38 protein-coding genes and 1 pseudogene are annotated in these 44,381 nt (G+C 62.0%); 20 read left to right on the forward strand and 19 right to left on the reverse strand.

Features of this window, described 5'->3' with window-relative positions; all coding sequences use genetic code 11:
* Both GJ700_RS33435 and GJ700_RS35105 read left to right on the forward strand, forming a co-directional pair.
* Positions 1 to 2,065 (forward strand): RHS repeat-associated core domain-containing protein (locus GJ700_RS33435; RefSeq protein WP_154382319.1); only part of this gene is annotated, 2,065 nt, incomplete at its 5' end.
* A complete protein-coding gene (locus GJ700_RS35105) occupies positions 2,043 to 2,420 on the forward strand; it encodes a DUF1493 family protein (protein WP_195764095.1) in 378 nt (125 codons plus the stop codon). The genes GJ700_RS33435 and GJ700_RS35105, both read left to right, overlap by 23 nt.
* A 48-nt stretch (positions 2,421 to 2,468) precedes the next feature.
* Here GJ700_RS35105 and GJ700_RS33445 read toward each other — a convergent pair.
* The 10 genes and pseudogenes from GJ700_RS33445 to GJ700_RS33490 form a co-directional block, all read right to left on the reverse strand.
* Positions 2,469 to 2,792, reverse strand: a pseudogene (locus GJ700_RS33445) (IS3 family transposase); the annotation flags it as partial.
* A 243-nt stretch (positions 2,793 to 3,035) separates the two neighbouring features.
* Positions 3,036 to 3,824 (reverse strand): 3-oxoadipate enol-lactonase, encoded by a 789-nt coding sequence (gene pcaD / locus GJ700_RS33450; protein ID WP_154382323.1) that lies wholly within the window; start codon positions 3,822 to 3,824, stop codon positions 3,036 to 3,038.
* Between the two features lie 11 nt (positions 3,825 to 3,835).
* The gene (locus tag GJ700_RS33455; protein WP_154382389.1) at positions 3,836 to 5,011 is read right to left on the reverse strand and encodes a benzoate/H(+) symporter BenE family transporter; all 1,176 of its coding nucleotides are present in this window, start codon (positions 5,009 to 5,011) and stop codon (positions 3,836 to 3,838) included.
* On the reverse strand, positions 5,011 to 5,787 hold the full coding sequence (benD, locus tag GJ700_RS33460; protein ID WP_154382325.1) for a benzoate diol dehydrogenase BenD: 777 nt from the start codon (positions 5,785 to 5,787) through the stop codon (positions 5,011 to 5,013). The genes GJ700_RS33455 and benD overlap by 1 nt, the downstream gene beginning before the upstream one ends.
* The gene (gene benC / locus GJ700_RS33465; RefSeq protein WP_154382327.1) at positions 5,784 to 6,827 is read right to left on the reverse strand and encodes a benzoate 1,2-dioxygenase electron transfer component BenC; all 1,044 of its coding nucleotides are present in this window, start codon (positions 6,825 to 6,827) and stop codon (positions 5,784 to 5,786) included. The genes benD and benC overlap by 4 nt, the downstream gene beginning before the upstream one ends.
* 10 nt (positions 6,828 to 6,837) lie before the next feature.
* Positions 6,838 to 7,329 (reverse strand): benzoate 1,2-dioxygenase small subunit, encoded by a 492-nt coding sequence (benB, locus tag GJ700_RS33470; RefSeq protein ID WP_154382328.1) that lies wholly within the window; start codon positions 7,327 to 7,329, stop codon positions 6,838 to 6,840.
* On the reverse strand, positions 7,326 to 8,708 hold the full coding sequence (benA, locus tag GJ700_RS33475; RefSeq protein ID WP_154382331.1) for a benzoate 1,2-dioxygenase large subunit: 1,383 nt from the start codon (positions 8,706 to 8,708) through the stop codon (positions 7,326 to 7,328). Before benA ends, benB begins: the two co-directional genes overlap by 4 nt.
* A gap of 11 nt (positions 8,709 to 8,719) precedes the next feature.
* Positions 8,720 to 9,640, reverse strand: a complete 921-nt coding sequence (gene catA / locus GJ700_RS33480; protein WP_154382332.1) for a catechol 1,2-dioxygenase — start codon at positions 9,638 to 9,640, stop codon at positions 8,720 to 8,722.
* Between the two features lie 34 nt (positions 9,641 to 9,674).
* The gene (gene catC, locus GJ700_RS33485) at positions 9,675 to 9,965 is read right to left on the reverse strand and encodes a muconolactone Delta-isomerase (RefSeq protein WP_154382334.1); all 291 of its coding nucleotides are present in this window, start codon (positions 9,963 to 9,965) and stop codon (positions 9,675 to 9,677) included.
* A 14-nt stretch (positions 9,966 to 9,979) separates the two neighbouring features.
* Positions 9,980 to 11,089, reverse strand: a complete 1,110-nt coding sequence (locus GJ700_RS33490) for a muconate/chloromuconate family cycloisomerase (RefSeq protein ID WP_154382336.1) — start codon at positions 11,087 to 11,089, stop codon at positions 9,980 to 9,982.
* 167 nt (positions 11,090 to 11,256) lie between these two features.
* Here GJ700_RS33490 and GJ700_RS33495 point away from each other — a divergent pair, with 167 nt between their 5' ends.
* Positions 11,257 to 12,171, forward strand: coding sequence for a LysR family transcriptional regulator (locus GJ700_RS33495; protein ID WP_154382338.1), 915 nt, complete (start codon positions 11,257 to 11,259; stop codon positions 12,169 to 12,171).
* 106 nt (positions 12,172 to 12,277) lie between these two features.
* Here the strand turns inward: GJ700_RS33495 and GJ700_RS33500 are convergent, their stop codons facing one another.
* From GJ700_RS33500 to GJ700_RS33515, 4 genes are all read right to left on the reverse strand, one after another.
* A complete protein-coding gene (locus GJ700_RS33500; RefSeq protein ID WP_154382340.1) occupies positions 12,278 to 14,407 on the reverse strand; it encodes a C1 family peptidase in 2,130 nt (709 codons plus the stop codon).
* Between the two features lie 122 nt (positions 14,408 to 14,529).
* Positions 14,530 to 16,860: a tetratricopeptide repeat protein gene (locus tag GJ700_RS33505; RefSeq protein ID WP_154382342.1), complete on the reverse strand. Its 2,331-nt coding sequence runs from the start codon at positions 16,858 to 16,860 to the stop codon at positions 14,530 to 14,532.
* Positions 16,861 to 16,880: 20 nt separating this feature from the next.
* On the reverse strand, positions 16,881 to 18,605 hold the full coding sequence (locus GJ700_RS33510; protein WP_154382344.1) for a molecular chaperone HscC: 1,725 nt from the start codon (positions 18,603 to 18,605) through the stop codon (positions 16,881 to 16,883).
* A 61-nt stretch (positions 18,606 to 18,666) separates the two neighbouring features.
* A complete protein-coding gene (locus GJ700_RS33515; RefSeq protein ID WP_154382346.1) occupies positions 18,667 to 19,818 on the reverse strand; it encodes a GNAT family N-acetyltransferase in 1,152 nt (383 codons plus the stop codon).
* 71 nt (positions 19,819 to 19,889) lie between these two features.
* Between GJ700_RS33515 and GJ700_RS33520 the strand changes: the two genes are divergently transcribed.
* Positions 19,890 to 21,947: an NAD(+) synthase gene (locus tag GJ700_RS33520; RefSeq protein ID WP_154382348.1), complete on the forward strand. Its 2,058-nt coding sequence runs from the start codon at positions 19,890 to 19,892 to the stop codon at positions 21,945 to 21,947.
* A 17-nt stretch (positions 21,948 to 21,964) separates the two neighbouring features.
* A complete protein-coding gene (locus tag GJ700_RS33525) occupies positions 21,965 to 22,303 on the forward strand; it encodes a P-II family nitrogen regulator (RefSeq protein ID WP_154382350.1) in 339 nt (112 codons plus the stop codon).
* Positions 22,304 to 22,309: 6 nt separating this feature from the next.
* Here the strand turns inward: GJ700_RS33525 and GJ700_RS33530 are convergent, their stop codons facing one another.
* Positions 22,310 to 22,939: a trimeric intracellular cation channel family protein gene (locus GJ700_RS33530; RefSeq protein WP_154382352.1), complete on the reverse strand. Its 630-nt coding sequence runs from the start codon at positions 22,937 to 22,939 to the stop codon at positions 22,310 to 22,312.
* Between the two features lie 135 nt (positions 22,940 to 23,074).
* Between GJ700_RS33530 and GJ700_RS33535 the strand changes: the two genes are divergently transcribed.
* Positions 23,075 to 24,688 (forward strand): DUF4139 domain-containing protein, encoded by a 1,614-nt coding sequence (locus GJ700_RS33535; RefSeq protein WP_154382354.1) that lies wholly within the window; start codon positions 23,075 to 23,077, stop codon positions 24,686 to 24,688.
* A gap of 33 nt (positions 24,689 to 24,721) precedes the next feature.
* Here the strand turns inward: GJ700_RS33535 and GJ700_RS33540 are convergent, their stop codons facing one another.
* Positions 24,722 to 26,059: a C4-dicarboxylate transporter DctA gene (locus GJ700_RS33540; protein ID WP_371868245.1), complete on the reverse strand. Its 1,338-nt coding sequence runs from the start codon at positions 26,057 to 26,059 to the stop codon at positions 24,722 to 24,724.
* Between the two features lie 217 nt (positions 26,060 to 26,276).
* Between GJ700_RS33540 and GJ700_RS33545 the strand changes: the two genes are divergently transcribed.
* From GJ700_RS33545 to GJ700_RS33575, 7 genes are all read left to right on the forward strand, one after another.
* On the forward strand, positions 26,277 to 27,524 hold the full coding sequence (locus tag GJ700_RS33545) for an allantoate amidohydrolase (RefSeq protein WP_154382356.1): 1,248 nt from the start codon (positions 26,277 to 26,279) through the stop codon (positions 27,522 to 27,524).
* A gap of 15 nt (positions 27,525 to 27,539) precedes the next feature.
* Positions 27,540 to 29,162 (forward strand): HAL/PAL/TAL family ammonia-lyase, encoded by a 1,623-nt coding sequence (locus GJ700_RS33550; protein ID WP_195764096.1) that lies wholly within the window; start codon positions 27,540 to 27,542, stop codon positions 29,160 to 29,162.
* A gap of 175 nt (positions 29,163 to 29,337) precedes the next feature.
* A complete protein-coding gene (locus GJ700_RS33555; RefSeq protein ID WP_154382360.1) occupies positions 29,338 to 30,138 on the forward strand; it encodes a transporter substrate-binding domain-containing protein in 801 nt (266 codons plus the stop codon).
* A gap of 9 nt (positions 30,139 to 30,147) precedes the next feature.
* Complete coding sequence (locus GJ700_RS33560) at positions 30,148 to 30,816, forward strand: amino acid ABC transporter permease (protein ID WP_154382361.1); 669 nt, start codon at positions 30,148 to 30,150, stop codon at positions 30,814 to 30,816.
* Positions 30,813 to 31,469 carry an amino acid ABC transporter permease gene (locus GJ700_RS33565; protein WP_154382363.1) on the forward strand — a complete coding sequence of 219 codons (657 nt, stop codon included), beginning with the start codon at positions 30,813 to 30,815 and terminating at the stop codon, positions 31,467 to 31,469. The genes GJ700_RS33560 and GJ700_RS33565 overlap by 4 nt, the downstream gene beginning before the upstream one ends.
* On the forward strand, positions 31,450 to 32,178 hold the full coding sequence (locus GJ700_RS33570; RefSeq protein ID WP_154382365.1) for an amino acid ABC transporter ATP-binding protein: 729 nt from the start codon (positions 31,450 to 31,452) through the stop codon (positions 32,176 to 32,178). Before GJ700_RS33565 ends, GJ700_RS33570 begins: the two co-directional genes overlap by 20 nt.
* A 36-nt stretch (positions 32,179 to 32,214) precedes the next feature.
* Positions 32,215 to 33,240, forward strand: coding sequence for a porin (locus GJ700_RS33575; RefSeq protein ID WP_154382367.1), 1,026 nt, complete (start codon positions 32,215 to 32,217; stop codon positions 33,238 to 33,240).
* On the opposite strand, the gene GJ700_RS33580 is transcribed toward GJ700_RS33575, so the two are convergent.
* On the reverse strand, positions 33,241 to 33,951 hold the full coding sequence (locus GJ700_RS33580; protein ID WP_154382369.1) for a GntR family transcriptional regulator: 711 nt from the start codon (positions 33,949 to 33,951) through the stop codon (positions 33,241 to 33,243).
* Between the two features lie 75 nt (positions 33,952 to 34,026).
* Here GJ700_RS33580 and GJ700_RS33585 point away from each other — a divergent pair, with 75 nt between their 5' ends.
* A complete protein-coding gene (locus GJ700_RS33585) occupies positions 34,027 to 34,587 on the forward strand; it encodes a DUF4337 domain-containing protein (protein ID WP_154382371.1) in 561 nt (186 codons plus the stop codon).
* Here the strand turns inward: GJ700_RS33585 and GJ700_RS33590 are convergent.
* On the reverse strand, positions 34,584 to 35,276 hold the full coding sequence (locus tag GJ700_RS33590; protein WP_154382373.1) for a Smr/MutS family protein: 693 nt from the start codon (positions 35,274 to 35,276) through the stop codon (positions 34,584 to 34,586). The two genes, GJ700_RS33585 and GJ700_RS33590, sit on opposite strands and share 4 nt — an antisense overlap.
* 16 nt (positions 35,277 to 35,292) lie before the next feature.
* On the reverse strand, positions 35,293 to 36,246 hold the full coding sequence (gene trxB / locus GJ700_RS33595; protein ID WP_154382375.1) for a thioredoxin-disulfide reductase: 954 nt from the start codon (positions 36,244 to 36,246) through the stop codon (positions 35,293 to 35,295).
* Positions 36,247 to 36,461: 215 nt separating this feature from the next.
* Between trxB and GJ700_RS33600 the strand changes: the two genes are divergently transcribed.
* The 6 genes from GJ700_RS33600 (at position 36,462) to GJ700_RS33625 (ending at position 44,210) form a co-directional block, all read left to right on the forward strand.
* On the forward strand, positions 36,462 to 38,984 hold the full coding sequence (locus GJ700_RS33600) for a DNA translocase FtsK (RefSeq protein WP_154382377.1): 2,523 nt from the start codon (positions 36,462 to 36,464) through the stop codon (positions 38,982 to 38,984).
* 11 nt (positions 38,985 to 38,995) lie between these two features.
* Positions 38,996 to 39,628 (forward strand): outer membrane lipoprotein chaperone LolA, encoded by a 633-nt coding sequence (lolA, locus tag GJ700_RS33605; RefSeq protein WP_154382379.1) that lies wholly within the window; start codon positions 38,996 to 38,998, stop codon positions 39,626 to 39,628.
* Positions 39,628 to 40,932: a replication-associated recombination protein A gene (locus GJ700_RS33610; protein WP_154382381.1), complete on the forward strand. Its 1,305-nt coding sequence runs from the start codon at positions 39,628 to 39,630 to the stop codon at positions 40,930 to 40,932. Before lolA ends, GJ700_RS33610 begins: the two co-directional genes overlap by 1 nt.
* Positions 40,933 to 41,110: 178 nt before the next feature.
* A complete protein-coding gene (locus GJ700_RS33615; protein WP_195764097.1) occupies positions 41,111 to 41,773 on the forward strand; it encodes a hypothetical protein in 663 nt (220 codons plus the stop codon).
* Between the two features lie 241 nt (positions 41,774 to 42,014).
* Entirely contained in the window at positions 42,015 to 42,932 is a 918-nt protein-coding gene (locus GJ700_RS33620) for a PEP-CTERM sorting domain-containing protein (protein ID WP_154382385.1), read from the forward strand.
* Between the two features lie 360 nt (positions 42,933 to 43,292).
* On the forward strand, positions 43,293 to 44,210 hold the full coding sequence (locus GJ700_RS33625; RefSeq protein WP_195764098.1) for a PEP-CTERM sorting domain-containing protein: 918 nt from the start codon (positions 43,293 to 43,295) through the stop codon (positions 44,208 to 44,210).
* Positions 44,211 to 44,381: the final 171 nt, after the last annotated feature.

Below are 44,381 nucleotides of genomic sequence, written 5' to 3' on the forward strand. Positions count from 1 at the left end.
GCAACTGCAGCAATTGCAACCGCCGCCGGTGACCGGCGCCGCGCGCCCGGCCATCAATTACACCTACGACGCACTGGACCAGCTCAGCACGGTGCGCGACCCGCGCAACCTGACGACGACGTATACCAGCGATGGCCTGGGGAACCGGACGGGGCTGGCCAGCCCGGATACCGGGAGCACGGCGCGCACCTTTGACCTTGCCGGCAACGTGCTGACCAGTACCGATGCGCGCGGCAAGGTGACCACCTATACCTACGATGCGCTGAACCGGGTCACCAGCATCAGCTACGGTGGCGGCACCCCGACTGTCCTGGAATATGGCGGCGGACCATCCGGCGCACCCAATGCGATTGGCCGCCTGACGAAAATGACGGACGAATCCGGCCAGACGGCGTACGCCTACGACCAGGCGGGGCGGCTACTGAGCAAAGTGCAAACCATCACACATGCGGTGGGGACGGTCAATCGCACGGTCGGCTATGCCTATGACGGCAACGGCCGGCTTGCCAGCCTGACGTATCCAAGCGGTAACCGTATCGACTATGGGTACGATGCGAACGGACGCGCCAACAAGCTCACATTGCACCCGTCCGATGCAAATGGCGGCACGGATGCGGCGACGTCCATCGTGTTGTTGGATCAGATCACGTATGCGCCGTTCGGCGGCGTGCAAAGCTGGATCTGGGGTAACAGCACCGAGGCAGTACCCAACCTGTATGCGCGGACGTTTGACCTGGACGGGCGGCTGGTCACTTACCCATTGGGGACCGTGATGCGAACGGTCACCTACGATGCTGCCAGCAGGATCACGGCGATGACCCATACAGGGACCGCCAATGCGGCCAGCTACAACCAGGCTTTTACGTACGATGGCTTGGGCCGGTTGCTGACGTACACCGGCAACACCGGCACGCAAAGTTATGCCTATGACGCCACGGGGAATCGCATTCCGCTCAAAATCGGCGCCAGCACCTACAGCAACATTATCGCTTCCGCCAGCAATCGCCTGAACAGCACCAGCGGGCCGCTGCCAGCAAAAAGCAACACGTTTGATGCGGCTGGCAACCTCACTGGCGATGGCACGGTCAGCTACACCTACGGTGAACGCGGCCGGATTAAGACCAGCGTGAATGCCGGGGTGGCCACCAGCTACCTGTATAACGGCATTGGCCAGCGGACCAGAAAGGCCGGGGTGACGATACCGACCGGTGCCACCGCGTACGTGTACGACGAACAGGGGCATCTGCTGGGGGAATATGATGCTGCTGGAGCGGTGCTGCAGGAAACGGTGTTCCTGGAAGACATGCCGGTTGGCGTGTTGAAGCAGGCCGCCAGTGGAACACCGATGGTGGTGACGACGTCGGTGGGCTACATTTATTCCGATCACATCAACACGCCACGGGTGGTCACGGAAGACGCCAGTAATAGCGTTGTGTGGAATTGGGTGGACGCTGATCCGTTCGGCATGGCGCAGCCAGTTGAAAACGCTGGCGGGGCGGTTTTTAGTTACAACGTGCGGTTCCCGGGGCAGTTGTATGACAAGGAAACAAACCTTCACTACAACTACTATCGGGACTACGATCCGCAGACCGGGCGGTATGTGCAGTCGGACCCCATTGGGCTGAACGGTGGCGTCAACACTTACGGATACGTTGAAGGAAATCCACTCAGCAAGGTCGATCCCACCGGCGAGGTCGCGTTTGCCCCCATCCTGATAGGGATCGGTGCGGGGCTGGCTCTCGATTACGCTTTGAGTGAGTGGAAAAGAAAGAATTGCACTTGCAAAGATTCCGGGACTCCAGCTGGCCCCGCAGGCAATGCCGGAGTGGGGGCGGCAGATGGGATTTTCGGTGCGCATGATGTCAAGCCACGAGGAGGGATTGCTGGCGGTGGGCCAGCTGGTCGTGGCACGTCGATTTTTAGTGGGCTTAATCATGCGGCTGCAAGGAGCGGAAAATACTCTATCGCTACCAGAAACGCTCTTACAAGCATTGCGCGAAAAATACCATACGTTGGTACGGCGATTGTTGGATATGAGGTTTATGATGCTCTCTCATGTGACTAATCAGTCAGTTTTGCCTGATATCTTAAAAGTATGGTTGAGGAAATGCGGCCTTTCAAACCGACTGCTCAACCAGTGTCAATTGCAAACAAGGCTGTATCACGATCTTGGTCTGTACGGCGACATTGCAGAGACGTACATGGATGAGTTGGCGGAATCGCACGGCGTGGATCTTTCGGATTTTGTTTTTGAGCGCTATTTCCCGAGCGAATTTCCCGGTAATACATGGGTTGCGCGATTCTTGGTATCGCATATGCCATTCGGGAGGTGGTTTTACGAGAGAGATCGTATGTATGCCGCCCTTACACTTGAAATGGTTTTGAATTCGATGATTTCCAAGAAATTTCAAGAGAGTTGATGGGGCTTTTGTTAGCGGGGAAATCGTGTCTGAATCGCCACGGATTTTCTAGACACCCTTGAGCCTCTGAAAATACCGCTTCTCGTACTCAACTGGAGAAAGCCGCTCATTACCTCCATGACGGCGCTTCGGATTGTAGAACATCTCAATGTAATCGAAGATATCCTGCCGGGCGTCTTCCCTTGTTGCGTAGGTTTTGCGCTTGATCCGCTCCCGCTTCAATAGCTGGAAAAAGCTCTCTGCAACGGCGTTGTCGTGGCAGTTACCACGCCGGCTCATACTTGCTTCCAGATTGTGCTCCTTCAGGAAGTCGCGCCAGTCGTAGCTACTGAACTGACTTCCCTGATCTGAATGCACCATCACTGTGTTTTCAAGCAATGGCCATCACTCTGCGCTGTAAGTGATTAAAGGGCACCGTGCGTGACAATCTTGGTATTGCCAAGTTTTCGGTCTGGTGTTGTTCCCGCGTAGGATAGGCCCCGCCCGGGAAATGTAAATACAAGCCGGGCGTATACCAACTTGTCGGCGGTGCCGATGGTTCTTAATTAAAAAAACACCCGCAACCCACTGCTCCGCGCGAGAAGGGCGCGGTGCATTGATTTGAATGTTAAAACCTTAAAGCTTCCTTTGAGTGAGGAATTTACGCAGGACGGCAGAAAAGCTTGCCGGATCTTCCACATTCGAGATATGCGACGCTTCCAGCACCGCCAGTTGAGACTGGCCGATCGCGCTGCAGAGCGCTTCGCCATCGGCCACGGTCGTCACAGGATCGTGGCGGCCCGCGATCACCAGCGTCGGTGCGGCAATGCGGGTGGTGTCGCCGCGCAGGTCCGCCACCGCTAGCGCTTCGCAGCAGGCGGCGTAGCCTTCCGCATCCTGCCGGCGCAACTTGTCCGCCATGCGGGCCGCGATTGCCGCATTGGCGGCGGCCCAACCCGCGGTGAACCAGCGCGATGCCGACGATTCGGCAATGGCGTCCAGCCCGCCGCTGCGCACGGACGCCGCCCGGTCCATCCATCCGTCGCGCGTGCCGACTCTGGCCGCCGTATTGGCCAGCACTAGTTTCAGCACCCGGTGCGGCGCGTGCACGGCCAGCCATTGCGCCGTCACGCCGCCCATCGACAAGCCGCAGACATGGGCTCGCTCGATGTCCAGGTGATCGAGCAGCGCCAGCGCGTCGCCGCCCAGTTGCGCCACCGTGTACGGTCCCGGCGGCGACGACGAGCGGCCGTGGCCGCGCGTGTCGTAGCGCACCACGAAATAGGCCGATGCCAGCGCATCGGTTTGCGCATCCCACATCGACAAGTCCGTTCCCAGCGAATTCGACAACAGCAAACAAGGCCGGCGGCGGTCGCCGGCGGTTTCAAAATGGATGGCGACGCCATCCAGGTGTACGACAGGCATAGTTCTCCCCTTTATGCAGGCTTGCGGGCACAGGTCAGCACCAGGTGGGCGCCCATGCCGAACACAATGCCCCAGAACGCCGCACCCAGGCCCAGGAATCCCATGCCCGATGCGGTGGCGATAAATGTGATGACGGACGCTTCGCGGTGCTTGTCATCCGCGACGGCGCCCGCCAGGTTGGTGCCGATGGCGCCCAGCAGCGCCAGGCCCGCCAGTACGGCCACCAGTTCGCGCGGCAGCGCGGCAAACAGGGCGACGATGGTCCCGGCCAGCATGCCGCCGATGACGTAGAACAGGCCGTTGGCCAGCCCCGCCACATAGCGTTTTTCCGGATCTTCATGGGCATCCTTGCCGGTGCACAGCGCCGCCGTGATCGACGCAATGGCGATCGTGATGCCGCCAAACCATGCCACGGCCAATGACGCCAGCCCCGTCGCACCCATGACGATGCGCGCGCCGGGCTGGTAACCCGACAGTTTTAAAATCGCCAGCCCCGGCAGGAATTGCCCGGACAGGCTGACCAGCAGCAATGGCAAGGCAAAGCCGATGGCGGCGCGCCAGCTCCACGCCGGCATCATCCATTGCGGCTGCGCGGCCACCACCCGCACACTGGATACATCGGCCTGGCCGGACAGGAACGCCACCAGCGCGCCGGCCAAGAGCACCAGCATCACCGCATGGCGCGGCGCGAAGCGCTTGCCCAGCAGGTAAGCGGCCAGCATGGCCAGCGCCAGCAGCGGTTGCGACGCGGTGGCGCGGAATGCATTGGCGCCGAACTGGAACAGGATGCCCGCCATCATGCCGGCCGCAACGCCGGGCGGGATATGCCGCATCAGGCGGTCGAATGCGCCGGACCAGCCGATCAGCACCACCGCCACACCGGCCAGCAGGTAGGCGCCGATGGCTTCCGCCACCGGCATGCCGGGAAACAGCGTCACCAGCAGCGCGGTGCCGGGTGCGGACCAGGCGGTAATGATCGGCATTTTCAGGTGCCAGCTGAGCCAGATGCCGGACAGGCCCGCCCCCAGTGAAATGGCCCAGATCCACGACGACATCACGGCGTCGGACACGCCCGCCGCATGGCCCGCCTGAAGGAAAATCACCAGCGGCCCGGAATACGAAATCACGACCGCCAGAAAGCCCGCCAGCATGGCGGGCAGCGACAGGTCGCGCCGTAATGTGGCCATCATCCCTGATCGCCGCCACCCACGGGCAGCACCGTGCCCGTGATATAGCTGGCTTCCGGCGACGCGAGGAACAGGATCGCGCGCACTTGTTCGTCGATGGTGCCGTAGCGGTGCATCAGGCTGCTGTCCCTGGTCTGGTCGACGATGGCCTGGTACCACAGCTGTTCCTGTTCCGACAGCGGCTTCGGGTTGCGCGGCACCTTGCGCGGCGGGGCTTCCGTGCCGCCCGTCGCCACCGCATTGATGCGGATGCCGGATTGCGCGGTTTCCATCGCCAGGCTGGCCGTCAACGCATTGACGCCACCCTTGGCCGCCGAATACGGAATGCGGTAGATGCCGCGCGTGGCAATCGACGAGACATTGACGATGGCGCCCTTGTTTTGCGCCAGCATGTGGGGCAGCGCCGCATGGCAGCACCACAGCGTGGGGAACAGCGAACGGCGGATTTCCGCTTCGACCTGTTCCGGCGCGTATTCCTGGTAAGGCTGGACCCAGATCGTGCCGCCCACATTGTTGACCAGGATGTCGATGCGGCCAAACGCTTCCACCGCCGCCGCCATCAAGTCCGCCGCGCCCTGGTGCGTTTCCAGGTCGGCCTGCACGGCAATCGCCAGCGCGCCCGACGCCTGGACTTCGGCCAGCACTTCGTGCACGAGGGGAGAGCGGTCGCACAGCACCAGTTGCGCGCCTTCGCCGGCCGCCGCCAGCGCGACGCCACGGCCTATGCCTTGCGCGGCACCCGTCACCACCATTACCTGTCCATTGAAGCGGCTCATGGCTGGCCTCCTGCGACGCCGGTTGCGGTATTGCTTGCCGAAAATTTCTCGTAGTAGAAATTGGCCGGCTGCACGCCGATGGTCGTGAACCAGTTGCGTACCGCGTCCACCATGGGCACGGGACCGCACAAGTATACATCGGCATCGCCATTGTTGAGCCAGCCCGGTTCCACGTGTGCGGTGGCATAGCCCTTGCGGTCGTGTGCGCTGTCCGGATCGGCCACGCAGGTGACATAGGAAAACTGCGGGTGGGCGGCGGCGATGCGTTCCAGCTGGTCCAGCGCCACCAGGTCGCCATCGCGCGTGACGGCAAACACCAGGCGCACCGGCTGCGTGAAGCCTTTGTCGGCCAGCACGTCCAGCATCGACAGGAATGGCGCGATGCCCGTGCCGCCCGCCAGCATCAGCACGGGGCGCAGTACCGGCCGCAAATAGAAGCTGCCGAACGGGCCGGCGAACGAAATGGGCTGCCCCGCCTGCGCTTCGCCGGACAGGTAGCGGCTCATCAAGCCGTCCGGCACATTGCGCACGACAAAGGCCGCATGCGCGGCCCCCGGCGCGGAACTGAACGAGTACGACCGGGTCTGTGTGGAGCCCGGCACCTGGACATTGATGTACTGTCCCGGCAGGAAATCCAGTCCGGTCGGATTGTCCAGCGTGATGGCAAAACGGATCGTGGATGCCGACACGTGATCGACGGATGCGATCACGCCAGGATGGCTGGACGCGCCGGTCTTGCAGGCGGCCGACGTGGCGGGGATATTCACCACGCAGTTGGACGTGGGGCGCATCTGGCATGCCAGCACCTTGCGCTGCGCCGCTTCTTCCTGCGTCAAGGCATCGTCGATGTAGCTGGAAGCCGGCATGTCGTAGCTGCCCGATTCGCAATGGCCACGGCACGTGCCGCATGCGCCGTCGCGGCAATCGAGCGGGATATTGACCTTCTGGCGATAGGCCGCGTCGGACAGCTTTTCATTGGGGTTGCAGCTGATGAAGCGGGTGACGCCGTCTTCGAACTGCAGGGCGATGGTATGGCTCATGGTACGCCTCTCAAATGTGATACACGTCGATGACCTGATTGATGTAGTCGTTCTTCAGCACGACGTACTTGTTCAGGATCTTCGGACTGTCGCCGGCAAAGTCGATCACATAGCGCGACATGCCGAAATAGCTGTAGTCCTGCTTGTAGCGGTGGCTCAGCGTATGCCAGTTGAAGCGCACAGTGACGACCGTGCCTTCCTGCCGCGCTACTTCCACGTTGGCGATGTTGTGGCTGGTGCGCGTATCGGGCATCGTGGCCGACGAGCGCTCGGTCTTGATGCGGAACACGCGGTCTTCCAGTCCCTGGCGGGTCGGATAGAAGATCAGCGAAATTTCGCGCTGCGGGTCCGTCACCAGCCGGTCGTCGTCGTCCCACGACGGCATCCAGAATTGCGCATCGTCGTGGTAGCACGCCAGCCAGTCGTCCCACTGCTCGTCGTCCAGCAGGCGCGCTTCCCTGTACAGGAAGGCGGTGATGGTGTTGAAGTCAACCGCGCTCATGCCTGCTCTCCCTCGGCGGCCAGCGCCTTCTTCATGACTTCCAGCCAGTAGCGGTGCTGCACCGTGTACAAGCCTTCATCTTCGGTGCGCACGCCGCTCATCACGGGTTGCAGTCCCAGTTCCCTGGCCGCGTCGTCGGCGCCCTCGATCCAGTGGGTGGAACCACGGCACATGTCGTTCCATTCCATGGCGCTGCCGGCATAGCCCTGCTGGCAGGCGCGGAATTCTTCCAGGTCGTCCGGCGTGGCCATGCCGGACACGTTGAAGAAATCCTCGTATTGGCGGATGCGGCGTGCGCGCGCCTCGTCGGACTCGCCTTTCGGCGCGATGCAGTAAATCGTCACTTCGGTCTTGTTGACGGCGATCGGGCGCAGCAGCCGGATTTGCGATCCGAACTGGTCCATCAGGTAGACGTTCGGATACAGGCACAGGTTGCGCGAACGCTCGACCATCCAGTCCGCCGCCGGCTTGCCGAATTTGTCGGCGTACTCGGCGTGGCGGGCGAAATTGGGACGGTCTTCCGGGTTGGCCCACTTGGTCCACAGCAGGATGTGGCCCTGTTCGAACGCATAGAAACCGCCGCCCTGTTTGCCCCACTTGCCCGCATCCATGGCGCGGATCTTGTCTTCGCGCATATTCTCCGCGTCCGCCGCCTGTTCCTTGCGGCGGTTGGTGGTGGCCGCGTAATTCCAGTGCACGGCCGACACGTGGTAGCCATCGGCGCCATTCTCGGCCTGCAGCTTCCAGTTGCCTTCGAAGGTATAGGTCGACGAACCGCGCAGCACTTCCAGTCCGTCCGGCGACTGGTTGACGATCATGTCGATGATCTTGCCCGCTTCGCCGAGGAATTCCGCCAGCGGCGCCACGTCCGGATTCAAGCTGCCGAACAGGAAACCCTTGTAATTCTCGAAGCGCGCCACGCGTTTTAAATCGTGCGAGCCTTCCTTGTTGAAGCAGTCCGGATAACCCGCGTCTTCCGGGTCTTTCACCTTCAGCAGCTTGCCGTTGTTGTTGAACGTCCAGCCATGGAACGGGCACGTATACGTTGCCTTGTTGCCCCGCTTGTGGCGGCACAGTTGCGCACCACGGTGGCTGCACGCGTTGATGAAGGCATTCAGCTCGCCGTTGCGGTTGCGCGCGATGAACACGGGCTGGCGGCCGATGTGCGTCGTGTAGTAATCGTTGTTGTTCGGGATCTGGCTTTCGTGGGCCAGGTAAATCCAGTTGCCCTCGAAAATGTGCTTCATTTCCAGTTCGAACAGCGCTTCATCCGTGAAGGCGCTGCGGTGCAGGCGGTAGTCGCCTTTTTCCTTGTCCTCGACGAGGTAGGCATCGAGCGGCTTGGCGCCTTCGGGACGCGCGGGCATGATGGGGATCATGGTGTTGCTCCTCAGGCGGCGGCGCGGATACGGTCCACTTCGACGGCCGGTGCGCGCCGGGTTTCGCTGTACAGGCGGAAATCGAAGTCGATGCTGGCGTACGGCTCGGTCAAGCCTTTGGCGGCAATGGCGGCGGCGTCCGTGACCTTGGTGATGGCCGGCACCAGGCCGTCGCGGCTGGCGAAGGCGAAGTCGTCCCACAGGTATTCATCGCCATCGATGTTGATCTGCGTGGTCAGCTTGCGCAAGCCTTCGGCGCTGACGAAGAAGTGGATGTGGGCGGGGCGCTGGCCGTGGCGGCCCAGCTTGTCCAGCAGGCGCTGCGTGCTACCGTTCGGCGGGCAACCGTAGCCTTTCGGCACGATGCTGCGGAACTGGTAGCGGCCTTGCTCGTCCGTGATGATGGTGCGGCGCAGGTTGAAGTGCGACTGGGTCTGGTCGAAGAATGAATAGTTGCCCTTCAGGTTGGCGTGCCACACTTCGACTTTGGTGTTCGGCAGCGGCTTGCCCTGGTCGTCATACACGGTGCCTTGCATGAACAGCACTTCGGCATCGGCGCTCTCGGTGCCGTCATCCAGCCGTGCAAAGCCCTTGCTTTCCGGCGCGCCGGCCACGTATAGCGGGCCTTCGATGGTGCGCGGCGTGCCGCCGGACAGGCCGGCGCGGCTTTCCGCCTCGTCGGCGCGGATGTCGAGGAAGCGTTCCAGGCCCAGGCCCGGGGCCAGCAGGCCCAGTTCATTGGCGGCGCCGGCGGCCGACAGGTATTCCAGGCCTTTCCAGAATTCGCTGGGCTGGATATCCAGGTCTTCGATGGCCTTGCACAGGTCACTCACCAGGCGCAGCACCACTTGCTGCACGCGCGCGTCGGCAGGACGGGTGGCGCTGTCTACGATCCAGGATTTCACCAGGCGGTCGATATCGTTATGAGTCATGTCAGTCTCCTTGTTGGGTGGTGTGTGAGCGGGGTTATTGGTCGTTGCCGCGGATCGACGACGGGTGGCGCAGCAGCGGCGTGACCTGGATTTGCATGTAGGGGAACAGCGGCAGGCCGGTCAGCAGCGTGTGCAGTTCTTCCACGCTGTCGACGTCGAACACGCTGACGTTGGCGTACTGGCCGGCGATGCGCCAGATATGGCGCCATTTGCCGCTGTCCTGCAATTGCTGCGAATAGGCTTTTTCCCTGGCCTTGACTGCCTCCGCGTCGGCGGCGGGCAGGGTGGCGGGGATGTTGACATCCATACGAACGTGGAACAGCATGGCGATCTCCTTGTTTATTGGCGGCGCAGGCGGCCGAGTTTTTCCATGTCGACGGTGACGCCCAGGCCGTGGCCACCTGGCACTTGCAGCATGAAGTCCTGGTAGACCAGCGGTTCCTGCAAGACTTCTTCCGTCAGCAGCAGGGGGCCGAACAGTTCCGTGCCAAAGGCCAGTTCAGGGAAAGTGGCGAACAGGTGGCTGGACGCGGCGGTGCCGATGCCGCCTTCCAGCATGGTGCCGCCATACAGCGCGACGCCGGACAGTTGCGCCACGGTGGCCACTTGCGCGGCCGGGGTCAGGCCGGCCGATTGCGTGATCTTCACGGCGAACACGTCGGCCGCGCCGGCCGTGGCATAGCGGTAGGCGTCGAGCGGGCCTTGCAGCGCTTCGTCGGCCATGATGGGTACCGTAAAGTGGCGGGCCAGGCGCGCCATGCCGGCCTGGTTGTGGGCGGCGATCGGCTGTTCGATCAAGTCCACGCCGCCATCCTGCAAGGCGGCAATCGCTTCCATGGCCTGCAGTTCGGTCCACGCCTGGTTGACGTCGACCCGCACGCTGGCCTTGTTGCCCAGCGCCTGCTTGATGGCCAGCACGTGGGCCACGTCGTCGTGCACGGCGCGGGCGCCGATCTTCAGCTTGAAGATGCGGTGGCGGCGCAGTTCCAGCATCAGTTCCGCTTCGGCGATGTCCTTCGTGGTGTCGCCGCTGGCCAGGGTCCAGGCCACCGGCAATGCATTGCGCACGCGCCCGCCCAGCAGTTCGCTCAACGGGATCCCCAGGCGGCGCGCCTGCGCATCGAGCAGCGCGGTCTCGATCGCGCACTTGGCAAAACGGTTGCCCTGGATCGCCTTGCGCACCACGGCCATGGCGGCCGCCACGCGGGTGGCGTCCTTGCCGATCAACAGCGGGGCGATGTGGGTATCGATGTTGGCCTTGATGCTTTCCGGGCTCTCTTCGCCGTAATTCAGGCCGCCGATGGTGGTGGCTTCGCCCCAGCCCTCGACGCCGTCGCCGCAACGCACCCGCACCAGCACCAGGGTCTGCGTGCGCATGGTGGTCACGGAGAGCTGGTGGGGGCGGATGGTCGGCACATCCGCCAGGATGGTTTCTATGCTGTGGATCATATCTTTTCCGTATGGTCGGTTTCAGTCAATCGGATGTAAGCACGATATACCCCGCGATTACTTGCGTCTAAGACTGATTTGGTAGCGACCCGATACCTAAAAGGTATTATTGGCGGAAGGCGCGAAAGGCTTACTATTGCTTTACTGAATACTATTGAGGGACGACCATGGAAATCCGGCATTTGCGCTACTTCCTCGCCGTGGCGGAAGAGCGCAACTTCACGCGCGCGGCCCAGCGCCTGTTCATTGCGCAGCCGCCGCTGAGCCGGCAGATCCAGCAACTGGAAGAAGAACTGGGCGTGGAATTGTTCGAAAAGGGTTCGCGGCCGCTGCGCCTGACGGAAGCTGGCGAGTTTTTCCAGGCCCACGCCAAAGTGCTGCTGGATAAGGTGAATGACTTGAAGACCATGACGCAGCGCGTCGGCAAGATCGAGCGCACGCTGTCGATCGGCTTTGTCGCATCCACGCTGTACGGGCTGTTGCCGGAAATCGTGCGCCGCTACCGCGCGGAAAACCAGCAGGTGGAAGTCACGTTCCATGAAATGACGACGATGGAACAGATGCGCGCCTTGAAGGAGGGCAGCATCGACGTGGGCTTTGGCCGGGTCAAGGCGGAAGATCCGTCGATACGCCGCATCCTGCTGCGCGAAGAACGGCTGATCGTGGCGCTGCCGTTCGGCCATCCGCTGGCGCTGTTGGAGCGGCCGTTAAAACTCAAGGAGCTGGTCGACGAAACCTTGATCGTCTATCCGAAAGCGCCGCGCCCCAGCTTCGCGGACCAGGTGCTGGCCGCCTTCAGCGACCGCGCGCTGCATCCGGACAAGGTGATGGAAGTGCGCGAACTGCAAATCGCCATCGGCATGGTCGCGGCGGGGCAGGGGGTCTCGGTGGTGCCGGACAGTTTGCAGGGGATGAAGCGGTCGGACGTGCAATACCGCACGCTGGACGACCAGCACGCGGTGTCGCCGATCTTGTTCAGCATACGATTGATGGACCGGTCGGAAGAGTTGCGCAACATGCTGAAGGTGATTTATGACGTCTATGATGCGAGGGGCATCCCGCATGTAAAAGAGGAATTGTAGAGACGAGGTCAACTCCGTAGGGCGGTTTCCGCGTCGCGGAAGCCGCCATGCATGCAGCCCGGCGCAGCAGTAATTCGCGGCGACGCACGCATGGTCCCGGGGCGGATCAGAACGATGACAGGTCGATGGCCGGCTGTGGCAACCGGTCCGCGCCCAGGATGCGCAGCAACGTGGCGCTGACGATCGCCGCCGAGTTGTCGAACGCCCCATGCGTGGACTTGACGGACTTGCCGCCCGCCGTGCTGCTGGTCCGCACGTCCGGCTCTTTCAGGATGTGCAACCCCGAACCGGCCGGCAAGCCGTCGCCGCCCGTGATGGCTTGCGGGATTTGCGGGCTGTCGTGCCAGAAGAATTTCTGCCAGGCCCGCACATCCCTCACCGTCTGCTGGTGCCAGAATTCGCTGTTGGCGCGGCTGCCGTCATACACGCTGGCCAGACCCAGGACCGGCGTCTTGTGCAAATCCTCCAGTGAACGGCTGACGAGGTATAGCAGCGATTTATGGTACGGCCCCACCGCGTCGTCCAGTTCCAGCGGGTCGGACAGGGCATGGATGTCGAACGCGGCGCGTGGCAACACACCGTGGTCGATGGCTTTCACATAGTGTTCCAGCGCGAACCCCACTGTGCAGGCCGGGGCGAACAAGGTGCAACTGGCGGCCGACTGTTTCTGTTTGCCGGTCCTGAACGCCGTCAGCAGGCGGCCCGCGATCAGCGAGCCGGCCGAATGGCCGATCATGTGCACTTGCACGTCGCTGCCCACCTGCGCGCGCAGCGCAGCCAGCTTGTCGGCCAGCACCGTGATGCCGGTGCCCAGGCCATCGGCGCTGGCCTGCACATTCTGTTTCATCTCGCTCCACATGCTGCGCACCAGCACTTCCCGCGCCAGCACTTCGATGCCCCGGTCGCGCGCATCGTCGAACCAGTCGCCCAGTCCCCGCGCCGGCTGGGTGCCGAACAATTCATGCGCCTTGTCCGCCAGCATGTCCGTGATGACGTCCAGCCAGCCGCTCTTCCACGTGACGAAGATGGGATAGACGTCATTGTCGAGGAACCACGGCGCCATGGTCTGGATGCGTGCAATCGACGACGCTTCGCTGCCCAGGCCACCATGGAAATACAGCGCCACCTTGCGGGCATGGGCCGGTTGCTGCAGTAGCCACGCGGCGGGTTTTTCCACGACGACCACGTCCGCATTGCGGTCCGCGTTCGGCAAGTGCGGCATGCGGTTCAACAGCACGCCGTTGTTTCCCGTAACCAGCGTGTGCAGGTAAGCATCTTCCTTGCTGAACGTGGCGCGCGGGCTTTGCATTTCGGCCGTGGACACCACGCCCATGGGACGGGCCTGGTTCGGCGGGCAGGCCAGCGCCCCGACGTGCACGGTCGACGACGCACCCTTCGCCAGGGGCACACCCAGGCCCATCACCCACGCATCGGTGCCGTTGGCCACCCAGTCCTGGTACGTCAGCACCGCAAAGCCGCCCGCGCCCCAGCTTTTGCCCCAGGAATTCTGCACGATGAAGCCGTACTCGTTATAGCCGACCAGCGCGAAGGCGTGGCCGCCGAGGATATCCGGCTGTTCCGGGTTAAACGCAATGCGGGGCAACTGGTCGTGGCTTTCCAGCGGCACGCCGTTGCGGTTCAGGCTCTTGCCGGTCCAGCCGCCATGAACCTTGGCGGACACGTAAATGGCGCCGGTCTGGCAGATGGCGGATTGCAGATCCACCACGGATTGTTTTTCAATGCGGTAGTACACGCCCAGCGGGCGCCGGATGGCGTCCTGCGCCCACTCGTCGCCGTCCGGCCCCAGCGATTTGTCATGCCACAGCGTTTCCGCGCACACGCCATGTTTTTGCCAGCCTTTCAGCGCGCCACGGCAGCTGGATCCCTCGTAATTCTCGTCCGGCCACTCATCGTAATAGCGCGCCAGCGTGTACAGCATGCGCGGGCTGACCCGGTCCTTCTTTTTCATCGTCATGCCGGACTGCCGCCACAGCAGGTAATTGACCGCCGCCGCCAGACCGAATCCGGTGCACGCGCCTTCCTGGCCCTGGTCCAGGATCAGGCCCGCTTCCGTGTAGTCGGGCAGGTAGTCATGCAATTGCGTATCGGTGGGTACGCGGTGCGGCAAGTTGCCCATCGGCGCCCGGTAGGGCAGGTCGCGCAAATCGATACGGTCGGGACGGGCATCCAGGGCGATCAGCTTGCCGCCCTGGAGGGTGGCGGTGGTGGCGGGCATGGCGCGTCTCCTTGTGATTGAGCCTGCGCAAGGTTCGCCCGCCGTAGTGGTGTTGTCTATTTAATATTGTTAATGAAAATAGCTCAGCAGGTCGAAAATAATAATGATGGCTTGCCGGCCGCTTATTTAATTCCGAAACTGGCAAACTCCAATGCCACAGTGGCGTCGATGGCATTGGCGGCGTCGATATCCGCCTTGGCATCCTGCTGCATCCCCAAACGGCGTTTGACGATGCCTCGGCCATACAGTGAGGCGGGGAATTTCTGGCGCTGCGCCAGTGCGGCGTCGTAGGCGGCCAGGGCCTCGTCATAGCGCTGCAGGCGCAACAGCACGAAACCTTTGCTGTCAAGCGTATAGGCTGCGGTTGGTTGCTTTTCCAGTGCTGCTGAACAGGTGTCCAAAGCCGTTTGCAGCAGGAAATTCCGGCTTCCCAGGAACCAGCATATGTTATTCAATTCGGTAGGTGTGCCGGCGGCGTTACGGGCGTTGGCGACTTCCCGCTCCGCCGCAGCCGCGTTGCCCTGCCTGAAGTATCCGTAAGCGCGCTCCGTCAGCAGCGGGACCTGGCGCGGGCTGCCGGCCGGTTCACTGGCCAACAGGGCGGTATAAGCATCGATTGCTGCGCTGAAATTTCCGGCGTCGCGTTCAATGTCGGCGCGCATTTTCTGGGCTTTATAGTCCTTGGGACTGATCGCCAGCGCGGCATCGACTGCCGTGCGGCGGCCTTTCACATCCGTCACGGGCAACAGCTCGGCATAACGCAGGTGGCTGTCGAGGCTGGGGGCCGCCACGGCGCCACGTTTGAGTATGGCCAGCGCTTGCTGTTTCTTTTCCAGCAGCAGATAAATTTGCGCAGCGGCGATGTAGGAGCCTGGCTCTGCGCTGTCGGCCGTGATCAGTGCTTCGGCCTGTTCCGCCGCCTTGCCGGTGTCGCCTGCCGATTTGTACAGGCGGGCAGCGACAAGGTAGGCAAAGTTATTGCCTTTGGGGCGTTTGCTGATGGACTCCGTTACGTCGGCAAGGGCTGCCTTGAATTGTCCGCCCTGTTCATAGGCCAGTGCGCGCTGCGTGTAAAAAAATGCCGCATCGGGGACAAGCTGAATTGCCCGCGTAAAATCAGCCAGCGCATCCTCATGCCGCTTTTCTTTCAGCGCAATCATGCCACGCGCGGCCAGCATGGGCAGGCTGGACCGGTCAAGCGAGGCAGCTTTTTCCACGTCGCGTTTGGCCAGTTCATACTCCTCTTCAAAATAGTAAGCCTGGGCACGGGTTCCATAGGCATTCGCCGCATCCGGGGCGGCCTCTATCACTTTGGTGTAGCTGGCAATAGCGCCGGAATAGTCGCGGCTGTCGAATTGCTGGTTGCCGCGCTCAAATAGTTCCTTGGCGCTGGCACTTAACTGAACGGCGGGCGGCCTGCCGCTGCTATAGGTGCCGTTGTCCTTGTTTGAATTGATCGTGCAACGGGCCAGCCCCATGATGACCAGGAAGATCAGCCACCCCCAGTTGAAGCCGCTGCTCTTCTGCTGTTCGTAGGGGACTTCGGCCTCCTTACGCCAGCCTGTAAAGGTCAGCGTGCGCCGCCATGCCGGTATCTGGCCGGCACGTTCGCGCCAGTCGACGATGCGGGGCACGCTGGCGACAAGTGCCAGCCACTCCGGGAAACGGGAAATCAAGGTTTCCAGCGTGCGTGCATACAACACCAGTTCGCGGGTGCTGGGTTCCTCGGGCAAACGCAAGCGCTGAATCAGTTGCCGCTGCCGTATGCGTTCCTCGGACGACTGCAGGTCGTACATCGCGCGCTGGTTGATCGCCTGATCGAGCATCGCCCCCGCATAGCCAAGGCTGGTGATACGCCGCCGGTCATTCTCCCAATCGAATACGGTTGTCGCAGCCACCAGCAGGACTTCGTGCCCGGGTTGCCAGCCTGCCGCGAGCAGTTCCGCCACATGGCGTTCGAAGCGGTCGCGCGCACCGATGCTGATCAGGCGCTCATCGGCCAAGCTGTGACGCAGTTCGCGCTCCCATGGTGCGTCGTCCGTCATGGGTAGCTCAGTCACCAGGCGGCGACTGCGCTCCAGGAACTCGGCGAACACTTCCCCAGCCGATGCCTCGTCACCGGCAACGAACGATTCCTGGACTGGGTGGGGAATGGCGGCAGGTTCGTATGCGCTGGACGCTGGCGACGGTTGCAGCGTCTCTGCCAGGGCCTCGCCATCGATGGCGTGCGCCGGTTGGGCGACCGGGGCAGCCTCTTCGCCATTGAATTCATCGGCGCGGTAGCGCGACCAGTACAATGCCTCGTCGTAAGCCTCGCGCAAGGACTGGAACCCGGCCGGATCGGCCTCCTGGTCAATCAGCTTCAGTTCGCGTGCGTAGGCGCGGCGGATAGCCCGCTCGTCGGCGTCTGCGGAAATGCCAAGGCGCTGCAAGTAGGCGGGGAACGTCGTCATGATGGGGCTTTGCTCTCGGCTTATTGCGCCGAGTCGTTGTTCAGGGTGGTAAAGCTGTCGTGTTCGGCATCATTCAGCACGGTTTCGAACTGTTTGCGCACGGGTTCGATGCGGCGTTTGTCTTGCGTCTCCAGCACTTGTTCGAAAGCCAGGATCTGGACACTGAGCCATTCACGCTGAGGCCCCTTGAATTGCTGATACAGGCGCTCGGCACGGGCCAGCAGCGTACGGTGCTCCAGGCGGTCGCGCGGATGGATTTTCAGCTCCGATAGTTCGATGAAGCGCGCGGCGATTTCCGCTTCGCTCAGCAAGCCCGGGTTGCCTTCAATGACGATGGTATGTTTGGCCGATGTCTTGACAACAGTCGCGTCAACTTGCAGCAGGCCATTGATGTCGTAAGTGAAGCGGATGTCGACGCCGCTTTCTTCACGCTCCAATTGCGGTAGGGTAATTTTCAGGTTGCCCAAGTGGATGTTGTCCTGGCACATGCGTGCCTCGCCCTGGAAAATATTGAGGTCGAGTTTCTTCTGGCGGTCGGTCATGGCAAAGTAGCGCTTGACGCGGCTGACCGGTACCGGGGTGTTGCGTTCAATGACGGGATCGAAATGGCCGTGCGAGTACGTGCCATCGCCCAGTTCCATGGAAATTGCGATGCCCAGCGAGTAGGGCGCCACGTCGGTCATCACCACTTCATTGAGCGCCGCGTCGCGCATTTTCAATCCGGCCTGGACCGCGGCGCCAAGCGCCACCACCTCGTCCGGATTGATATCGCAGGCCGGGAATCGTCCAAACATGCGCGCCGCCAGGCGGCGCACCATCGGCATGCGGGTCGCTCCGCCTGCCAGCACCACGTTATCCAGTTCGGTGGTGCGCAAGTTGGCGTCGCGCAGCGCGCGTTCAACCGGCGCGCGCAGGCGCTGCAGCAAGCCTTCGCATATGCGCTCCATATCCGCTTCACCGATATCCAGCGTGTATTCATTGCTGCTGTGCGTGACGCGCATGGATGCCGTGGTTGCCTCGCTGAGCGCGCGTTTGGCGGATTCCGCTTGCGCATACAGGCGTTGCATGAAATGGTGGTCGTTCTTCAGGGCGGGCGGAATTTTGTTTTGTTCGAAGAAATGGTTCACCAGGCAGCGCATGAAGTCCTCGCCGCCCAGCATATTGTCGCCGGCCGAAGCACGCACTTCCATCACGCCCTCGAACAGGTCCAGCACGGAGACGTCGAAAGTGCCGCCGCCCAGATCGAAAACCAGGAAGCGGGTTTCCGCGTCGCGCAGGTGGATGCCGTACGCCAGTGCCGCCGCGGTCGGTTCGTTCAGCAGGCGGTCGACGCGCAAGCCAGCCAACTGGCCGGCGGCGCGGGTCGCCTTGCGCTGGGCGTCAGAAAAATAGGCGGGTACGGTGATGATTGCCTCGGTAATGGGGATGCCGAGCGCCGCTTCCGCATCTTCTTTCAGTGCGCGCAGTATCAGCGCGGATAATTCTTCCGGGCGGAATTCCTTGCTACCCAGCCGCAGGGTTTTGTCGCTGCCCATGTAGCGTTTGAAGACGGCGGCGGTGCGGTCGGGGTGGGTCTGCAGTCGCTCGCGCGCAGCGCGGCCTACGAGAACGCTGCCGTCTTCGTCAATGCTGACGCAAGAGGGCGTCAATACATCGCCGAGGCTGTTGGGAATAAGCCGGGCGGCGCCATTTTCCCATACCGCAATCAAGCTGTTGGTGGTACCCAGGTCTATTGCGGCAATCATTGTAGTTCCATTTAGGCAAAACAAGAATCTTACCAGAAACACAATTCTCTGCCAGTATTCTTCAGCGAAACGGATTGCGCTCGTTGAGTTCGCTGATGTAATTGTCGATGCCGCCTCGCTCACGCTCCAGGAACCGCTCCACCGCATCGGCAAACGATGGATGCGCCAGCCAGTGCGCCGACCACGTCTGCTGCGGCAAAAAGCCGCGCGCCATCTTGTGCTCGCCCTGCGCGCCGCCTTCAAACGTGCCGAGTCCCTGCTCGATGCAGAATTCCAGCGGCTGGTAATACGCCACTTCGAAATGCAGGCACGGCACATGTTCGATGGCGCCCCAGTAGCGGCCATACAACGTGTCTTTCGTATGCAAGACCAGCGACGATGCGATGGGGCGGCCACTACGCTCGGCCACCGTCAGCATGATGTTGCCGGGCATGGCCGCACCGATATCGAGGAAAAACGCAAGGTTCAAATAGGGCGACGAGCGGTGTTCGGCATAGGTGGTTTCGTAGCAGCGGTGGAAAAAGCGCCAGTCCGCTTCCGTCATGTCGATGCCGCGAATGCGCCGCAGCGTGACGCCGGCTTCCCGCACCTTGCGCCGTTCGGCGCGGATGTTCTTGCGCTTCTTGTGCTCCAGGGTGGCCGTGAAGTCGTCGAACGTTGCGTAGCCCTGGTTGATCCAGTGGAATTGCACGCCGCTGCGCAGCATGAATCCCGCCTCCTGCAACAGCTGTGCCTGCGCTTGTGGCGGATACAGCACGTGGGTGGACGACATGCCTGATGCCTGTTGCTGCTCCAGCAGGAACGCCACCAGCGCGGCGCGCGCCGCGCCATCGCGCGCCAGCAGGCGGCTGCCGGTGACGGGCGTGAACGGGATCGCCGACAGCAGCTTGGGGTAATATTCGATGCCGTTGCGGTGGTACGCCTCGGCCCACGCCCAGTCGAACACGTATTCGCCATACGAATGCGATTTCACGTACAGCGGCATGGCGGCGGCCAGCGTCGTCCCTTCTTCGCCATCCCACAGCGCCAGGTATTGCGGCTGCCAACCCGTCTCGGCACAGGCGCTGCCGGAAGCATGCAGCGCGTGCAGGAAGGCGTAGGACAGGAAGGGATTGGTTTCTCCCGACGCGTGCAGCAGCGTGGACCAGGCGGCTTCGCCGGCGTCGGCGAGGGAGGACAGGATGGCGGGGCGGTAAGTCGTCATGCGGGCCATTCTAGCAACTTTGCCCGGTGATTAAGGCTGAATGCTAAAATCGCCCACACTATCCGCAGAGTTGTTTCCCCATGTCACATTCATTCTTCAACCTGTATTCCCACGATTTCGCCCGCGTCGCGGTGGCCGTGCCGCGTTGCCGCGTCGCCGACCCTGCTTACAACGCACAGGAAACCATCCGGCTGGCGCGTGACGCGGCCGCCCAGGGCGCCGCGCTGGTCGCCTTCACGGAACTGGGCCTGTCCGCCTATACCTGCGACGATTTGTTCCACCAGCGCGCGTTGCTGGACGCCTGCCTGGCCGCATTGAACGACGTGGTCGAAGCATCGAAATCCATCGCGTCCGTGCTGGTGGTGGGGGCGCCGCTGCGGGTCGACCACCAATTGTTCAATTGCGCCGTGGTGCTGTCCGGCGGCCGTATCCACGGCGTGGTGCCGAAAACGTATTTGCCGAACTATGGCGAATTCTATGAAGCGCGCCAGTTCTCGGCGGCCGACGAAGCGCTGTCGCAGGACATCACCTTGCTGGGCCAGACCGTGCCGTTTGGCGCCGCGCAGCTGTTTGAAGTGGAAAATCTGCCGCTGCTGAAATTCCACGTCGAGATTTGCGAAGACGTGTGGGTGCCGATTCCGCCGTCATCGTTTGCCGCGCTGGCCGGCGCCACCGTGCTGGTGAATTTGTCCGCATCGAACGTCGTGATCGGCAAGGCCGACTACCGCCACCAACTGGTGGGCCAGCAATCGGCGCGCTGCCTGTCCGCTTACCTGTATTCGTCGGCGGGCCGGGGCGAATCCACCACGGACCTGGCATGGGATGGGCAGGCGCTGATTTATGAAAACGGCGAATTGCTGCGCGAAGCGGAGCGCTTCCAGGACGAGTCGCACGTGATTTACGGCGACGTGGACCTGGAGCGCCTGTCGCGCGAGCGCATGCGCCAGACCACGTTCGGCCAGTCGATGCGCCGCCACGCGCAGGAGCTGTCCAGGTTCCGCACCGCGCGCTTTGCGCTGGACTTGCCGCGCCACCAGGTGCTGCCGCTGGCGCGCAACGTGGCGCGCTTCCCGTATGTGCCATCGAACCCGGCCCTGCGCGACAAGCGCTGCAACGAGGTCTACAACATCCAGGTCCAGGCGCTGGTGCAGCGCCTGTCGTCGTCCGGCATCAGGAAAGTCGTGATCGGCGTGTCCGGCGGGCTCGATTCCACCCATGCGCTGCTGGTGTGCGCGAAAGCCATGGACCGTTTGAACCTGCCGCGCGCCAACATCATCGCCATCACGATGCCGGGCTTCGCCACCAGCACCCGCACGCTGGAACAGGCGCGCGCGCTGATGGCCTTTGTCGGCTGCACGGCGTCGGAAATCGATATCCGCCCGAGCTGCATCCAGATGATGAAGGATATCGGCCATCCGTATGCCGAAGGCGCCGAGCAATACGACATCACGTTTGAAAACGTGCAGGCCGGCGAGCGCACCAACCACCTGTTCCGCATCGCCAACCACGTCGGCGGCATCGTCATCGGCACCGGTGACCTGTCCGAACTGGCGCTGGGCTGGTGCACGTATGGCGTGGGCGACCATATGTCGCATTACAACGTCAACGCCAGCGTGCCGAAAACGCTGATTTCGCACCTGGTGCGCTGGGTGGCGGAGAGCAGGCAGTTCGGCGACGTGGATTCGGCCGTGCTGCTGGCGGTGGTGAACACGGAAATCAGCCCGGAACTGGTGCCGGGCAAATCGGACGATGGCGCCCCCGCGCAAATAACGGAAAGTGTCATCGGCCCATACGAATTGCAGGACTTCAACTTATACTACACGTTGCGTTTCGGCTTCGCGCCGTCCAAAGTCGCGTTCCTGTCCCATGCGGCGTGGAGCGACCGCGAGACCGGCCACTGGCCGAACGATGCGCACGTGGTGCGCAACCAGTATGCGATGAAGGAGATCAAGGCGAATCTCGCCATCTTCCTGCGCCGCTTCTTCCTGACCAGCCAGTTCAAGCGCACCTGCGTGCCGAACGGGCCGAAGGTGGGTTCGGGCGGCTCGCTGTCGCCGCGCGGCGACTGGCGCGCGCCCAGCGATTCGGAAGCGGTGGTGTGGATGAACGATTTAAAGAACGTGCCGGACGTGGCCTAACTTACAGGAGATATCTAATGAAACAAATTACCGCAGTCATCAAGCCATTCAAGCTGGACGAAGTGCGCGAAGCGCTGGCCGAAGTCAACGTCACCGGCCTGACCGTGACGGAAGTGAAAGGCTTTGGCCGCCAGAAGGGCCACACGGAACTGTACCGTGGCGCGGAATACGTGGTGGACTTCCTGCCGAAGGTGCGCGTGGAAGTGGTGGTCGATGACAGCGTGGCGGAACAGGTGGTGGACGCCATCATCAAGGCGGCGCGCACCGGCAAGATCGGCGACGGCAAGATCTTCGTGCAAAACGTCGAGCAGGTGATCCGTATCCGTACCGGCGAAACGGGTCCGGACGCCGTTTAAGTCCAGTTAGCGCGGGTGCGTCAGCTTGAGGTCGAACTTCCAGCTGACCAGGCGCATCAGCGTGATCAGCGCCGCGCTGGTCCACAGCGAAAAGTCTTCCGACGCGCCCGCGTACTGCAGGCCGATGTACACCCAGCAACCGAAGAACGCGCAAATCGCATACGGTTTGCCATCGCGGAACACCATCGGCACTTCGTTGCAGACGATATCGCGCAGCACGCCGCCGAAGATGCCGGTCACCACGCCCATCATGACGGCAATGAACAGCGGCATGCCCGCCGCCTGCGCCTGCGCCACGCTGGCCACGGCAAACAGGCCCAGGCCCACCGCGTCGGCGACGACGATCAGTCGTTCCGACACGATGTGGCGGATTTGCTTGAAGAACGGCGCCGCCAGCAGCGCCACCACGAACAGCAATATCGTGTATTCCTGGTGCTGAACCCAGAACAGCGGCCGTTTATCGAGCAGGATATCGCGCATGGTGCCGCCGCCGAACGCGGTGATGAAGGCGACAATGATGACGCCCACGATATCCATGCGCTTGCGGCGCGCTTCCACGAACCCGGAAAATGCCCCCACCAGTATCGCCCCGATTTCAATGATGGTGACCAGGTTGACGTGGGGGACGATCTTCATGTGTGGGTGGCGGTATGCAAGGTTGTATAGACTGACAGGTTAACATGGCCGGACGCGGCCCGGTAGGTGTGCGTACATTTGACAATACAGGAAATGTTCATCAACATGGGATTTTGATAATTTCCTGATATCAATATGAAATCCATTGCCGCTGCCGGTTCACCTTTGCTTTCCCTGTTGCTTGCCCAGAGTGCGCTGGCCGCGCCGGCGGATGCGCCGATTGCCGCCGTGACTGTCTATCCCGGCAGCGCCACGGTCGAACGCGTGGTGCAGGTCAAGCCCGGCATGACGGAAGTGGAAATCGCGGGTTTGCCCGCGAATTTCGACACACGCACTGTGCGCGTGCAGGCATCCAATGGTATCCAACTGGGCCGGATCGTCACGCGCGATACCAGCGCCGCCGAAGCGCCGGGCGTGCGCGAAGCGGAACTGGAACAGAAACTGCAGGCCATGCGCGATGCCCGCGACGTGCTGGAAGTCGAAGCGCAGGCCGCCAATGTGGTGCGCGCCTACCTGGAAAAACTGCCCGCCGCCGGCGAGCGCACGATGGGAACCGATGGCAAGGCCATTGCCGGCGCCATCGACGCGGTGCGCCACGGGGCGCGCGACACGTTCAGCCAGATCCAGCGCACGCAGGTGCAGGTGCGCGACATGGAGCGCAAGATCGCCGCGCTGCAAAAGGAACTGGACCGCGTGCGCAGCGGCGCGCGCGATCAGCGCAGCCTGACGATCGCTGTCGCGGCGCGGCAGGGTGGCGCCTTGCGGGTGGCGTACCAGGTCAACGGAGCGGGATGGAAGCCGGCTTACCGCGCCACCCTGGATACCACGACGTCGCGTATCGAACTGGAGCGGATGGCCGTGGTATCGCAAAAGACCGGCGAGGATTGGTCCGGCGTGGCGATGAAACTGTCCACCGGGCAGCCAAGGTTGTCGCCGCAGGCGCCGGAACCGCAGCCGCATTTGCTGGCATACCGGCCGCCTGCGCCGCCGGTTGATCATCGTGCATTGCTGCCGCCGTTGGCTGCACCGGCGCCTGCGCCCGCGCCGATGCCGCAACGCGTTTCCGTTGCTGGTTCGGCGCTGCGGTCCGCGGACGATATGTACATCCCGCCCATCGTGGAATCGCAAGGCAACTTCGATACCGAATTCGACGTGCCGGGCAAGGCCGATCTCGCGTCGGATGGCCGCGAAATCTCGCTGCCGCTGTCGCGCCTGACGTTGCCGGTGGCGCAGCGCATCCGCGTGGTGCCGAAAATGAATCAGGCCGCGTTCCTGATGGCGGAAGCGGAGCGCCCGTCCGGCGTGTGGCTGAGTGGCGACGTGCAACTGTTGCGCGACGGCGCTTATGTCGGTAACACGCAATGGAACAGCCGGGCGACGGAAAAACTGCAATGGTCGTTCGGCCGCGATGAACTGGTGCGCGTGACGGTGGACCGCGCCGGCCAGCAGACCGGCAGCGCGGGCTTCCTGTCGAACAAGGGCGAACGGGACGTGGCCGATGTCTACACCATTGCCAGTCACCATAAAACGCCGGTGGCGCTGGAAGTACTGGAACCGGCTCCGGTCAGCACATCCGATGAAATCAAGGTGGAAACCGTGTTCGAGCCGCAGCCGGTGGTGAGAGACTGGGAGCGCCGCCAGGGTGTGGCGGCGTGGGAAAAGACGCTGGCGCCCGGTGAGAGCCTGAAGATCAAGGTGCGCTACAACATCCGCTATCCGAAAGAGGGAACGGTAAGCGGACTGCCCTGAGCCGCAAGCAGTGGATGCCAGGCAGCAGGATGGCTAGCGCTGGCCGGCTGCCTTGGCGGCCGGCTCGATGTCCGGCGCCACGCCCGGCGCCGCGTCGAGTTTCATGGCGCCGCTGCCGTCGTTGAGGACCAGGTGCGCGCGCTGGCGGTCGATATCCTTTTCCCAGGCCGCCACCACCACGGTCGCCACGCAGTTGCCCAGCAAATTACCCAGTGCACGGGCAATGCCGATGAACCAGTCGACCGACAGCACCAGCACCAGTCCCACCACGGGGATGGCGGGAATCGCCGACAGGGTCGCGGCCAGGATCACGATGGCCGAACCCGGCACGCCGTGCGCACCCTTGGATGTCACCAGCGCCACGGCCAGGATCGCCAGCAGGTCGGCCGTGGCCAGCGGCGTGTTGGTGGCCTGCGCGATGAAGACGGCCGCCAGGGTCAGATAAATCGAAAACGCATCGAGGTTGAAGGAATAACCGGTCGGGATCACCAGGCCCACGGTGGAACCCTTGATGCCCATGTGCTCCAGCTTGCGCATGATTTGCGGCAGCACGCTGTCGGACGACGCCGTGGCCAGCACCACCAGCAGTTCTTCGCGCAGATAGCGGATCAATTTGAAGATATTGAAGCCGGCCAGGCGCAGGATGGCGCCCAGGATGCCGAACACGAACAGGATCACGGCGCCATAAAACAGCGCCACCAGGAATCCCAGCTGCTTCAGCGAGCCCACGCCATATTTGCCCACCGTGAAGGCGATCGCGCCAAACACGCCCAGCGGCGCCAGCCGGATCAGGAAGCCCATGCATTTGAAGAAGGCGGCCGACAGGCTGTCGATCATGCCGGCGACCGGCGCGGCTTTTTCACCGATCAGCGACATCGCGCAGCCAAACAGGATGGAAAACAGCAGCACTTGCAATACGTCGCCCGACGTGAAGGCGCTGACCACGGTGGTGGGAATGATTTTCATGACGAAGTCGGCAAAGCCCTGGGATTTCACCTTGGCGGCATTGTCGACGTACGTGCCCAGCGCATTGGCGTCCAGCGCATGCGGGTCGATGTTCATGCCGACGCCGGGCTGGAACACATAGGCCAGCAGCACGCCCAGCGCCAGCGCCACCGTGGTGACCGCTTCGAAATACACCAGCGCCTTGAAACCGACGCGGCCGACTTTCTTCAATTCGCCGGCGCCATAGATACCGTGCACCACCACGCAAAACACGATCATCGGGATGATCATCTTGATGAGTTTGATGAAACCGTCCCCCAGGGGCTTGAGGCTGATGCCGAACTGGGGATACAGCACCCCGACCGCAATGCCGAGGGCCAGGGCAATCAGGACTTGCCCGAACAGGGATGTATGAAAGCGCCGCACGTTATGTCTCCTTTTATTGGTCCCACTGAAATGGTGTCGTAGCGGTTGGTGCCGCGGCACTCCCGGCCAGGCCGTTTGCTGCCATTACATCATTTTTATGCCCCACCTGGAGTGGCCGCTAGCACAACTCAGCTGGTATGAATATAGCACACAAAAAATGTATACAATAATCGAATGCATATGATAAATTGAAAAAATGCACACAGGAGGAGACAACATGAGTCACAACAGCGACACCAATTTCGCCGACACGGGCGAGCGCATCATGGCGTGGGCCGATACGCTGGCGCGCCATACGGAAAGTCCCGGCATGTTGACGCGCACTTACCTGACGCCGGCGCACCAGGGCGCCGCGCAGCAGCTGGCTTGCTGGATGGAAGAGGCGGGGATGCAGGTGCGGCGCGACCAGGCCGGTAACGTCATCGGCCGCTACGAGGGACTGGAACCGGGTGCGCCAGCCCTGATGACGGGATCGCATTTCGACACGGTGCGCAATGGCGGCATGTATGACGGCATGCTGGGTATCCTGCTGCCGATCGCGTGCGTGCAGCGCTTCCACCGGCAAGGCAAGCGGTTCCCGTTTGCGCTGGAAGTGGTCGGCTTTGCGGAAGAAGAGGGTGTGCGCTTCAAGGCCACGTTGCTGGGCAGCCGCGCAATTGCCGGCGGCTTCGTGCACGCCGTGCTCGATAACGCCGATGACGACGGCGTCGCCATGCGCACCGCGATGCGCGATGCGGGTTTCGATCCGGATTGCCTCGGCAGCGCGGCCTACGCGCCGGCCAGCCTGCGCGGCTTTATCGAAGTGCATATCGAACAGGGACCGGTCTTGCTGAACGAGGGCGTGCCGGTGGGTGTGGTCAGCGCGATTTCCGGCGCGACCCGTTTTGCCGTCGAAGTGCAGGGATTGGCGGGGCATGCCGGCACCGTGCCGATGGCGGGCCGGCGCGACGCCGCCATGGCGGCTGCGGAAATCGGCTTGTTCATCGAGCAGCGTTGCCAGGATATTGCGGGCCTGGTGGGCACCGTCGGCCAGTTCCAGGTGCCGCAGGGCGCCGCCAACGTGGTGCCGGGCAAGGCCGTCTTTTCCATTGATATCCGCGCCTGCCGCGATGAAGACCGCGACGGCGCCGTGGCCGACGTGCTGGAAGCGGTGCGCCGCATCAGCGCGCGGCGCGGCGTCGACGTGGCGGTGCGCCGCACGCACGAAGCGCCAAGTGTGCCGTGCGCGCCGCGCTTGCAGCAGCAACTGGCGGCGTCGATCGAGCGCCTGGGCTTGCCGTTGCGCTGCCTGCCGTCCGGCGCGGGCCACGATGCGATGGCGCTGGCCGCGATTGCCGATGTCGCCATGCTGTTCGTCCGCTGTGGCAACGGCGGTATCAGCCACTCACCCGACGAAACCATGACGGCGGCTGATGCCGCCACCGCCGCGCAAGTCTTCAGCGACTTCGTCGAGCATTTCAATTAACTGGAAAGGAATACCATGCAAACCGTAGTGATTGATGGCTTCACCCTGACCGCTGAGCAAGTGCTCGCGGTGGCACGCGGCAACGCGAAGGTGGAACTGGCCGCATCGTCGCGCGCTGCGCTGAAGGAAAGCCGCGACTACATCGAATCGACGTGGATGCACGACGAAGCGCCGATGATGTACAGCTTCAATACCGGCGTGGGCTTGCTGAAAGACACCCGCATCAAGGTGGAGCACATCGAACTGTTCCAGACCCAGCTGATCAAGGCCCACTCGGGCGGTATCGGCGAGCCGTTCTCGGAAGAAGTGTCGCGCGCCACCATGCTGTTGCGCGCCAACGCGTTCGCCTCGAACTATTCCGCGCCGCGCGTGGAAGTGGTGGACCGCCTGCTGGCCTTCATCAATGCCGGCATCCACCCGATCATGCCGCAAAAGGGTTCCGTCGGCGCGTCCGGCGACCTGGCGCCGCTGGCGTACCTGGGCGCGGCGATTGCCGGCTTCGATGAAGCGGAAGTGATGTACAAGGGCCAGCGCATGTCGGCCGCCGAAGCCATCACCAAATCCGAAGTGGGCCCGGTCAAGTTCGACCTGAAAGCCAAGGATGCTTCCGCACTGATCAACGGCTGCACCGCGTCGCTGGCCGTGGCCGTGATGGCTGCCGAAGATGCGCGCAACCTGCTGACCGACGCCTGCGTGTCCCTGGGCCTGACCCTGGAAGCCATGCGTGCCGAGATGGCTGGTTTCGACCCGCGTATCCAGCAAGCCCGTCCGCACCCGGGCCAGATCAAAACGGCCGCCACCGTGCGCAAGCTGCTGAAGGGTTCGACCCGCACCACGCACGAAGCGCGCGCGATCCAGTTCCCGGACGAACTGCGCCGCACCGACATCGAATACACGCCGCGTATCCAGGACGTGTACTCGCTGCGCTGCACGCCGCAAGTGTACGGCCCGGTGTTCGATGCGCTGGACTACATCGACAACATCGTGAAAAACGAGATCAACTCGGCCACCGACAACCCGCTGATCTTCGGCAAGGAGGGCGGCGGCTTCGAGATCATCTCGGGCGGTAACTTCCACGGCCAATACCTGGCGCAAGCGATGGACTTGCTGGCCATGGCGATCACCGACCTGGGCTCGATCGTCGAGCGCCGTATCGCCCGCCTGATCGACCCGACCCTGTCGTGGGGCCTGCCACGCAACCTGATGTCCGGCCTGCGCGGCGTGAACACCGGCTACCCGGTGATCCAGTGCTCGATGTCGTCGCTGGTGATGGAAAACCGCACGTTGTCGATGCCGGGTTCGGTCGATTCGATCCCGTCGAAAGCCAACTCGGAAGACCACATCTCGAACTCGACCTGGTGCGCGCGCAAAGCCCACACCATCGTGCAAAACACGCAATACATCGTGGGCGTGGAAATGCTGCTGGCGGCCCAGGGCCTGACCATGACGGAAAACCTGTTGCCGGGCTTCGTGCTGGGCGAAGGTACCCAGGCTGCTTACGAAGAAATCCGCAAGCAGATCCCGGCCTGCCTGGACGGCGACCGCTGGTTCCACAACGACGTGCAAGTGGCGCACTCGTTCATTACCACGGGTTCGGTGCGCAAGGCGGTGGAAGCGAAGATCGGCGCATTCGTCTGATTTGCCGTCTGTAAAAATGCATACAAAAAGTGCGGACAAAATCCCGTTTCTGGTGCGGCGTCATTATTGATGCCCGGAAATGGGGCAAAAAGTACGATTTTTGTATTGCATACACTTTTTGTGTTCAGGCATGGAATGTGCTTCGTAATAGTCACTATTGTCAAAAGGAGCTGTTATGAAACGACGTTCTGTGATTAATTTCCTGACCCTGTCTACCGTCCTGTCCGTGGCGTTGGCCGCCGGCGCACCGGCGCAAGCCGCCGCGCTGGACGACATCCTGAAAAACAAGGTGCTGAAGGTGGCGGTGCCGCAGGATTTCCCGCCGTTCGGCTCGGTGGGGCCGGACATGAAGCCGGCCGGTTATGACATCGACGTGGCGAAACTGGTGGCGAAGGAATTGGGCGTGGCGGTGGAACTGGTGCCGGTCACCAGCGCCAACCGCATTCCGTACCTGAACACCAAAAAAGTCGACCTGGTGATTTCCAGCCTGGGCAAGAACCCCGAGCGCGAAAAAGTCATCGATTTCACGATTGCCTATGCGCCGTTTTTCAGCGGCGTGTTCGGCTCCGATAAGGTGGCGGTCGGCAAGGGCGAGGAGTTGGCTGGCAAGACGGTCGGCGTGACGCGCGGCGCAGTGGAAGACCTGGAATTGACCAAGCTGGCGCCATCCAGCGCCACCATCAAGCGCTTCGAAGACAACAACGCCACCATTTCCGCCTTCCTGTCCGGCCAGGTGCCGCTGATCGCCACCGGCAACGTGGTGGCGGGCGCCATTTCGGAAAAGCAGACCGCGCACAAGCTGGACTTCAAGTTCATCATCAAGAATTCGCCGTGCCACATCGGCATCAACAAGGGCGAGCCGCAACTGCTGGAGCGGGTCAACCACATCATCGAGAAAGCCAAGCAGGACGGTTCGCTGAACGGCATCGCGGAAAAATGGCTGAAGCTCAAGCGCCCGGTGGCGTCGTTCCTGTAAGGACCGGCGATGGCTTACCTGTTTGATTTCAGCAGCCTGTGGGAATACCGCGACGTGCTGTGGCACGGCGTCCTGGGCACGGTGCGCCTGACCGTGGTCGGCACGGTGCTGGGCGTGGGGATCGGCACACTCGGCGCGCTGGTGCGCGCGTGGAAATTGCCGGTGCTGTCGCCCCTGTTCGGCGCCTACGTGGAGCTGATACGCAATACGCCATTCCTGGTGCAATTGTTCTTTGTATTCTTCGGCTTGCCCAGCATCGGCGTCCGGCTCGATGAATGGGATGCGGCCACCTTGGCCATGGTGCTCAATCTGGGCGCCTACAGCACGGAAATCATCCGCGCCGGCGTCCAGGCCGTGCCGAAAGGGCAGATGGAGGCGGCGCAGGCGCTGGCCATGACGCGCCTGCAGATTTTCCGGCACGTGGTGCTGCGCCAGGCGCTGTGGAAAGTGTGGCCGGCGCTGACCAGCCAGATCGTCGTGGTGATGCTGGGATCGTCAGTCTGTTCGCAAATCTCGGCCGAGGAATTGACGTTCGGCGCCAACTTTGTCCAGTCGCGCAATTTCCGCGCGTTCGAAGCGTACCTGGCGGCCACCGCGTTGTACTTCGGCCTGGCGCTCGGCTTGCGCCGCATGCTGGCCTGGGGCGGGCGGCGTTTCCTGGCGGGGAGGGCGGCATGAGCGATTTCACCACCTGGGATATCTTGCGCAATTTGCTGCTGGCGGCGCGCTGGACCCTGGCGCTGTCGCTGCTGGCCTTTGTCTGCGGCGGCCTGGCCGGCGCCGCGCTGCTGATGCTGCGCAGTTCCCGCCGGCGCGCGCTGCGCCTGTTCGCGACCGGCTATATCGAAGTGTTCCAGAGCACGCCGCTGCTGATGCAATTGTTCCTGCTGTTTTTCGGCCTGTCGCTGGCCGGCGTGGAACTGTCGCCGTGGAGCGCGGCGGCGATTGCGCTGACGTTGTTTACCAGCGCCTACCTGGCCGAGATCTGGCGCGGTTGCGTGGACGCGGTGCCGCGCGGCCAGTGGGAAGCGTCTTCCAGCCTGGCGCTGGGCTACGTGGCGCAAATGCGCCACGTGATCCTGCCGCAGGCGCTGCGCATTGCCATCGCGCCCACGGTCGGCTTTTCCGTGCAGGTGGTGAAAGCCACCGCCGTCACGTCCATCATCGGCTTCGTCGAATTGAGCAAGGCGGCCGGCATGATCAGCAATGCCAGCTTTGCCCCATTCACCGTGTACGGCCTGGTGGCGCTGCTGTATTTCTGCATCTGCTATCCCCTGTCGCTGTACGCGAAAAACCTGGAAAGGAAACTGCATGTCGCTCGTAACCATTAAAGGCTTGCACAAGCGCTATGGAAGCAACCACGTGCTCAAAGGCATCGACCTGGACGTGGGCGCGGGCCAGGTGACGGCCATCATCGGCCGTAGCGGTTCCGGCAAGAGCACCTTGCTGCGCACCATCAATGGCCTGGAAAGCTTCGACGAGGGCTCGCTGGAAGTAGGCGGCGTGCCGCTCACGGCCGGCCAGACCGACTTGCGCGCGCTGCGCCTGAAGGTTGGCATGGTGTTCCAGCAATTCAACCTGTATCCGCACATGACGGTGGGCCAGAACGTGATGCTGTCGCCCACCGTGGTGAAAAAGATGGGCCGGCGTGAAGCGGACGAGCTGGCGCGCGCCATGCTGGACAAGGTCGGGCTGGCCGACAAGTTCGATGCCTATCCCGACCAGTTGTCTGGCGGCCAGCAGCAACGGGTGGCGATTGCCCGCGCGCTGGCGATGCAGCCCAAGGTCTTGCTGTGCGATGAAATCACGTCGGCGCTGGACCCTGAACTGGTCAACGAAGTGCTGGGCGTGGTGCGCCGCCTGGCCGACGACGGCATGACCCTGATCATGGTGACCCATGAAATGCGCTTCGCGCGCGAAGTGGGCGACCAGCTGGTGTTCATGCACCAGGGCCGCATCCACGAGCGCGGCCATCCGAAGTCCCTGTTTGCCAGCCCGGGCACGGCGGAGCTGGCGAATTTTGTCGCTACCGTTGCATGACGCTTAGTTTTACCCCTCAACCTGAAAGAGAGAAAAATGAAGAACAAGATGGTGAGTTTCCTGGTGCTGGCCGCTGCCGCCGGCGTGGCGCAAGCGCAATCGTCGGTGTCCATCTACGGCAATATCGACCTGGGCGTTTCGAAAAAGACGGGCGGTACCACCGTGGTGGGACGGCGCGACAATAATCGTCTGGGTTTCCGTGGCACGGAAGAACTGGGCGATGGTTTGAAAGCGCTGTTTCAGCTGGAAATTCGCTACGACCCGGACGTCGGGACGATTGAAGGCGGCAGCCGCCCGCTGTTCCAGGGCCAGAGCCGCGTGGGCTTGCAGGGCAGCTTCGGCACGCTGCGCTTCGGCCGTGGCTTGACCGCGTTCCAGGATTCCAGCGCGGCGTTCGATCCGTGGCGCGGCGTGCCCAGCACGGCGGGCTTCCAGACCGACCTGACGGTGGCAGGCTATACCAGCCAGCCGCTCGACCCGGCCGGCTCGTCGGCCAACCGCTGGTCCAACGCGGTGTTCTACAACTCGCCGGAAGTGAACGGGGCGCAGATCAACGTGACCGTCGCCAGCAAGGAAGCGCTGGGCAACAGCGCGCTGATCGGCCGCGGCACGGCCGCCGCGCCGCAATATCCGGCCAACTCGCCGCTGAAGAGCAACCCGTATTCGGTGTCGGCCACCTATAAAACGGGGCCGTACGCGGCCATGCTGGCGGCCGAGCGCAATGCGGCCGAGACGAAAATCTGGTCGGTGGCCGGTTCCGCCATGGCCAGCCCGGCGCTGAAACTCACGGCTTCCTACCAGCGCCAGGACCAGGGCGCGACGTTGGCGCGCAATCCCGTCACCAATGCATGGGTCACGGGCGCCAATTACACGATGGGGGCGGAAACGTTCCTGTTCGGCTATGGCCAGAAGCAGCCGGATGGCGTGGTGAAAACCAAGCAGGTGGGCCTGGGCTGGGAACACAGCCTGTCGGCGCGCACTTACCTGTACGCCGATGCGGGTAACCGCAAGGCCGCCACGTCGGTGAATTTCTATGGCGGCGGCATCTTCCACCGCTTCTGATCAATCGTCGCCGGCCATCAGCAGCGCGTTGACCAGATCGCGCTTCGGCGGTTCCACATTGTCGAAGCGCAGGCCGGCTTCGACGTGTTCCAGGTGGCGCAGCATCAGTTGCACGGTTTCTTCGACGTCGCCGCGTTCGGCCGCGTCGAGGATCGCGCCATGTTCGCCCGATGAACATTCGGCGTCGCTGCTGGGCTGGTACAGCATGGTGATCAGCGAACTGCGCGCCACCAGTTCGCTGATGGTGGCCGTCAGCACGCTGTTGCCCACCACCTGGGCCATCAGCACATGGAAGTCGCCCAGCAGGCGGGTGCGCCGGGTCGCGCCATTCGATGCCAGCGCGGCTTGCTCGTCCGCGAAGTGGGCGCGCAGGCGCTGGTAATCGTCCGCCTTCGCCTTGGCGACGAATTCACGCGCCAGCGCGGCTTCCAGGATGCGGCGCACGGCAAAGATTTCACGCGCTTCCAGCGCGCTGGGCTTGGCCACGCACGCACCCTTGTCGTACACCATCTCGATCAGTTTTTCCTTGGACAGGATCAGCAGCGCGGCGCGCACCTTGGTGCGGCTGACGCCATAGACGCGGCCCAGCGCTTCTTCACGCAATTTGGCGCCGGGCGGCAGGCGATGCGCGGCGATTGCTTCCGCGATGTCACGCGCGATGGCTTCGGCCGATGCTGCGGGCTGGACTGGTTCTGCTGCCTGGTCAGTCATGTTCGAGGTCACGGTAGAAAAGAACGATTGTACGGCATTACAATGCGGGCGTATCCCATTTCATCAACCCGCACCATGGACGACAAAGACGACGACAACCCCCTCAACATGCGCGTGGCCATCGTGGTGGCCATCCTGGCAACCTTCATGGGCATTTGCAAGGTCAAGGACGATAATATCAACCAGGCCATGCAACAGACCCAGGCGAATAAAGTCGATCACTGGTCCTTTTACCAGGCCCGCAATATCCGCGAGGAAGTCGCCAATGCGGCGATTGTCCAGCTGAAGCTGTCCAGGGCCGGCCGTCCCCAGGCCGCGCAGGCGGCCTATGACGAAGCCATCGCCAGTTACACGAAGCTGGCGGCGGACCAGAAGCGCAAGAAGGAAGAGCTGAAAGCGCAGGCCGAGCAGGACGACAAGGATTACAACGCGCTGAACTTCAAGGACGACCAGTTCGACCTGTCCGACGCCATGCTGGCGATCGCCATCGCGCTGCTGGCCATCACGACGCTGACCAAGCAGCGCTGGCTGTTCTGGCTGTCGATGGTGCCGACGGCGTTTGGCGTGTTCATGGGGCTGTGCGGGCTGCTCGGGTGGGGCTTCCACCCGTCGGCATTGATGGCGCTGCTGTCTTAGCGCCGCTCGGGCACCAGCGCGGCGCGCAGCAAAACGATCAGCGCGCCTTCTCCGCCATCATGCGAGCGCGCCTGGCAAAACGCCACCACGCCTTTTTGTACCAGCCAGCTGTGCACCATCGACTTCAGTACTGGTTCCTGCCCGCGCGAGCCGAAGCCGCGCCCATGGATCACGCACACGCAGCGGTGGTTGCGCTGCGTCGCACGGGTTAAGAACACGCCCAGCGCATCGCGCGCCTGGTCGCGGTTCATGCCGTGCAAGTCCAGTTCATCCTGGATCGGCCAGTGGCCCTTGCGCATTTTCTTCATGACGTCCGGGCCGACGCCGGGCGCCACGTAATTCAGTTCCGGATCTTCTTCCAGGTAGTGCTCGACGCCGAACATGTCCGACAGCGACTCGCGCAGGACGGCCGCATCGTCGGCTTTCTGTTCGTCCGCCGTCAGTGGGCGTTTTTTTGCCGCGGCGGCCGCCGCCGCGGCGGAGACGGCAGGGCGGGCCTGATGGACATAGCGGTCCGTCGGCTGCATTTTCTGCACGCCGGACAGACTGTTGCGGAAAATGTTGGCCTCCTGCGCCGCGACTTTTTCCTGCTTTTTGCGCTCCGCTTCCGCAGCGGCGCGGTCGTCAGCCTGTTGCTTCAGCTGCTTGCTGAGCGACTTCAGGTCCGCAAAGTCCTTCAAACCAGCCATGCTCATAGCCTCCCGATTACTCCTGCGATTCCAGGTAACGCTGCGCGTCCAGCGCCGCCATGCAGCCGGTGCCGGCGCTGGTGATGGCCTGGCGGTACACGTGGTCTTGCACGTCGCCGGCGGCAAACACGCCCGGTACGCTGGTGGCGGTGGCCATGCCCTCGGTGCCGGTCTTGGTCTTGATGTAGCCGTTGTGCATTTCCAGCTGGCCTTCGAAGATGCCGGTGTTCGGCTTGTGGCCGATCGCCACGAACAGGCCGTGCACCTTGATCTGCGACAGCGCGCCATCCGCCGTGGCCGCCAGCGTCAGGCCGGTCACGCCGCCCTGGTCGCCCGTCACTTCGTGCAGCGTGTGGTTCAGTTTCAGCTCGATCTTGCCTTCGGCAACCTTGGCCATCAGGCGGTCGATCAGGATGGCTTCGGCGCGGAACTTGTCGCGGCGGTGCACCAGCGTGACCTTGGTGGCGATGTTCGACAGGTACAGTGCTTCTTCCACGGCGGTATTGCCGCCGCCGATGACGGCGACTTCCTGGCCACGGTAGAAGAAACCGTCGCAGGTGGCGCAGGCGGACACGCCGCGGCCCATGAATTCCTGTTCCGACGGCAGGCCCAGGTACTGGGCCGACGCGCCGGTGGCGATGATCAGCGTATCGCACGTGTATTCGCTGCTGTCGCCGATCAGGCGGATCGGCTTTTCCGACAGCTTGGCCGTGTGGATGTGGTCAAACACGATTTCCGTATTAAAACGCTCGGCGTGCTGCAGGAAACGCTGCATCAAGTCCGGGCCTTGCACGCCCATCGGGTCGGCCGGCCAGTTTTCCACGTCGGTGGTGGTCATCAGCTGGCCACCCTGTTCCACGCCGGTCACCAGCATGGGGTTCAGATTGGCGCGGGCGGCATAAATGGCGGCGCTGTAGCCGGCAGGGCCGGAGCCGAGGATCAAAACGCGGGCGTGTTTGGTAGTGGTCATGAACGGTTCTTTCAGTTTGGATCAACCCAAAATGGGGGCGCGGGCAACACTCGCAAGGTGGATCTGTGTTATTTCGGCACGCGCGGGAAACCGGGATTATAGTCCAACCCGGGTTGACGGATGAATCGTGAGGCCAGTTGCCTCAGAGATAGCTTAAAATAAGGGGTTACGGCGGATAGCCGAGAAATAGCCTCAGAATTATTATTAAAGTAACAATGCCAAGAAACAGTCCACAGGCGACCTCCAACCGGAACACCCGCAACAGTTCAGAACGCCAGCCGCTGCCGAACCGGCTGGTGCGGCTGTTGTCGGAAGCGCGCTGGATGGCCATTGCCGTGCTGACCATTTACGTCGTGCTGATCATGGCCAGCTACAACAAGCTGGATCCGGGCTGGTCGCACTCGAATGTCGTGCCCCGCGTGTTCAATCTGGGCGGGAAGGCGGGCGCCTATCTGAGCGACCTGATGCTGTTCATTTTCGGCTTTTCCGCGTGGTGGTGGATCATCTGGCTGCTGCGCACCGTGTGGGGCGGCTACCGGCGGCTGACGCGCCGCTTCCTGTCCGGCGAAGACGAGGAACCGGAACACCGTCACGAAACCGTCATCCGCGTGATCGGCTTTGCTTTCCTGCTGGTGGGCAGCCTGGGCCTGGAATTCCTGCGCATGTACACGTTGCCCGTGCAATTGCCCCGTGCGCCCGGCGGCGTGCTGGGCCAGTTGATCGGGCACGCGGCGCACGTGGGGCTGGGCTTTACCGGCGCCACCTTGCTGCTGTTGCTGCTGTTCGTCGTGGGCTTGAGCCTGTTCTTCCACATTTCGTGGCTGAACGTGGCCGAGCGGATCGGCGGCGCACTGGAAGTGTGCTACGAGTGGATGGTGCACCGCTACGAAGACCATGAAGACCGCCGCCGCGGTTCGATGGCGGCCGTCAAGCGCGATGAAGTGGTGGTGAGCGAGCGCGCCAAGCACGTGGAAAAACATGCGGAAAAGCCCGTGCGCATCGAGCCGCAGGTCGTCGACAACCCGTTTACGCAGGCCAAGGGCGACAAGAAAGCCGACAAGGACGATACCGCCGCCACCGTGGCCGCCTTTGCCGCAGTGCCGCCGGCGGGCCAGGCTGCCGCCGCACCGGTTGAGAAATTCGCTGGCGCGCCGGCGCCCGTGAAGATCGAAGCGCCCGTGACGTCGGTGCCGATGTCGGAGCGCGCCGTCAAGGAGCGCCAGGGGACGTTGTTCCAGGAATCGCGCCCGGGCGATTTGCCGCCGCTGTCGCTGCTGGACGACCCGCCGCAGACGCTGGAAGCATTGCCGGTGGAAACGCTGGAATTCACCAGCCGCCTGATTGAAAAGAAATTGTCCGACTTCGGCGTGGAAGCCCGCGTGGTGGCGGCCTATCCGGGCCCGGTGGTGACCCGTTACGAGATTGAACCGGCGACCGGCGTCAAAGGCAGCCAGATCGTCAACCTGGCGCGCGACCTGGCCCGTTCGCTGTCGCTGACGTCGATCCGCGTGGTGGAAACCATCCCGGGCAAGAATTACATGGCGCTGGAATTGCCGAATCCGAAGCGCCAGATCGTGCGCCTGTCGGAAATCGTCGGTTCCAAGGTCTATCACGACAATGCGTCGGCCCTGACGGTGGCGCTGGGCAAGGATATCGCCGGCAAGCCGGTGGTGGCGGACCTGGCCAAGATGCCGCACTTGCTGGTGGCCGGTACCACCGGTTCCGGCAAGTCGGTGGGTATCAATGCGACCATCCTGTCGCTGCTGTACAAGGCCGATCCGGCCGACGTGCGCATGATCCTGATCGACCCGAAGATGCTGGAAATGTCGGTCTACGAAGGCATCCCGCATTTGCTGGCGCCCGTGGTGACGGACATGCGCCAGGCCGGCCACGCGCTGAACTGGGCTGTCAACGAGATGGAGCGGCGCTACAAACTGATGTCCAAGCTGGGCGTACGTAACCTGGCCGGCTATAACACGAAAATCGCGGAAGCGAAAAAGCGCGAAGAACATATCCCGAATCCATTCAGCATTACGCCGGATTCACCGGAACCGCTGGATAAATTGCCCACCATTGTCATCATTATTGACGAGCTGGCCGACCTGATGATGGTTGTGGGCAAGAAAGTCGAAGAGTTGATTGCCCGTATTGCACAGAAAGCCCGTGCCGCCGGCCTGCACTTGATTCTCGCGACGCAGCGCCCATCTGTGGATGTGATTACCGGCTTAATTAAAGCCAATATTCCGACCCGTATTGCGTTCCAGGTATCGTCCAAGATCGACTCCCGCACGATTCTCGACCAGATGGGGGCGGAAACCCTGCTGGGCATGGGTGACATGCTGTACATGCCGCCCGGTACCGGTTTGCCGATCCGTGTCCACGGCGCGTTTGTATCCGATGACGAAGTGCACCGCGTGGTGGGCCACTTGAAATTGCAGGGAGAGCCGAATTACATCGAAGGCATCCTGGAAGGCGGCACCCTGGAAGGCGAGGGCGGCGCCGAAGGCGGCGCGGCGGCAGGCGAGGGCGGCGGCGAAGCCGACCCGATGTATGACCAGGCCGTGCAAGTGGTGTTGAAGAACCGCCGCGCATCGATTTCGCTGGTGCAGCGCCATTTGCGCATTGGTTACAACCGCGCGGCGCGCCTGCTGGAACAGATGGAACAAAGCGGGGTGGTGTCACCCATGCAGTCGAACGGCAACCGCGACATCCTGGTGCCGGCTGCCAGTGCAGAATAAGGATTTTTAGTATGAAACGATGGAAAATTGCCGCCCTGCTGGCGGCCACGGTCGCCGCCAGCGCGCTGGTGGTGGAAGCCGAAGCGGCTGCGCTGGACCAGTTCAAGACCTTTGTCGCCGGCACTAAATCCGCGCGGGGTGAATTCACGCAGCAGCAGCTGAAGGCGGGCGGCGGCAAGGCTGCCGCGCCGTCGTCCGGCACGTTTGAATTTGCCCGTCCCGGTAAATTCATCTGGCTGTACCAGAAACCGTATGACCAGTTGCTGCAAGCCGATGGCGACAAGCTGTATATCTATGACAAGGACTTGAACCAGGTCACCGTGAAAAAGCTGGGCGATGCGCTGGGCTCGTCGCCAGCCGCGATCTTGTTTGGCAGCAATGACCTGGAAAAGAACTTCACGCTGTCCGAAGCGGGCACCAAGGATGGCATGGAATGGCTGAAAGCCGTGCCAAAGACGCAGGACACGACGTTCGAGCAAATCACCATCGGCTTGCGTGACGGGACGCCGCAAGCGATGGAACTCAAGGATAACTTTGGCTCCGTGTCGGTGTTGACGTTCCGCAAGTTCGAAAAAAATCCCGTGGTCGCCGCCAACCACTTCAAATTCGTCATGCCGAAAGGCGTGGAGATTTCGCAGCAGTGATGGACGATTTGTTCAAGACCGAGCCGCGCCCGCCACTGGCGGAGGCGTTGCGGCCCAAGTCGCTCGACGAAGTCATGGGCCAGACCCATTTATTGGGTGAGGGCAAACCGCTGCGCCTGGCGTTCCAGGCCCGCAAACCCCACTCGATGATTTTCTGGGGCCCGCCCGGCGTCGGCAAGACCACGCTGGCACGCCTCACGGCCAATGCGTTTGACGCGGAATTCATTGCGCTGTCCGCGGTGTTTGCCGGCGTCAAGGATATCCGCGCGGCGATGGAACAGGCGCAGGAGAACCTGGACCGCCTGGGCAAGCATACGTTGCTGTTTGTCGATGAAATCCACCGTTTCAATAAGTCGCAGCAAGATGCCTTGCTGCCGTTTGTCGAATCGGGCCTGGTGACGTTCATTGGCGCCACCACGGAAAACCCCAGTTTTGAGGTCAATTCGGCGTTGCTGTCGCGTGCACAGGTCTATGTGCTGAAGTCGCTCAATGAAACGGAAATGCGCCAGTTGCTGGCCAAGGCGCAAAAAGAAGCCTTGCCGCATTTGCAATTCGATGATGCGGCAGCCGATACGCTGATCGGCTATGCCGATGGCGATGCGCGCCGCTTCCTGAACTTGCTGGAACAGGCGGATAACGCCGCCTCGTCCGCCGGCATCCAGACCATCGACAGCGCCTTCGTCGAAAACGCCATGACGTTGAATGCGCGCCGCTTCGACAAGGGCGGCGACAATTTCTATGACCAGATCTCGGCGCTGCACAAATCCGTGCGGGGCTCGAATCCGGATGGCGCCCTGTACTGGTTTTGCCGCATGATCGACGGCGGCGCCGATCCCCGCTACCTGGCGCGTCGCATCGTGCGCATGGCGTGGGAAGACATCGGCCTGGCCGATCCCCGCGCACTGACCATTGTCAACGATGCGGCGGAAACCTATGAACGCCTGGGTTCGCCGGAAGGTGAGCTGGCGCTGGGCCAGGCCGTGATTTACCTGGCCGTGGCCGCCAAGAGCAATGCCGGCTACAACGCCTTCAATGAAGCGATGGCGCACGTGAAACGCGATAAATCGCGTGAGGTGCCGGTCCACTTACGCAACGCGCCGACCAGGCTGATGAAAGAGCTGGGTTATGGCCACGCCTACCGCTATGCGCACGACGAACCCCATGCGTATGCCGCAGGGGAGACGTATTTGCCCGATGGTATGCCGGAGCCGGGCTGGTACCGGCCCGTGCCGCGCGGGCTGGAAATCAAGATTGCCGATAAGCTGGCCTTCCTGCGCAAGCTCGACGACGATGCGCGTAAATAACAGGCCGGGACCTATAACTGCGCCTTGCCTTACCAACTCAGTTGACATGTGGCATGATTGAAGTCTTTGCAACTGACTTTGCCGATCCATGCTTATTCCCAGCCTTGCCTCTGAAATGACCACGACTTGCCAGTTGTTCTGGAAACTGGCGGAAGGAGATTTTCCTGAGGCCCAGTCGATGACGTGCACGCTTAAGCTGAACAATTCCCGGCAGTGCATGCAATTCCCGTTCCCTGCATTCCCGCAGCCGCTGCTGGGCTTGCGTCTGGACTTTGCCGATACGCCGGCCAATGTGGTGGTGCTGGGTATGGCGTTGCGGGATGCAGAACAGGCGGTGCAATGGCAATGGGATGGCGCCCCGGAAGTGTTTGCGGACCTGGCTGATGCGCATCTGACCAAAGGGGAATCGGATGGCCCGGTGGTATTACTGGCTTCGCATGGACTGGACCCTCGGTGCCACCTTGCGATTCCCGCGGAGATGCTGGCGCGCGTGCAAGGCGGTTGGCGCCTGGAATTGACCGTGTCGCCACAAACGGACCCGTTGCATGATTTGCTGCGCGATTCGCTGTCGCACCAGAAGCAGATCATCGCGCTGTCGAAACTCGTGGTGGACCAGCGGCAGCACATCGAGTTGCTGGAGCGTGCGTGCCGCGAGCAATTGCAGCGGATTGAACAGCTGGCGGCCGATAGCAAATTGCAGCAACTCACGGTGGCCCGCTATGAAGAGAACGACGCCATCATTCGCAAAAAACTTGCCGAACAGGACAGCACATTGAGCGCTATTGTCAGCAACAAGTGGCTGCGCCGCCTGTTCTCGTTCAAGCAGATGCCATCGGCCTGACTTTCCTGGCGCCGCCAATCGGTAACGGCGCCGGTAAAGTACACGGCGGAACATTGCGTTTACGACATAGTTTCTCAAGGTAAGGGAAACTGCTAGTCGGAAATCTTTACAACGCGCAAATTCTGTGCATAAAGATACCTTTTAAATCAGGAGCTTATACTACTGGTCTACAACTTGCTTACTTTCTGGTCGGAACAAAGGTTTATTGATTTGTAATTTAGCCACCCGAAAGGAAGCCAAAATGAACAAGCAAATCGCCTTATCCGTTGCGTTGTCAGCCGCGCTGTTTGCGACCAATACGTATGCGGCGGACTCTGTCAACGATCCAGTCTATAAGTCTCCTTGCACGAAAGATACCTACCAGATCACTGCAGCGGGCCTTGCCGGCGGACCGCTGTCGGCGATTCCAGGCGGCATCCAGGCTACCTCCTGCATTGGCGTCTATTCGTCGCCGAATAACATCAACAGCTATAACGCCGACCAGCCTAACCTGGGTTACCTGGGCAACGGTTTGCTGAATGGCGAGAAAAACTCGCTGGGCAATGCATTGGTCAGCCCAACCCAATTCATCACCACCAGCCAGTTGCAGGACTTGAATCCCGCCACTTCGGGAGCGATTGACCCGGGCTGGGTGCAACTCGGCACCCTGGCATCGAACGGCGGGACCCTGTCGACCTATAACGTAACGCCGACGGGCGGCCCGGCATTCAACTTGTCCAATGTGATGAGCTACACGCAGACCGTGACCAACACCACGACCGGCGGTGGCATGCCCGGGGGCATCGCCGGTACGTGGGCGCTGACCTTGAACCCCAACATCGTGGCAATCCTGAACGCCGCCGGGCTGTTCCAGCGCAGCAGCTTCGACCACCTGGCCTTCGAGTTGAAAGCAGGTAGTAACTGGGCCGTGTACGACTTCGATTTCAATGCCATCGGTGGCTTTGACCTGACCAAGCCGTACTCGATGTCCGGTACGTTCAATTTGAACGACTTCCGGAATTCGCAAAATAATGCTGACCAGAACATTTCCCAGCTGACAGTCTGGGCCCGCGATCCGGTGGTGGAGCAAACCACCACGATTCCAGAGCCGGGTGTGCTGGGACTGTTTGGTATCGGCCTGCTGTCGCTGGCGGGCCTGCGTCGCCGCCGCCAGGCTTAGACGCGCATCCGCCTCGGAGCGGGAATTTCCCAAAGCCACCCATCCGGGTGGCTTTTTTTATCCCGTGCGCCCGAGGCAGAGGAGGGTGTCGGAAAATCTTACAGTGCAAATTGTTACCGAATGTTGAAAACTGTTAACTACAGGCAGGAAATATCCTTTGTGCCCCGGACTCACCTATTTATGTAAGGGAAACTGCTAGTCGGAAACTTTTACACTGCTGTACTATACAATTCCATTACAGTTGGATTACAGCTCTGTAATCGAAAAGTTTGCTGACCTGGCCCATAACTTGCTTACTTTCTGGTTGGAATAAGAAATTTCGATATGTCAATAAATATTGCCACCCAGAAGGAAACTCAAATGACCAAACCATACTCGAAGCTGATTGGCGCGTTGATGATCGCCCTGTTCGCGACCACCGCATCTGCAAAAGACACCGTGCAGGATCCGCAACCAACCGGGACCTCGTGCACCAAGGATACCTTTGCGATCACTGCGGCGGGTCTTTCGGGTACGCCCCAGCAGACGCTGCCAGGCGCCATCCAGGCCACGTCTTGCATCGGTATTTACGCCACGCCAAACAACCTCGGTACATACAACGTCGAAGCGCCTAACCTGGGTTACCTGGGCAACGGCCTGCTGAACGGCGAAAAGAATTCGGCGGGCGTGGCCATCGTCAGCCCAACCCAGTTCATCACGAGCAGCCAGTTGCAAGACCTGAACCCGAACACCAACGGCGCGATCGATCCGGGCTGGGTTCAGCTGGGCACGCTGGCATCGAACAGCGGCACGATGACGACGATGAGCGTGACGCCGACCGGCGGTACGGCTTTCAACCTGTCGAACGTGCTGAGCTACACCCAGACCGTAACCAACAGCACCAATGGTGGCGGCCTGACCGGTGGCATCGCCGGTACCTGGACCCTGACGGTCAATCCGAACATCGTCAACATCCTGCATGAAAAAGGCTTGTTCCAGCGTAGCAGCTTCGACCAGCTGGCATTTGAACTGAAAGCGGGCAGCAACTGGGCCGTGTACGATTTCGACTTCACCAAGATCGGCGGCTTTGACCTGACCAAGCCATACACGATTTCCGGCACGTTCAACCTGAACGACTTCCGCAATCCGACCAACAACGCCGACCAGAATATTTCCCTGCTGTCGGTCTGGGCGCGCGACCCGGTCAATGTCAACGAAGTGCCTGAGCCAGGCACCCTGGCCGTGTTCGGCGCCGGCCTGCTGTCGCTGGCAGCACTGCGCCGCCGTCAGCGCAAGTAATCTTCCTGGCCGCAAGGCTGGAACGAAAGCCACCTGCGGGTGGCTTTTTTTTGGTTCTTCACGGATTGCCGGGATGAGCATGCCGTAAACGCAAGAGAGCAGTAAGGAAGAGTTATTGTGTTTGTGCGACCAAACCCAAAAACTAATCCACTGCTCTCATGGCAAATCATA

It is taken from the genome of Pseudoduganella rivuli (assembly GCF_009674485.1).
In the GTDB taxonomy this organism is placed as follows: Bacteria; Pseudomonadota; Gammaproteobacteria; order Burkholderiales; family Burkholderiaceae_D; genus Rugamonas; species Rugamonas rivuli_B.

What these genes read in the sequence shown, in the direction of transcription:
- benA (WP_154382331.1), bottom strand. Translation starts at nt 8,708, where the DNA reads ATGATCCCCATCATGCCCGCGCGTCCCGAAGGCGCCAAGCCGCTCGAT.
- benB (WP_154382328.1), bottom strand. Translation starts at nt 7,329, where the DNA reads ATGAGCGCGGTTGACTTCAACACCATCACCGCCTTCCTGTACAGGGAA.
- GJ700_RS33560 (WP_154382361.1), top strand. Translation starts at nt 30,148, where the DNA reads ATGGCTTACCTGTTTGATTTCAGCAGCCTGTGGGAATACCGCGACGTG.
- GJ700_RS33500 (WP_154382340.1), bottom strand. Translation starts at nt 14,407, where the DNA reads ATGCCCGCCACCACCGCCACCCTCCAGGGCGGCAAGCTGATCGCCCTG.
- benC (WP_154382327.1), bottom strand. Translation starts at nt 6,827, where the DNA reads ATGAGCCATACCATCGCCCTGCAGTTCGAAGACGGCGTCACCCGCTTC.
- GJ700_RS33585 (WP_154382371.1), top strand. Translation starts at nt 34,027, where the DNA reads ATGGACGACAAAGACGACGACAACCCCCTCAACATGCGCGTGGCCATC.
- GJ700_RS33490 (WP_154382336.1), bottom strand. Translation starts at nt 11,089, where the DNA reads ATGATCCACAGCATAGAAACCATCCTGGCGGATGTGCCGACCATCCGC.
- GJ700_RS33455 (WP_154382389.1), bottom strand. Translation starts at nt 5,011, where the DNA reads ATGGCCACATTACGGCGCGACCTGTCGCTGCCCGCCATGCTGGCGGGC.
- GJ700_RS33525 (WP_154382350.1), top strand. Translation starts at nt 21,965, where the DNA reads ATGAAACAAATTACCGCAGTCATCAAGCCATTCAAGCTGGACGAAGTG.
- GJ700_RS33505 (WP_154382342.1), bottom strand. Translation starts at nt 16,860, where the DNA reads ATGACGACGTTCCCCGCCTACTTGCAGCGCCTTGGCATTTCCGCAGAC.
- pcaD (WP_154382323.1), bottom strand. Translation starts at nt 3,824, where the DNA reads ATGCCTGTCGTACACCTGGATGGCGTCGCCATCCATTTTGAAACCGCC.
- GJ700_RS33545 (WP_154382356.1), top strand. Translation starts at nt 26,277, where the DNA reads ATGAGTCACAACAGCGACACCAATTTCGCCGACACGGGCGAGCGCATC.
- GJ700_RS33620 (WP_154382385.1), top strand. Translation starts at nt 42,015, where the DNA reads ATGAACAAGCAAATCGCCTTATCCGTTGCGTTGTCAGCCGCGCTGTTT.
- GJ700_RS33550 (WP_195764096.1), top strand. Translation starts at nt 27,540, where the DNA reads ATGCAAACCGTAGTGATTGATGGCTTCACCCTGACCGCTGAGCAAGTG.
- GJ700_RS33610 (WP_154382381.1), top strand. Translation starts at nt 39,628, where the DNA reads ATGGACGATTTGTTCAAGACCGAGCCGCGCCCGCCACTGGCGGAGGCG.
- GJ700_RS35105 (WP_195764095.1), top strand. Translation starts at nt 2,043, where the DNA reads ATGATGCTCTCTCATGTGACTAATCAGTCAGTTTTGCCTGATATCTTA.
- GJ700_RS33515 (WP_154382346.1), bottom strand. Translation starts at nt 19,818, where the DNA reads ATGGCCCGCATGACGACTTACCGCCCCGCCATCCTGTCCTCCCTCGCC.
- GJ700_RS33510 (WP_154382344.1), bottom strand. Translation starts at nt 18,605, where the DNA reads ATGATTGCCGCAATAGACCTGGGTACCACCAACAGCTTGATTGCGGTA.
- lolA (WP_154382379.1), top strand. Translation starts at nt 38,996, where the DNA reads ATGAAACGATGGAAAATTGCCGCCCTGCTGGCGGCCACGGTCGCCGCC.
- GJ700_RS33555 (WP_154382360.1), top strand. Translation starts at nt 29,338, where the DNA reads ATGAAACGACGTTCTGTGATTAATTTCCTGACCCTGTCTACCGTCCTG.
- GJ700_RS33565 (WP_154382363.1), top strand. Translation starts at nt 30,813, where the DNA reads ATGAGCGATTTCACCACCTGGGATATCTTGCGCAATTTGCTGCTGGCG.
- GJ700_RS33580 (WP_154382369.1), bottom strand. Translation starts at nt 33,951, where the DNA reads ATGACTGACCAGGCAGCAGAACCAGTCCAGCCCGCAGCATCGGCCGAA.
- GJ700_RS33520 (WP_154382348.1), top strand. Translation starts at nt 19,890, where the DNA reads ATGTCACATTCATTCTTCAACCTGTATTCCCACGATTTCGCCCGCGTC.
- trxB (WP_154382375.1), bottom strand. Translation starts at nt 36,246, where the DNA reads ATGACCACTACCAAACACGCCCGCGTTTTGATCCTCGGCTCCGGCCCT.
- benD (WP_154382325.1), bottom strand. Translation starts at nt 5,787, where the DNA reads ATGAGCCGCTTCAATGGACAGGTAATGGTGGTGACGGGTGCCGCGCAA.
- GJ700_RS33570 (WP_154382365.1), top strand. Translation starts at nt 31,450, where the DNA reads ATGTCGCTCGTAACCATTAAAGGCTTGCACAAGCGCTATGGAAGCAAC.
- GJ700_RS33590 (WP_154382373.1), bottom strand. Translation starts at nt 35,276, where the DNA reads ATGGCTGGTTTGAAGGACTTTGCGGACCTGAAGTCGCTCAGCAAGCAG.
- catA (WP_154382332.1), bottom strand. Translation starts at nt 9,640, where the DNA reads ATGACTCATAACGATATCGACCGCCTGGTGAAATCCTGGATCGTAGAC.
- GJ700_RS33530 (WP_154382352.1), bottom strand. Translation starts at nt 22,939, where the DNA reads ATGAAGATCGTCCCCCACGTCAACCTGGTCACCATCATTGAAATCGGG.
- GJ700_RS33575 (WP_154382367.1), top strand. Translation starts at nt 32,215, where the DNA reads ATGAAGAACAAGATGGTGAGTTTCCTGGTGCTGGCCGCTGCCGCCGGC.
- catC (WP_154382334.1), bottom strand. Translation starts at nt 9,965, where the DNA reads ATGCTGTTCCACGTTCGTATGGATGTCAACATCCCCGCCACCCTGCCC.
- GJ700_RS33495 (WP_154382338.1), top strand. Translation starts at nt 11,257, where the DNA reads ATGGAAATCCGGCATTTGCGCTACTTCCTCGCCGTGGCGGAAGAGCGC.
- GJ700_RS33535 (WP_154382354.1), top strand. Translation starts at nt 23,075, where the DNA reads ATGAAATCCATTGCCGCTGCCGGTTCACCTTTGCTTTCCCTGTTGCTT.
- GJ700_RS33600 (WP_154382377.1), top strand. Translation starts at nt 36,462, where the DNA reads ATGCCAAGAAACAGTCCACAGGCGACCTCCAACCGGAACACCCGCAAC.
- GJ700_RS33625 (WP_195764098.1), top strand. Translation starts at nt 43,293, where the DNA reads ATGACCAAACCATACTCGAAGCTGATTGGCGCGTTGATGATCGCCCTG.
- GJ700_RS33615 (WP_195764097.1), top strand. Translation starts at nt 41,111, where the DNA reads ATGACGTGCACGCTTAAGCTGAACAATTCCCGGCAGTGCATGCAATTC.